53 protein-coding genes and 2 tRNA genes (1 of these 55 cut by a window edge) are annotated in these 57037 nt (G+C 71.8%); 24 read left to right on the top strand and 31 right to left on the bottom strand.

All coding sequences use genetic code 11. The features are described from left to right. Together WN71_RS42480 and WN71_RS01305 are read left to right on the top strand one after the other, a co-directional pair. A protein-coding gene (locus WN71_RS42480) for an RNase A-like domain-containing protein (RefSeq protein WP_240529528.1) crosses the window boundary here: on the top strand, positions 1-611 show its 3' portion. 1141 nt of this gene lie to the left of the window's left edge; only the last 611 of its 1752 coding nucleotides appear in the window; its start codon lies beyond the left edge, outside the window; it ends in the stop codon at positions 609-611. A 23-nt stretch (positions 612-634) separates the two neighbouring features. Further along, entirely contained in the window at positions 635-1327 is a 693-nt protein-coding gene (locus tag WN71_RS01305) for a hypothetical protein (RefSeq protein ID WP_046581279.1), read from the top strand. An 85-nt stretch (positions 1328-1412) separates the two neighbouring features. On the opposite strand, the gene WN71_RS01300 is transcribed toward WN71_RS01305, so the two are convergent. The 3 genes from WN71_RS01300 to pdhA (WN71_RS01290) are packed head-to-tail and all read right to left on the bottom strand — an operon-like array spanning position 1413 to position 5060. Further along, positions 1413-2843, bottom strand: a complete 1431-nt coding sequence (locus WN71_RS01300; protein ID WP_046581278.1) for a dihydrolipoamide acetyltransferase family protein — start codon at positions 2841-2843, stop codon at positions 1413-1415. A gap of 10 nt (positions 2844-2853) precedes the next feature. After that, positions 2854-3849, bottom strand: a complete 996-nt coding sequence (locus tag WN71_RS01295) for an alpha-ketoacid dehydrogenase subunit beta (RefSeq protein ID WP_046581276.1) — start codon at positions 3847-3849, stop codon at positions 2854-2856. A 2-nt stretch (positions 3850-3851) separates the two neighbouring features. Then, positions 3852-5060 (bottom strand): pyruvate dehydrogenase (acetyl-transferring) E1 component subunit alpha, encoded by a 1209-nt coding sequence (pdhA, locus tag WN71_RS01290; RefSeq protein ID WP_046581274.1) that lies wholly within the window; start codon positions 5058-5060, stop codon positions 3852-3854. Positions 5061-5406: 346 nt separating this feature from the next. Here pdhA (WN71_RS01290) and WN71_RS01285 point away from each other — a divergent pair, with 346 nt between their 5' ends. Together WN71_RS01285 and WN71_RS01280 are read left to right on the top strand one after the other, a co-directional pair. Beyond that, on the top strand, positions 5407-6060 hold the full coding sequence (locus tag WN71_RS01285; protein WP_046581273.1) for a response regulator: 654 nt from the start codon (positions 5407-5409) through the stop codon (positions 6058-6060). A gap of 190 nt (positions 6061-6250) precedes the next feature. After that, complete coding sequence (locus tag WN71_RS01280) at positions 6251-7267, top strand: phosphotransferase (RefSeq protein WP_206299997.1); 1017 nt, start codon at positions 6251-6253, stop codon at positions 7265-7267. Positions 7268-7395: 128 nt separating this feature from the next. Here WN71_RS01280 and WN71_RS01275 read toward each other — a convergent pair whose 3' ends face one another. Next, entirely contained in the window at positions 7396-8979 is a 1584-nt protein-coding gene (locus WN71_RS01275) for a protein kinase domain-containing protein (protein WP_046581271.1), read from the bottom strand. Between the two features lie 328 nt (positions 8980-9307). Here WN71_RS01275 and WN71_RS01270 point away from each other — a divergent pair, with 328 nt between their 5' ends. Continuing rightward, the gene (locus tag WN71_RS01270) at positions 9308-10954 is read left to right on the top strand and encodes a protein kinase domain-containing protein (RefSeq protein ID WP_046581269.1); all 1647 of its coding nucleotides are present in this window, start codon (positions 9308-9310) and stop codon (positions 10952-10954) included. Between the two features lie 154 nt (positions 10955-11108). On the opposite strand, the gene WN71_RS01265 is transcribed toward WN71_RS01270, so the two are convergent. Both WN71_RS01265 and WN71_RS01260 read right to left on the bottom strand, forming a co-directional pair. Continuing rightward, complete coding sequence (locus tag WN71_RS01265) at positions 11109-11645, bottom strand: bacterial proteasome activator family protein (RefSeq protein ID WP_046581267.1); 537 nt, start codon at positions 11643-11645, stop codon at positions 11109-11111. 185 nt (positions 11646-11830) lie between these two features. Continuing rightward, complete coding sequence (locus tag WN71_RS01260) at positions 11831-12376, bottom strand: PadR family transcriptional regulator (protein ID WP_046581265.1); 546 nt, start codon at positions 12374-12376, stop codon at positions 11831-11833. A gap of 79 nt (positions 12377-12455) precedes the next feature. Here WN71_RS01260 and WN71_RS01255 point away from each other — a divergent pair, with 79 nt between their 5' ends. Then, positions 12456-13376 carry a hypothetical protein gene (locus WN71_RS01255; protein WP_052742868.1) on the top strand — a complete coding sequence of 307 codons (921 nt, stop codon included), beginning with the start codon at positions 12456-12458 and terminating at the stop codon, positions 13374-13376. A gap of 70 nt (positions 13377-13446) precedes the next feature. Here the strand turns inward: WN71_RS01255 and WN71_RS01250 are convergent, their stop codons facing one another. The 7 genes from WN71_RS01250 to pdhA (WN71_RS01215) all read right to left on the bottom strand — a co-directional run bounded on the left by WN71_RS01250 (position 13447) and on the right by pdhA (WN71_RS01215) (position 21975). Then, the gene (locus tag WN71_RS01250) at positions 13447-14427 is read right to left on the bottom strand and encodes an NAD(P)H-quinone oxidoreductase (protein ID WP_046581264.1); all 981 of its coding nucleotides are present in this window, start codon (positions 14425-14427) and stop codon (positions 13447-13449) included. A 92-nt stretch (positions 14428-14519) separates the two neighbouring features. After that, on the bottom strand, positions 14520-15746 hold the full coding sequence (locus WN71_RS01245; protein WP_240529527.1) for a potassium channel family protein: 1227 nt from the start codon (positions 15744-15746) through the stop codon (positions 14520-14522). Further along, positions 15743-17191, bottom strand: coding sequence for a molybdopterin molybdotransferase MoeA (locus WN71_RS01240; RefSeq protein WP_046581262.1), 1449 nt, complete (start codon positions 17189-17191; stop codon positions 15743-15745). Before WN71_RS01240 ends, WN71_RS01245 begins: the two co-directional genes overlap by 4 nt. Next, positions 17188-18180: an NTP transferase domain-containing protein gene (locus WN71_RS01235; protein ID WP_046581261.1), complete on the bottom strand. Its 993-nt coding sequence runs from the start codon at positions 18178-18180 to the stop codon at positions 17188-17190. The genes WN71_RS01240 and WN71_RS01235 overlap by 4 nt, the downstream gene beginning before the upstream one ends. 230 nt (positions 18181-18410) lie before the next feature. Then, a complete protein-coding gene (locus WN71_RS01225; RefSeq protein ID WP_071369791.1) occupies positions 18411-19838 on the bottom strand; it encodes a dihydrolipoamide acetyltransferase family protein in 1428 nt (475 codons plus the stop codon). Beyond that, complete coding sequence (locus tag WN71_RS01220; RefSeq protein WP_046583628.1) at positions 19838-20842, bottom strand: alpha-ketoacid dehydrogenase subunit beta; 1005 nt, start codon at positions 20840-20842, stop codon at positions 19838-19840. The genes WN71_RS01225 and WN71_RS01220 overlap by 1 nt, the downstream gene beginning before the upstream one ends. Further along, a complete protein-coding gene (pdhA, locus tag WN71_RS01215) occupies positions 20839-21975 on the bottom strand; it encodes a pyruvate dehydrogenase (acetyl-transferring) E1 component subunit alpha (RefSeq protein WP_046583629.1) in 1137 nt (378 codons plus the stop codon). The genes WN71_RS01220 and pdhA (WN71_RS01215) overlap by 4 nt, the downstream gene beginning before the upstream one ends. Positions 21976-22165: 190 nt before the next feature. Between pdhA (WN71_RS01215) and WN71_RS01210 the strand changes: the two genes are divergently transcribed. Then, on the top strand, positions 22166-22648 hold the full coding sequence (locus WN71_RS01210; RefSeq protein ID WP_046583630.1) for an Lrp/AsnC family transcriptional regulator: 483 nt from the start codon (positions 22166-22168) through the stop codon (positions 22646-22648). A gap of 187 nt (positions 22649-22835) precedes the next feature. Here WN71_RS01210 and WN71_RS01205 read toward each other — a convergent pair whose 3' ends face one another. Then, positions 22836-23423, bottom strand: coding sequence for a TetR/AcrR family transcriptional regulator (locus WN71_RS01205; protein WP_046583631.1), 588 nt, complete (start codon positions 23421-23423; stop codon positions 22836-22838). Further along, complete coding sequence (locus WN71_RS01200) at positions 23420-24931, bottom strand: 3-hydroxyacyl-CoA dehydrogenase (protein ID WP_046583632.1); 1512 nt, start codon at positions 24929-24931, stop codon at positions 23420-23422. Before WN71_RS01200 ends, WN71_RS01205 begins: the two co-directional genes overlap by 4 nt. A 160-nt stretch (positions 24932-25091) precedes the next feature. Here WN71_RS01200 and paaN point away from each other — a divergent pair, with 160 nt between their 5' ends. Continuing rightward, a complete protein-coding gene (gene paaN, locus WN71_RS01195; protein ID WP_046583633.1) occupies positions 25092-26780 on the top strand; it encodes a phenylacetic acid degradation protein PaaN in 1689 nt (562 codons plus the stop codon). A 45-nt stretch (positions 26781-26825) separates the two neighbouring features. On the opposite strand, the gene WN71_RS01190 is transcribed toward paaN, so the two are convergent. From WN71_RS01190 to WN71_RS01180, 3 genes are read right to left on the bottom strand one after another with little or no spacing between them, the layout of a single operon-like run. Further along, positions 26826-27593, bottom strand: coding sequence for a TrmH family RNA methyltransferase (locus WN71_RS01190; protein ID WP_046583634.1), 768 nt, complete (start codon positions 27591-27593; stop codon positions 26826-26828). Next, complete coding sequence (locus WN71_RS01185; protein ID WP_046583635.1) at positions 27590-28810, bottom strand: HTTM domain-containing protein; 1221 nt, start codon at positions 28808-28810, stop codon at positions 27590-27592. Before WN71_RS01185 ends, WN71_RS01190 begins: the two co-directional genes overlap by 4 nt. Further along, positions 28807-29709 (bottom strand): DUF5819 family protein, encoded by a 903-nt coding sequence (locus WN71_RS01180; RefSeq protein WP_107469524.1) that lies wholly within the window; start codon positions 29707-29709, stop codon positions 28807-28809. Before WN71_RS01180 ends, WN71_RS01185 begins: the two co-directional genes overlap by 4 nt. 329 nt (positions 29710-30038) lie before the next feature. Here WN71_RS01180 and paaA point away from each other — a divergent pair, with 329 nt between their 5' ends. From paaA to WN71_RS01150, 6 genes are all read left to right on the top strand, one after another. Further along, positions 30039-31058 (top strand): 1,2-phenylacetyl-CoA epoxidase subunit PaaA, encoded by a 1020-nt coding sequence (gene paaA, locus WN71_RS01175; RefSeq protein ID WP_046583637.1) that lies wholly within the window; start codon positions 30039-30041, stop codon positions 31056-31058. Beyond that, entirely contained in the window at positions 31055-31342 is a 288-nt protein-coding gene (gene paaB, locus WN71_RS01170) for a 1,2-phenylacetyl-CoA epoxidase subunit PaaB (RefSeq protein WP_046583638.1), read from the top strand. The genes paaA and paaB overlap by 4 nt, the downstream gene beginning before the upstream one ends. Then, complete coding sequence (paaC, locus tag WN71_RS01165) at positions 31339-32121, top strand: 1,2-phenylacetyl-CoA epoxidase subunit PaaC (RefSeq protein WP_046583639.1); 783 nt, start codon at positions 31339-31341, stop codon at positions 32119-32121. The genes paaB and paaC overlap by 4 nt, the downstream gene beginning before the upstream one ends. Further along, positions 32115-32666, top strand: a complete 552-nt coding sequence (gene paaD, locus WN71_RS01160; RefSeq protein WP_046583640.1) for a 1,2-phenylacetyl-CoA epoxidase subunit PaaD — start codon at positions 32115-32117, stop codon at positions 32664-32666. The genes paaC and paaD overlap by 7 nt, the downstream gene beginning before the upstream one ends. Continuing rightward, positions 32666-33730 (top strand): 2Fe-2S iron-sulfur cluster-binding protein, encoded by a 1065-nt coding sequence (locus tag WN71_RS01155; RefSeq protein WP_046583641.1) that lies wholly within the window; start codon positions 32666-32668, stop codon positions 33728-33730. The genes paaD and WN71_RS01155 overlap by 1 nt, the downstream gene beginning before the upstream one ends. 138 nt (positions 33731-33868) lie before the next feature. Then, positions 33869-35014 (top strand): acyl-CoA dehydrogenase family protein, encoded by a 1146-nt coding sequence (locus WN71_RS01150; RefSeq protein WP_046583642.1) that lies wholly within the window; start codon positions 33869-33871, stop codon positions 35012-35014. Positions 35015-35068: 54 nt separating this feature from the next. On the opposite strand, the gene WN71_RS01145 is transcribed toward WN71_RS01150, so the two are convergent. The 4 genes from WN71_RS01145 to WN71_RS01130 form a co-directional block, all read right to left on the bottom strand. After that, positions 35069-35416: a rhodanese-like domain-containing protein gene (locus WN71_RS01145; protein ID WP_420856438.1), complete on the bottom strand. Its 348-nt coding sequence runs from the start codon at positions 35414-35416 to the stop codon at positions 35069-35071. A gap of 21 nt (positions 35417-35437) precedes the next feature. Beyond that, positions 35438-36262 carry a J domain-containing protein gene (locus tag WN71_RS01140; protein WP_046583644.1) on the bottom strand — a complete coding sequence of 275 codons (825 nt, stop codon included), beginning with the start codon at positions 36260-36262 and terminating at the stop codon, positions 35438-35440. 202 nt (positions 36263-36464) lie between these two features. Next, a complete protein-coding gene (locus WN71_RS01135; protein WP_046583782.1) occupies positions 36465-37952 on the bottom strand; it encodes a DUF2252 domain-containing protein in 1488 nt (495 codons plus the stop codon). Between the two features lie 232 nt (positions 37953-38184). Beyond that, a tRNA-Leu gene (locus WN71_RS01130) sits at positions 38185-38268 on the bottom strand. A gap of 529 nt (positions 38269-38797) precedes the next feature. Here WN71_RS01130 and WN71_RS01125 point away from each other — a divergent pair. From WN71_RS01125 to pknB, 6 genes are all read left to right on the top strand, one after another. Further along, on the top strand, positions 38798-39673 hold the full coding sequence (locus WN71_RS01125) for an FhaA domain-containing protein (protein ID WP_046583645.1): 876 nt from the start codon (positions 38798-38800) through the stop codon (positions 39671-39673). A 10-nt stretch (positions 39674-39683) separates the two neighbouring features. After that, positions 39684-40205, top strand: a complete 522-nt coding sequence (locus WN71_RS01120; protein WP_046583646.1) for an FHA domain-containing protein FhaB/FipA — start codon at positions 39684-39686, stop codon at positions 40203-40205. A 128-nt stretch (positions 40206-40333) separates the two neighbouring features. Continuing rightward, on the top strand, positions 40334-41866 hold the full coding sequence (locus WN71_RS01115; protein WP_240529526.1) for a Stp1/IreP family PP2C-type Ser/Thr phosphatase: 1533 nt from the start codon (positions 40334-40336) through the stop codon (positions 41864-41866). Positions 41867-41894: 28 nt separating this feature from the next. Then, a complete protein-coding gene (locus WN71_RS01110) occupies positions 41895-43331 on the top strand; it encodes an FtsW/RodA/SpoVE family cell cycle protein (RefSeq protein WP_046583648.1) in 1437 nt (478 codons plus the stop codon). Then, entirely contained in the window at positions 43328-44815 is a 1488-nt protein-coding gene (locus WN71_RS01105) for a peptidoglycan D,D-transpeptidase FtsI family protein (RefSeq protein WP_046583649.1), read from the top strand. Before WN71_RS01110 ends, WN71_RS01105 begins: the two co-directional genes overlap by 4 nt. A 171-nt stretch (positions 44816-44986) precedes the next feature. Beyond that, complete coding sequence (pknB, locus tag WN71_RS01100) at positions 44987-46963, top strand: Stk1 family PASTA domain-containing Ser/Thr kinase (RefSeq protein ID WP_046583650.1); 1977 nt, start codon at positions 44987-44989, stop codon at positions 46961-46963. Positions 46964-47092: 129 nt separating this feature from the next. Here the strand turns inward: pknB and WN71_RS01095 are convergent, their stop codons facing one another. The 6 genes from WN71_RS01095 to WN71_RS01075 are packed head-to-tail and all read right to left on the bottom strand — an operon-like array spanning position 47093 to position 51302. Further along, positions 47093-47857, bottom strand: a complete 765-nt coding sequence (locus WN71_RS01095; protein WP_046583651.1) for a class E sortase — start codon at positions 47855-47857, stop codon at positions 47093-47095. Between the two features lie 12 nt (positions 47858-47869). Then, on the bottom strand, positions 47870-48937 hold the full coding sequence (locus WN71_RS01090; RefSeq protein ID WP_046583652.1) for a class E sortase: 1068 nt from the start codon (positions 48935-48937) through the stop codon (positions 47870-47872). Continuing rightward, entirely contained in the window at positions 48934-49572 is a 639-nt protein-coding gene (locus WN71_RS01085) for an aminodeoxychorismate/anthranilate synthase component II (RefSeq protein WP_046583653.1), read from the bottom strand. The genes WN71_RS01090 and WN71_RS01085 overlap by 4 nt, the downstream gene beginning before the upstream one ends. Continuing rightward, positions 49569-49766, bottom strand: coding sequence for a hypothetical protein (locus WN71_RS40640; protein ID WP_167382886.1), 198 nt, complete (start codon positions 49764-49766; stop codon positions 49569-49571). Before WN71_RS40640 ends, WN71_RS01085 begins: the two co-directional genes overlap by 4 nt. Before the next feature lie 17 nt (positions 49767-49783). Beyond that, positions 49784-50500 (bottom strand): class E sortase, encoded by a 717-nt coding sequence (locus WN71_RS01080; protein ID WP_046583655.1) that lies wholly within the window; start codon positions 50498-50500, stop codon positions 49784-49786. A gap of 22 nt (positions 50501-50522) precedes the next feature. Further along, a complete protein-coding gene (locus tag WN71_RS01075; protein ID WP_046583656.1) occupies positions 50523-51302 on the bottom strand; it encodes a DUF881 domain-containing protein in 780 nt (259 codons plus the stop codon). Positions 51303-51443: 141 nt separating this feature from the next. Here WN71_RS01075 and crgA point away from each other — a divergent pair, with 141 nt between their 5' ends. Beyond that, positions 51444-51698: a cell division protein CrgA gene (gene crgA / locus WN71_RS01070; protein WP_046583657.1), complete on the top strand. Its 255-nt coding sequence runs from the start codon at positions 51444-51446 to the stop codon at positions 51696-51698. 303 nt (positions 51699-52001) lie between these two features. Here the strand turns inward: crgA and WN71_RS01065 are convergent, their stop codons facing one another. Both WN71_RS01065 and WN71_RS01060 read right to left on the bottom strand, forming a co-directional pair. Then, positions 52002-52913, bottom strand: a complete 912-nt coding sequence (locus tag WN71_RS01065; protein ID WP_046583658.1) for a rhomboid family intramembrane serine protease — start codon at positions 52911-52913, stop codon at positions 52002-52004. A gap of 115 nt (positions 52914-53028) precedes the next feature. Beyond that, positions 53029-53556, bottom strand: coding sequence for a peptidylprolyl isomerase (locus tag WN71_RS01060; RefSeq protein WP_046583659.1), 528 nt, complete (start codon positions 53554-53556; stop codon positions 53029-53031). Between the two features lie 377 nt (positions 53557-53933). Between WN71_RS01060 and WN71_RS01055 the strand changes: the two genes are divergently transcribed. Next, positions 53934-54629, top strand: coding sequence for a DUF5324 family protein (locus tag WN71_RS01055; protein WP_046583660.1), 696 nt, complete (start codon positions 53934-53936; stop codon positions 54627-54629). A gap of 412 nt (positions 54630-55041) precedes the next feature. Here WN71_RS01055 and WN71_RS01050 read toward each other — a convergent pair. Next, positions 55042-55114: transfer RNA gene (locus tag WN71_RS01050), tRNA-Ala, on the bottom strand. 179 nt (positions 55115-55293) lie between these two features. On the opposite strand from WN71_RS01050, the gene WN71_RS01045 reads away from it, so the two are divergent. Further along, positions 55294-55842: a helix-turn-helix domain-containing protein gene (locus WN71_RS01045; protein ID WP_046583661.1), complete on the top strand. Its 549-nt coding sequence runs from the start codon at positions 55294-55296 to the stop codon at positions 55840-55842. Between the two features lie 84 nt (positions 55843-55926). Further along, positions 55927-57037 (top strand): serine/threonine-protein kinase (locus WN71_RS01040; protein ID WP_167382887.1); only part of this gene is annotated, 1111 nt, incomplete at its 3' end.

Here is a 57037-nt window from a genome sequence, read left to right as displayed (position 1 = left end):
CCTTGCTGGCTCTGGAGTGGGAACTGGACGAAGCGCTCAGAAGCGCGCCGACGTTCGCAGCGGAAGAAGCCAGGGCCGAAGGTTTCGGCAGCCGCTCGCTCAACGACTTCAAGAACGAGCATCAGTACACCGTGGACCAGGACGAGAAGAACCACTTCTACCCGATCGACCTGGCCGGCGATGAAGGACTCTACGGCGGACATTCCATCGAGAAGCACGTCGGCCTGACCGACGACCAGCTCAGAGGGCGACTCCGGGACGACTCCAGCGCCAGCAGCGCCTCGACCTTCACGGATCTTCCCTCTGCACAGAGATTCACCCAGGCCGCTCTCGATGACGTCAACAACGCCGACCGCATAGAGAAATGGATAGAAAGGGTCGAGAGAAGGAAACGAAACAACCCCGGCTGGGACCCGAACAATTCAAAGATTCAACCCCCCATTGAACTCTCCTTCAATGAGGTGACCGGTTCCACCGTCAGCGGTTCCGACTACGCTCAGCACGGAGATGGGGCCCAGGCGAGCAACACGCACAAAGTCCGGGTTGTACTAAGATATCGCGACGGACTCGAACCTCCATTCACCGTTGTCACTTCCATGCCGGTGAACTGATAGATCCCGCGGAGGGAATTGCTTTGGCATCGTTCACCTGGTCCGCGTTCGACAGAGGGCCGACGGACAGAATTCTGGATCTGGCCGTCCTGTGCCAGGAGTCCGGCGGAACGCGCTCCTTGCCCGACGAGTTGGCCGCCTTCGTACGGATGGTCCGGTCGTCGAACGAGGCCCGGTGGCTCTGTCCTGTCACCACGGCGACGGCTCTGCTCGATCTCACCGCCGCGCTGATCGACCAGTCGGAGGCGGAACTTCCCCCCGCGTTCACGGCCAAGCTCAGCCGTGCCGCCGCGGGCAGGGACGGCGCCGATTACCTGCGAACTCTGGCGAAGCTGCTTCGGTCCGTCGAGCAGGACACGACGGAGGAGAACGATCCGTCCGCCCGCGACTGGTCCACCGCCATCCGCTTCCGCATGCTTCGCGGGTTCCACGACAACTGGATCGGGTCGGACGAGTACGAGTCGCTGGAGGAAGCGCTCGGCGCCGCGATCGACTCGGAGCATCCCTTCTGCGTCGAATTCCTCGGCCCCGTCGCATCGGAGGCCCAGTCCGCCCTCGTCGGTCTGCTGGATTCGGCCGACGCACGGGCGGGCCTCACTCGCGCGATGCCCTGGGTCACCGCCGAGACGCTCTCCACTCTGCTGGACACCATCAACGAACACATGCGGCGCGACCACAGCGCCTCGCATGCGACGCCGGGCGGCGCACCGCAGTAGCGGCCCCAGGGGGCGAACGGCGATCGGGAACACCGGAGGGGGCGGTCGCGCGCTGCGGCCGCCCCCTCCGGGTCTGGGTCGGGCGTCACGCCCAGGTGATCAGCTTCCTCGGCTGTTCCAGGACGGCGGCCACGTCCGCCAGGAACCTCGAGCCGAGTTCGCCGTCGACCAGGCGGTGGTCGAAGCTGAGCGCCAGGGTGGTGACCTGACGCGGCTTGATCTTGCCCTTGTGGACCCACGGCTGGAGCTTGATCGCGCCGATCGCGAGGATCGCGGACTCGCCCGGGTTGAGGATCGGCGTACCGGTGTCGACGCCGAAGACGCCGACGTTGGTGATGGTCACCGTGCCGCCCTGCATCGCGGCCGGGGAGGTCTTGCCCTCCCGTGCCGTGGACACCAGCTCGCCGAGCGCCTCCGCGAGCTGCGGGAGCGTCTTGTCGTGCGCGTCCTTGATGTTGGGGACGATCAGGCCGCGCGGGGTGGCCGCGGCGATGCCCAGGTTGACGTAGTGCTTGAGCACGATCTCCTGGTTCGCCTCGTCCCAGGACGCGTTGATGTCCGGGTTGCGCTTGATGGCGACCAGCAGGGCCTTGGAGATCAGCAGGAGCGGGTTGACCCGCAGGCCCTGCAGGTCCTTGTCCTGCTTGAGCTCCTCGACCAGCCGCATCGTGCGGGTCACGTCGACCGTCACGAACTCCGTGACGTGCGGCGCGGTGAACGCCGAGCCGACCATCGCCGTCGCGGTCGCCTTGCGGACGCCCTTGACCGGCACGCGGGTCTCACGGGCCGCGTCGAAGGCGACGACGGGACTCGCGGCGACCGCCGGAGCCGCGGCAGTAGCAACGGCGGCCGGGGCGGCCGCGGGCACCGGAGCGGCCACCGCCGCGTGCACGTCCTCGCGGGTGATGACGCCGTCCGGGCCGGACGGGGTGACCGTCGCGAGGTCCACGCCCAGGTCCTTGGCCAGCTTGCGCACCGGCGGCTTGGCCAGCGGGCGCTCCTTGGCGACCGGCTCGGGGGCGGCCGGGGCCGGCGCGGGAGCGGCCGGCGTGGCGGGCGCCGCCGTGCCGTGGCCGTTGAGTTCCGCCTGGATCGCCGGGGTCGCGGGGACGGCCACCTCGGGTCCCTTGCGCGCGCGCCGCTTGGTGGAGGACGCGGCCACGCCGTACCCGACGAGGACCGGCTGCCGCTTGGGCGCCTCCTCGGGGGCGGGCTGCGCCGCCGGGGCCTCGGAGGCGGCCTCGGGGGCCGCGCCGCCGTTCACGTCGACCGCGATGATCGCCGTGCCCACGTCCACCGTGGTGCCCTCGGGGAAGTGCAGGGAGCGGACCACACCGTCGTAGGGGATGGGGAGTTCGACGGCCGCCTTGGCGGTCTCGACCTCGCACACCACCTGGCCGTCGGTCACCGTGTCGCCCGGCTGCACGTACCACTTGAGGATCTCGGCCTCGGTGAGTCCCTCGCCCACGTCGGGCATCTTGAACTCGCGCACGGACGCCTCAGTCATCGTCGTCACGACCCTCTCCTCAGTACGCAAGGGCGCGGTCGACGGCGTCGAGCACCCGGTCCAGGCCCGGCAGGTACTCCTCCTCCAGACGCGCCGGCGGGTACGGGGCGTGGTAGCCGCCGACCCGGAGCACCGGGGCCTCCAGGTGGTAGAAGCAGCGCTCGGTGATCCGGGCGGCGATCTCCGCGCCCGAGCCGAAGAACACCGGAGCCTCGTGGACGACGACCAGGCGGCGCGTCTTCTCCACGGACGCCTGGATGGAGTCGAAGTCGAGGGGCGAGATGGAGCGCAGGTCCAGGACCTCCAGGGACTTGCCCTCCTCGGCGGCCGCGTCGGCGACCTCCTGGCAGAGCTTGACCATGGGGCCGTACGCGGCGAGCGTCAGGTCGCTGCCCTCGCGCACCACGCGCGCCTTGTGCAGCGGGCCGGGGATGGCCTCGGTGTCGACGTCGCCCTTGTCCCAGTAGCGCCGCTTGGGCTCGAAGAAGATCACCGGGTCGTCGCTCTGGATGGCCTGCTGCATCATCCAGTACGCGTCCGAGGCGTTGGACGGGCTGACGATCTTCAGGCCCGACACGTGCGCGAACAGCGACTCGGGGGACTCGGAGTGGTGCTCGACCGCGCCGATGCCGCCGCCGTAGGGGATGCGCACGACGACCGGCATCTTGACCTTGCCGAGCGAGCGCGCGTGCATCTTCGCGAGCTGCGTGACGATCTGGTCGTAGGCCGGGAAGACGAAGCCGTCGAACTGGATCTCCACCACCGGGCGGTAGCCGCGCAGGGCGAGGCCGATGGCGGTGCCGACGATGCCCGACTCGGCGAGCGGGGTGTCGATGACGCGGCTCTCGCCGAAGTCCTTCTGGAGTCCGTCGGTCACCCGGAAGACGCCGCCGAGCTTGCCGACGTCCTCGCCCATGACCAGAACCTTGGGGTCCGCGTCCAGCGCGTGCCTGAGCGACTCGTTGATCGCCTTCGCCAGCGCCATGTTCTTGAAGGTCACAGCCTCCGTACCCATGATCAGACCCCCTCTGCGTCCGCGAACGACGCCTGGTAGGCGGCGAACTGGGCGCGCTCCTCGTCGACGAGCGCGTGCCCGTCCGCGTACACGTTCTCGAAGATGGCGAGCCGGTCCGGGTCGGGCATGGCACGGACCGCTTCGCGCACCCGCTTGCCCAACGCCTCGCTCTCGACCTCGAGTTCCGCGAAGAATCCCTCGTCCGTGTGGTGTTCGTTCTCCAGCAGCCGGCGCAGGCGCAGGATCGGGTCCTTCGCCTCCCACGCCACCCGCTCCTCGTCGCCGCGGTAGCGGGACGGGTCGTCGGAGGTGGTGTGGGCGCCCATGCGGTAGGTGAACGCCTCGACGAGGGTGGGGCCCTCGCCGTTGCGGGCGCGCTCCAGCGCCCACTTGGTGACCGCGAGGCAGGCGAGCACGTCGTTGCCGTCGACCCGGACGCCGGGGAAGCCGAAGCCCTGGGCGCGCTGGTAGAGCGGGACGCGGGTCTGCTTCTCGGTGGGCTCGGAGATCGCCCACTGGTTGTTCTGGCAGAAGAACACCACGGGCGCGTTGTAGACCGCGGAGAAGGTGAAGGACTCCGCCACGTCGCCCTGGCTGGAGGCGCCGTCGCCGAAGTAGGCGATGACCGCGGAGTCCGCGCCGTCCTTGGTGATGCCCATCGCGTAGCCGGTCGCGTGCAGCGTCTGCGAGCCGATGACGATGGTGTAGAGGTGGAAGTTGTTGCTGTTCGGGTCCCAGCCGCCGTGGTTCACGCCGCGGAACATGCCGAGCAGGTTGGTCGGGTCGACCCCGCGGCACCAGGCGACGCCGTGCTCGCGGTAGGTCGGGAAGACGTAGTCGTCCTCGCGGGTGGCGCGGCCGGAGCCGATCTGGGCGGCCTCCTGGCCGAGCAGCGAGGCCCACAGGCCCAGCTCGCCCTGGCGCTGGAGGGCGGTGGCCTCGGCGTCGAAACGGCGGGTGAGCACCATGTCGCGGTAGAGACCGCGGAGCTCCTCGGGGGTGATGCCGGCGACGTACGCGTCGTACTCGGCGTTCTCGACCCGCTCGCCCTCGGGCGTCAGCAGCTGCACCAGCTCCGGCTCGGCGGCCGCGCCCTGCTTGGCGGCCGCCTTCTTGGCGGCCGTGCCGGCGGCCCGCTTGGTGCCGGTGGCGCCGGCCTTGCTTCCGGCGCTGCGTCGCGATGTGCGCGCGGCAGTGCTCTCCACGGTCACGTGTGCTCCTCCGTCGGTCCGGCCCCCGGGGTTGCCGGGTGGCCTGAGGTCCCCTGCTCGAAGAGCGAGGGGAGGCTCACCTGTTCCGGCACCCGTGCACGGGGTGGGTGCCACTCGGCCGGGAACAGGCGTGACAGGTGCCCCGGCGAGCGCCCTGCAAGCTTCACGTTACCCAGTGCTCCACATTTCTGTGAAACCCCCTCTGACCTGCGATTTTGCTTGGATATCCAAGTAAATCGGCACGGACGGAAAGGATGCTGGTCACAGCCTTGCAGGAGGCCGGAGCAACGGCACGTTATCCCGCGCACCCCGGGCACGGGAAGAGCCAGTATGTGAGACTGATCGAGTGCACCAAACTGGAAAAATCAGGATATTCCTCCTGGATGACCACGAGGTGGTCCGGCGCGGCGTGCACGATGTGCTCTCCGCGGAGGACGACCTCGAGGTGGTGGGCGAGGCCGGCACACTGGCCGACGCCCTGGTGCGGATTCCGGCCACGCGGCCGGACGTGGCGGTGCTGGACGTACGGCTGCCGGACGGCAGCGGTATCGAGGTGTGCCGCGCGATCCGGGCGCGCGACGCCGGCATCCGCTGCCTGATGCTGACCTCCTACGGCGACGACGAAGCCCTGTTCGACGCGATCGCGGCGGGCGCCTCGGGCTACGTGCTCAAGGAGATCCGCGGCACCGACCTGGTGACGGCCGTACGGGACGTCGCGGCCGGCCGCTCGCTGCTGGACCCGTCCGTCACCGCGCGCGTGCTGGAGCGGCTGCGGCACGACGCCGAGGCCGAGGATCCGCTCGCGGGGCTCACGGACCGGGAGCACGACATCCTCGAACTGATCGGCGAGGGGCTCACCAACCGGCAGATCGGCGAACGGCTGCACCTCGCGGAGAAGACCGTCAAGAACAACGTCTCGCACCTGCTGGCCAAGCTCGGGATGCAGCGACGGTCGCAGGCGGCGGCGTATGTGGCGCGGCTTCAGGCGGGGCCGCACTAGGGGCCACGGGCCCTTCCGTGATCTTGCGCGTCCGACGCGTAAGGGTTTCCGCGGCCTTCCGCGGTCTTCCGCCTCCGACGCGTACGAACCGTCTGTGATCGATCGCGACCATCTGTGACAACCCCCAGCTCACGGCCCCGATCCGTGCCCTAGCATCTGGCGCGTGCCACGCTCCGGAGTACCACCCCTCGTGCCCCACGCGCCCCCTCTGAGCGCCCTGCTCCGCCGGTACTCCGCCGGTTCCGCCGTGGCCTGGGAACCCGTCGAGCAGGGACTGCTCAACCGCGGGTACCACCTGCGCACCACCCGCGGCCGCTACTTCCTCAAGCACCACTTCGACCCGGACACCGCCGACCCCACCGCGATCGAGCGCCGGCACCGCGCCACCGAGCGCCTGGCCGGCCTGGGCGTCCCGGTCGCGCCCCCGCTGCCCGGCCGGGACGGGCGCACGGTCGCCGTCGTCGGCGGCCACGCCTACGCCCTGCACCCCTGGATCGACGGCAGGCACCGCCACGGCGGCCAGCTCACCCCCGGCCAGTGCGTGCGCCTGGGCGCACTGCTGGGCGCCGTACACGCCGGTCTGGAGCGTGTGATGCCGCCCAAGGCGCGCACCCGCCCGGCCACCGCACCGCACCCAGTGGAGAGCGCGGACCCGGCCCGCACGCTCGCCCTCATCGACGAGCTGGCGACCCGGGTACGCCGCCACCGCCCGCGCGACTCCTTCGACGAGCTGGCCGCCCACCGGCTGCTGGAACGCCGTGAGCTGGTGGAACGGCACGCCGGGCGGCGGCCGCCGCCCGGTGGCCCGGTCGGCTGGGTGCACGGCGACTTCCACCCGTTCAACCTGCTCTACAAGGGCGACGCGCCCGCCGCGATCGTCGACTGGGACCGGCTCGGCGTGCAGCCGCGCGCGGAGGAGGCCGTACGCGCCGCCGCGATCTTCTTCGTACGGCCCGCGGGGGCGCTGGAACTGCCGAAGGTGCGGGCGTACGCCCGTGCGTACCGGCGCGCCGCCGGGGTCACGCCCGCGGAGCTGGCCGCGGCCGTGCACCGGGTGTGGTGGGAGCGGCTCAACGACTTCTGGATGCTGCGCTGGCACTACGAGCGCGGCGACACCCGCGCGGACCCGCAGTTCCCGGCCGCCTCGGCGCTGGTGGTGTGGTGGACCCGGGAGTACGACGCGGTGCGCGAGGCGTTCACGGAGTGATGGGCGCGCACGGTCGCGTGCGCGCCCCCGAGAAGCCTGAGACGCGGGCCCCGAAAGAGTGAAGCCGGTCGCCTCAAGTTGACGTCACGGCGTCAGGGCGTTGCCTGGGCCCAGGAGGGCCCAGGGCTTCAAGTGTTGCCGTCGGCCCCGTCCGTGTCGCCGCCGCCCCCGGCACCGCCGTCGTCCGTACCCGGCGACGTGTCCGTGTCGGTCGGTTCCGTCTGGGTCGGGGTCGGGGTGGTCGGCTGCGCGGTGGTCGGCTTGGTCGTCGGCTTGGTCGTCGGCTCCGTCGGAGCGCTCTGCGTCTCCGTGTCCGACGGGGTCTCGGACGGCGTGTAGTACGAGCCCGAGTCGTCCGTGGAGTCGTCCGTCGAGTCGTCCGTGGACTGGTCGGTGGCCTCGTCGGACGGCGTCGAGGTGTCCTGGTTCTCCTTGGTGGAGTGCGAGGCGGGCGGCGACTGCGTGGTGCCCGTACCCCCGCCCCCGCCACCGGAGTTGTTCAGCGCCAGCGCCACACCGGCGGCGATGGCGACCACCGCGAGCACGGCGAGGATCCACAGCTTGCCGCGGCCGCTGCCCCGGTTGCCGTGGCCCTCGAAGCCGCCGTCGTCGCCGCCCCCGTACCCGGAGGGCAGGATCGGCTGCGGGATCTGCGTGGTGCCCGAGTGCGGGGTGCCGGGGTGCGGCATCGCCGTCGTGCCCGCGAAGCCCGCGGCCGGGGTGTGCCGGCCCTCGTGCACGGTGACCGGACCCGTGTTCCAGGTGCCGGTGTGGCCGCCCTGGTCGTAGAGCATCTGGAGCGCGTACTGGACCAGGCCGCGCATCTCCTCGGCGGTCTGGAACCGGTCGTCGGGCTCCTTGGCGAGGGAGCGCATGACCAGGCCGTCCAGCTCGGGCGGCGACTGGCCGTCCGAGGTATGCGACGGCGGCACCGGCACGTCCTGGACATGCTGGTAGACCACCGACAGCGGGGTCTCGCCGATGAACGGGGGCCGCAGCGACAGCAGTTCGTAGAGCAGACAGCCCGTGGCGTACAGGTCGGAGCGGTGGTCGACGGCCTTGCCGAGCGCCTGCTCGGGGGAGAGGTACTGCGGGGTGCCCATGACCATGCCGGTCTGCGTCATCGTCGTGGACGCGCCGTGCAGGGCGCGGGCGATGCCGAAGTCCATCACCTTGACCGCGCCGTTGTTGGTGATGATGACGTTGGCCGGCTTGATGTCGCGGTGCACGATGCCGTGCTGGTGCGAGTAGGCGAGCGCCTCCAGAACGCCCGACACGATGATCAGGGCCTGCTCGGGGCCCGGCGCCTCGGCGTTGATCAGCAGATCGCGGATGGTGCGGCCCTCGACCAGCTCCATCACGATGTACGGCACGGACTGGCCGCCGACGACGTCCTCGCCGGAGTCGTACACGGCGACGATCGCGTGGTGGTTGAGACCGGCCACCGACTGCGCCTCGCGCGTGAAGCGGGCCTTGGACACCGGGTCCTCGGCCAGGTCCGCGCGGAGCAGCTTGACCGCGACGGTGCGACCCAGGCGCACGTCCTCGGCGGCGAACACCTCGGCCATGCCACCCCGGCCGAGCCGATGGGTCAGCCGGTAACGGCCGTCGCCGACCAGCCCGCCGTTGCCGAAGGAGTCAGGCGCTTCAGACATGCCGCCGCCAGACGCCTCGGGGTCGGACGGGCCCTGGGCGCTGTGCGTCTGTGCCATCGGTCCTCGCCGTCGTTTCTGCCCGCGGTGCGCGCGGTGTTGTCACGGTCTCTCCGTCGGCCACGCTACAGCCTCAGCGCAAGCCCTGGTCCCGGTCGGCCACCCTCGTCGGCCCGGACCGGGCCGGTCATCAAACATGTACCCCAGGCCGTCGTGCAAATTCTGTGTACCGGGCGTACGGCCCCTGTAACTCTTGCGGGACGCTTCTTTCGCGTACGGTCACGGATCGGGCATCGCGCTTGACGTGTCCGTGCCCTCCGGCAGACTTGGCCGGGAATGACACATTCGATCATCGACGGCGTCTGACGGCAGTGGGGGACGGGGACAAATGAGCCAGGACGGCGCACAGGGCCGCTACACGGGGCGCTCGCTCGCCGGTGGCCGGTACCAGCTGCGCGAGCTGCTCGGCGAAGGCGGCATGGCCTCGGTGCACCTGGCCTACGACTCCGTGCTGGACCGCCAGGTCGCGATCAAGACTTTGCACACCGAACTCGGCCGCGAACAGGCGTTCCGCGAGCGTTTCCGCCGCGAGGCACAGGCAGTGGCCAAGCTCACGCACACCAACATCGTGTCGGTCTTCGACACCGGCGAGGACGATCTCGGCGGTCTGACCACGCCGTACATCGTCATGGAGTACGTCGAGGGCCGCCCGCTGGGCTCCGTGCTCGACGAGGACGTGGCGCGGCAGGGCGCGATGCCCGCGGACAAGGCGCTGAAGATCACCGCCGATGTTCTCGCGGCCCTGGAGATCAGCCACGAGATGGGGCTGGTCCACCGCGACATCAAGCCCGGCAACGTGATGATGACCAAGCGCGGCGTGGTCAAGGTGATGGACTTCGGCATCGCGCGCGCCATGCAGTCGGGCGTCACCTCGATGACGCAGACCGGCATGGTCGTCGGCACCCCGCAGTACCTCTCGCCCGAACAGGCCCTCGGCCGCGGCGTCGACGCCCGCTCCGACCTGTACTCGGTCGGCATCATGCTGTTCCAACTGGTCACCGGACGGCTGCCGTTCGACGCCGACTCGCCGCTGGCCATCGCGTACGCGCATGTCCAGGAGGAGCCGGTGGCTCCGTCCTCGGTCAACCGGTCGCTGCCGCCCGCGGTGGACGCGCTGGTCGCCCGCGCGCTGAAGAAGAACCCGAACGAGCGTTTCCCGACCGCCGAGTCGATGCGCGACGAGTGCCTGCGGGTGGCCGCCTCCTTCCAGGCCGCGCCGCCCAGCATCGTGCCCGGCACGCAGCCGCAGAGCGGCGCGGGCGTGGGCTCGGCCGTCTTCCCGCCCGTCGACCAGAGCGCCGCGGCGCCGCCGCCGGGACCGGTGCACACGCCGTACCAGCCCGCCCCGGGCCCGTACGGCACGCCGCAGCCCGCGATGCCGGCCCCGGCCTACGGCTATCCGCAGCAGGCCGGGTACCAGACCCCGCCGGCCGCCTACTCCCACCAGGGCGGCCCGTCGACACCGACGTACAACCTCACGCCGTCCTCCGGGCCCGGGGGCGGCGGGGGCAGGGGCGGCAACAGGCCGGTCGTGATCGGTTCGATCGTGGTGTCCCTGCTCGCCGTCGTCGGCCTGATCGTGGCGCTCACCCTGAACAGCGGCGGTGACGACGACAAGGCGGGCGGCACGGGCGGCAGCAGCACGAACCCGTCGACCTCGTCGTCGGCGACGGTGGCCGAGGGCCACCGCGGGCCCGACACCAGCAAGACGATCGACAAGACGGAGTGCAGCGAGCCGCAGGAGTCGTACAACGACCCCGACAAGGTGCAGATGCCGGACTTCGCGTTCAAGAACTGGGACTCGGTCCTGGAGTGCCTGAAGGCCGCGGGCTGGCACTACGAGAAGGACTACCTGGACGAGAACACCTACGGCCAGGACACGGTGATGAAGCAGTACCCGACGGCGGGCACGGACTTCGACCCGAAGAACCCGCCGACCATGCAGTTCACGCTGTCCACGGGCAACCCGGCCTGACGGCGTCCCCTCGGGGGTACGACCACGTCCTCTCGGGGCAGGACGGCACCCTCGGGGGGCGCGAGGCGCCCTCGGGGACACGGCGAACGGAAGGGCCCGGCACCTGGTGGTGCCGGGCCCTTTTGCGGGTACGGGGTCCTTCAGTTCTGCGGGCTCAGAGGTACGGGCCGCCCACGCGGCCGCCCATGCCGGTCTCGTCGCCCTCGTGGGACGCACCCGGCGGCAGCGCGCGGCGCATCGACTCCAGCTGCGCCCGCGCGGCCATCTGCTGGGCGAACAGCGTGGTCTGGATCCCGTGGAAGAGCCCCTCCAGCCAGCCGACCAGCTGCGCCTGCGCGATCCGCAGTTCCGCGTCGCTCGGGATCGCGTCGTCCGTGAAGGGCAGGGAGAGCCGCTCCAGCTCCTCGACCAGCTCCGGCGCCAGCCCGTCCTCCAGCTCCGCCACCGAACTGGAGTGGATCTCCTTGAGCCGGACCCTGCTCGCCTCGTCGAGGGGAGCCGCCCGGACCTCCTCCAGCAGCTGCTTGATCATGCTGCCGATCCGCATGACCTTGGCCGGCTGCTCCACCTGCTCCGTCACCGGGATCTCACGGGAGTCCTCGTCGCCTCCGCCGCCGAGCGCCATCCCGTCCTGGCCAACGACCAGGATCTGGGGGTTCTCCGGCGACCTCTCGTTCCTCGGCATCTCCATGCCGCCATTCTCTCGCACCCCTACACCTCATCACCGTGGTGCCCCCGGTGCGGGGTGATCCACCGTTCCTGCACGGGGAATTCCGCGGTCCGCGGTGAGCGCGCCCTCCTCCCGGTCCGCGGTGAGCGCGCCCTCCTCTCGGTCCGCGGTGGGCGCGCCCGCACGCCGCTCCGTCCGCGGGCTCCTCAGCCCGCCCGCTCCTGGGCCAGGCGCAGCACCCGCGCCTCGCAGTGGTCCAGCCAGCGGAGATCGGCCTCGGCCCGGCAGACCAGCTGCTCCAGCACCAGCAGCCGGGCCATCTCCTCGGGCCGTCCCGACAGCGCGGCCAGCACCTGCGCCCGCTGTCGCAGCCGGTCCTGGAGCGCCTGCGACACATGGCGGCGCTGTGCCTCGACCACCTCCCGCACATCGGCGCCGGCCGCGGTGACCGCCAGCACCAGCTTGATCACCAGCCCGTCGCGGAGCGGCCCGGACCGCTCGACCGAGCGCCCGAACCAGTCGTACAGCTCCGCGCGGCCCGTGTCCGTGAGCGCGTACAGCGCCCGTCCCGCCTCGTCGGCGGCCTGCTGTACGACCATGCCGTCCCGTTCCAGACGGACGAGCGCCGTGTTGACCTGCCCGGCGGTCAGCGGCCAGAGCCCGCCGGTCCGGGCCGCGAAGTCGCTGCGGAGCCGGGAGCCGGGTCGAGGTCCCTGCTCCAGGAGCGCCAGCAGCCCGTGCCGTGTCGACATACCCGGATTGTGCAGTGCGCCGGTCCCGCATGGGGGAGTTCGAAATGCCGTAGCGGGCGAATGGGGTGAATCTGATTGCGTGACTCCCTCGGTACGCAGACTGCGGACGGCGGGACTGCTGCTCGCCGCCTCGGCGGCGACGGTGGCGGTGGCCCCGTACGGCGACGCGTCGGCGTACGCCGCGGACTCCTCGTACTCCCTGCCCGGCCCGGCCGGGAGCGGTACCGCGGGCCTCCTCGGCGGCCCGAAGGGCGCCGTGCCGCCCACGGACGGCGCCGCGGCGGGGGCCGGAGGTCCGCGGGGGAACCGCGAGGCCGGCGACGCGCACGACGGGAACAGCGGACGCGCCGGGGGGCACGGCGCGCACGACGGGCGTGGCGACGGCCCGGCGGGCACCACGGCCCACTCGGAGCCGTCCGGCCGTCCCGGCCGCGCGTCGGAACCCTCCGCCGCCAGCGCCTCCAGCGCCTCCAGCGAAGATCACTCCGGGACGGGCCGGGCCGAGCACGGCCGTCCCGACCACCGTCGCACCGAGCACGGACGTTCGGAGACCGGCTCCGCACGGGGCGAGGACACGCAGGACGGACAGGCCCCGCGGGGCGACGCGACGGCCGTCGGCGTCTCCCGGCCCGATCCCTCGCCCTCGCACGCCGATCCCTCGGAGGCGGGCAGCGCCGCCGGGGTGGGGCGGGCGCGGCCCGGACGCCCGGACGACGAGGCGACGGCGATGGACGGGGACCACCGGAGAACGACCGCCCCGGCCGAGGAGGAGGACACCGGCGGAGTGGCGGCGGACGCGGACCCGCAGCAGCCGGACTCCCCGCAGGAGGCCGGCCTGGCGCCGTCCGCCGAAGCGGTGCCCCCCGGCGGCCAGGCCGCCGCGGAGGCGGCGACGCCCGCCGAGCCCGTGCTGCGGATCCTTCCGCTGGGCAGCGGCCTGGTCCTGATGGGGCTCGGCCTGGGCCTCGCGTTCATCGCGCTGCGGGTCCGCAGAACCTGACGCCGGCCCGGGGCCTGAGCCCCTCCGGCCGACGCCGCCCCACCACGGTCACCCGTCCCCGAGGCGGTCGCTACGGCGCGACCAGCAGCACCTTGCCGATGTGTCCGCTCTCCTCGACGACCCGGTGCGCGGCGCCCGCCTCGCTCATGGGCAGTTCGCGGTCGACGACCGGCCGCACGTGGCCCGCGTCCAGCAGCGGCCACACATGTTCCCGTACGGCCGCCACGATGGCCGCCTTCTCGCCCAGCGGGCGGGCCCGCAGCGAGGTCGCGCTGATCGCGGCCCGCTTGTTCAGCAGCGCGGCGATGTTCAGCTCGCCCTTGATGCCGCCCTGCATCCCGATGATCGCGAGCCGGCCGTTGACCGCGAGCGCCTGGACATTGCGGTCCAGGTACTTGGCGCCCATGTTGTCCAGGATCACGTCGGCGCCCGCCCCGTCGGTGGCCTGCCGGATCTCGGCGACGAAGTCCTGCTCGCGGTAGTTGATCAGCACGTCCGCGCCCAGAGCGGCGCACCGTTCGAGCTTCTCCCGGGTGCCCGCGGTGACGGCGACCCTGGCGCCCACCGCCTTCGCGAGCTGGATGGCCATGGTGCCGATGCCGCTGGAGCCGCCGTGCACGAGGAGCGTCTCGCCGGGGCGCAGATGGGCGACCATGAAGACGTTCGACCAGACCGTGCAGACCACCTCGGGCAGCGCGGCCGCCTGCCGCAGGTCCACCCCTTTGGGTACGGGCAGCAGTTGACCGGCCGGGACGGCGACCTTCTCGGCGTAGCCGCCGCCGGAGAGCAGCGCGCACACCTCGTCGCCGACCGACCAGCCGGACACGCCCTGTCCGAGGGCGGTGATCCGTCCGGAGCACTCCAGGCCGGGGTAGGGGGACGCGCCGGCCGGCGGGTCGTAGAAGCCCTGCCGCTGAAGGATGTCGGCGCGGTTGACGGCGCCGGCCACCACCTCGACCAGGGCCTCGCCCTCGCCGGGCACCGGATCGGGGACCTCGTCCCACACCAGCGCCTCGGGCCCACCAGGTTCGGGAATCGTGATCGCATGCATGACGGCGACGCTACCCCTCGCGGCCGACGGCCTCGGGGGGCACCCGCGGCGTCGGGGGGTACCCGTTCCATCCTGCGGCAGCGGGCGTTCGTTCAGTCCTGCGGCAGCGGGCGCCCGCTGGGCGTGACCTGGATCCCCGGCGTGATGCGGACGATCGCGATCAGGCGGTCCGTCGGCTCCAGCGTGCCGACGCCCGGATCGTCGTAGCCGAGCACCCGGTGCCCGCGTACGACGCTCACCACCAGGTCGTCCAGCTCCCGCGGGGTGCGGCCCACCTCCGCCTTGACCACCGGGCGCTCCACGAGGTCCAGCCCGCTGCCCTGCTGGATGAGGTCCTCCATCACCATGCCGGCCGCCGGGCTCAGCACGGACAGCCCGAGCAGCCGCCCGGCCGCGCTGGCGCTGGTGATGACGGAGTCGGCCCCGGACTGCTTGAGCAGCGGCGCGTTCTCCTCCTCCCGCACGGCGGCCACGATGTGCGCCCCGGGGTTGAGCTGCCGCGCGGTCAGCGTCACGAGGACGGCCGTGTCGTCCCGCTGGGTGGCGACGACCACCTGGCGCGCCTTGTGCACCTCGGCCCGCTTCAGCACCTCGCTGCGCGTCGCGTCCCCGACGACCCCGACGAACCCCTCCGCGGTCGCGGTGTCGATCGCCTTGGCACTGGCGTCGACCACCACGACCCGGTCCCTGCGCAGCCCCGTCCCGCAGACGGTCCGGATCGCCGAACGCCCCTTGGTACCGAACCCGACGACGACCGTGTGCTCGCGCACCGCGGACCTCCAGCGGTGTAGACGCCATTCCTCCCGAGTGCGCTCGGTGAGGACCTCCAGCGTGGTGCCGACCAGGATGATCAGGAACAGCACCCGCAGCGGCGTGATGACGAAGATGTTGGTGAGCCGGGCCCCGTCGCTGACCGGGGTGATGTCGCCGTACCCGGTCGTCGAGAGCGTGACGGTGGCGTAGTAGAGCGAGTCCAGGTAGTCCACGGGGCCGCCCGCGGTGTCGCGATAGCCGCTCGCGTCGGCCCAGACGATCAGCGAGGTCAGGACGAGGAGCAGCAGGGCCAGCGCGAGCCGCTTGACGACCTGCCGCACCGGCCGGTCCACGACCTTCCTCGGGAGCCGGACGCGGTGGCCGGTACGCGGGCCCTCCGTGTACTGCTCGTCGGCGGCGCCGTCCTCGGAATCCTCCCGGGCGGGGGCGGAGTCCGGGGCGGGGGCGGTGCCGCGAGCCGAGTCGGCGGGCCGCCCCGCGCCCTGCCGCCCTGCGGCGGCGGATCCGGCATCGTGGGCGAAGGCGTCACGATCCGGATGTTTCACGTGAAACACACTCCGATGCCCGCGGCCGCCCACGGCAGGTCGAGCAGTTCCACGGTCTGTCCCTGCTCCGATCCGCCCGGCGGTACGACCGCGAGCGCGTCGGCCGCCGCGACGCCGCGGAGCATCGCGGGCCCGTTGTAGTGCAGCGGGACGGCCCGGTCGCCGCGCAGTACGACGGGGACGAGCCGGGTGTCGTGCGGGTGCCCCGCCACGGCCTCCGACAGCGGCAGTTCGTACGGCTCCGGCGCCGGGTGCGCGGCCAGGGTGCGCAGCAGCGGCTCGGCGAGCGTGAGCAGTCCGGAGACGGCGGCGAGCGGGTTCCCCGGCAGGCCCACGAGGTGCTGGCCGTCCTTGACGCGGGCGAGCAGCATGGGGTGGCCGGGGCGCACCTGGACGCCGTCGACGAGCAGTTCGGCGCCGAGACGGTGCAGCGTGGGGTGGACATGGTCGACCGGGCCACCGGCGGTACCGCCGGTCGTGATGAGCAGGTCGGCGTCGGAGGCGGTCAGCGCCCGGCGCAGGGCCCTGGCGTCGTCGCCGATCCTGCGCACGGCGACGACCTCGGCGCCCATCGCCCGCAGCCACGGCGGCAGCATCGGGCCGAGGGCGTCCCGGATCAGGCCCTCCCGGGGCAGGCCCTCGGTGAGCAGTTCGTCGCCGAGGACGAAGACCTCGGCGCGCGGCCGCGGTACGGCGGTGACGCTGTCGTAGCCGGCGGCCGCGGCGAGGCCGAGCACGGCGGGGGTGACCAGGGTGCCGACCGGCAGCAACTGGTCGCCGCTGCGGCACTCCTGGCCGCGGGGCCGGATGTCCTGGCCGTGCGCGACGTCGCGCGTGGCGTGGAGGCGGCCCTTGTCGTCGCTGCGGCCGTGCTCACTGCGGAGCACGGCGGTGGTGTCGGCCGGGACGCGGGCGCCGGTGGCGATCCGTACGGCCTCGCCGTCGTGCAGCCGCTCGGGCCGCGCGTGACCGGCCAGCACGCCTTCTTCGCGCACCGCCCAGGGGCCGGGTCCGGCGACCGCCCAGCCGTCCATCGCGGACGTGTCGAAGGACGGCAGATCGGTGAGGGCGTTCAGCGGGGCCGCCAGCACCAGCCCGAGCGCGTCGTGGAGCGGCACGGTGACGGGTGCGCGCCGACCGCCGGTACGGGCGGCGCGGGCGGCCAGGGCGCGGGCCTGCGGCCAGGGCGTGGCCCGGTGCCGTTCGCCGTGCTCCGCCTTCTCCTGCGCCGACCGCCGCTCGCTTCCGTCGCCGCCCCCGGCCTGGTCGAAGCCGCGGCCCAAGGGCCGTCCGCCGCCAGCCTGCCGCCGGTCCCACGAGCGGGCGGACGGCGCGGGCGCACGGTCGCCGGAGGACGGGCCGTTGGCTTCCTTCACGAGGGCGAGCGCCTCCTCGACGTCGAAGTCCTCGGCGTCCTGGTCGGCCCGGGAGCGGGGCGCGGTCATCCGGCGTCCGGTGCCGTGCCGGAACCGCCTCCGGCGGCGTCCGGTGCCGTGCCGGGGGCGCCCGAGGCAGTGCCGGGGGCGCCCGGGGTCGCGTCGGGGCCGCCGGCCGCGGCCTCCTCCGCCTCCCAGCGCAGCGCCAGCGCGGCGGCCTTGCGGGCGGCCTCGGCGACCGCTTCGGGGCCGCCCTTGCCCTGCGCGGCTGCATAGCCGACGAGGAAGGTCGTCAGCGGGGCCGCGGGCCGGGCCACCCCGTGGGCGGCGTCGCGGGCGAGGTCGAGGAGGACACCGGTGTCGACGTCCAGCTCGATGCCCAGTTCGTTCTTGACTGCGGAGATCCATTCATCCAGCACGTGCCCATGCTCCCTGATGCGTGCTCTGGCGTTGGCGATGTCGTCCCAGGTGTCGCAGTCGAAGGACGCGACGGGGTCGGGGACGCGAGTGAGGCGCAGCGCGCCGGTCAGCCGGCGCAGCGGCAGTCCGGCGAGCCCGTCCGGTGCCGTCCCGCCGAGGCCGGTCAGCTCGCGGCGCAGCGCCTCGGTGCGGTACGCGGCCACGAGTGGCTGGTCGCGGCCGTCCGGGTCGGTGACCAGCGCGCCGTCGGCGTCACTCGCGGCCAGCGCGCCCAGCAGCCGTCGTACCGTGTCCGCCGCGAGGAACGGCAGATCGGCGGAGAGGACGAGGACCTGACGGGCCGTGACCAGCCGCAGGCCGGCGCCGAGTGCGGCGACCGGGCCGCCGCCGGGCGGCTCCTCGCGGGCCCAGGCGACGGCGCGGGCGGTGGGCCGGGGTTCGGCCACCACCACGGTGGTGGCCGCGTCGGCGCAGGCGGCGAGCACCCGGTCCAGCAGCGACCGCCCGCCGACGCGCACCGCCGGCTTGTCCGCGCCGCCCAGTCTGCGCGCGGCTCCGCCCGCGAGCACGACGGCGTCGTACGGCGTCGCGGGTTCCGCAGGGTGGGCGGAGTGTGCGGGGGGCTCGGACGGAGTCACCCTCCGAGTATGCGGGCCGCCGTGATCGCCAGGAACTCACCCCGACCCGCTCTGGCCGCCGCGATCCGCAGGGAAGGGTTGCGCGGGGTGACTCCCGTCAGGTCGGGGGGTGGGGGGTGGGGGCTGATCGTGGCGTCCCGGCCTCGGGTCCGGTCGTGGCTGGTCGCGCGGTTCCCCGCGCCCCTGAGGGGCGCCCCGCAGCCGGGCCACATGCGGGGCACCCCCTGACGTCAGAGCGTGCGCAACAGCACCGCCGGCTGTTCGACGCAGTCCGCCACGTACCGCAGGAAGCCGCCCGCCGTGCCGCCGTCGCACACCCGGTGGTCGAAGGTGAGCGAGAGCTGCACGACCTGGCGCACCGCCAGCTCGCCCTCGTGCACCCACGGCTTGGGGACGATCCGGCCGACACCGAGCATCGCGGCCTCGGGGTGGTTGATGATCGGCGTGGAGCCGTCGACGCCGAACACGCCGTAGTTGTTCAGCGTGAACGTCCCGCCGGTGAGCTCGCCGGGGGTGAGCGTGCCCGTGCGGGCCGACTCGGTCAGCCGGGCGAACTCCGCGGCCAGCCCCTCGGCGTCCCGTGCGTGCGCGTCCCGGACGACCGGCACCACGAGCCCGCGTTCGGTCTGCGCGGCGAACCCGAGGTGGACCTGCTCCAGCCGGACGACCTCCCGCGCCTCCATGTCGACCGTGGAGTTGAGCTCCGGGAACCGGGCCAGCGCGGCGGCGCAGATCCGCGCGAGCAGCGCGATGAGGGAGATCTTCGGGCCGCCGGCCGCGTTCATGGCCGTGCGCGCCCGCATCAGCTCGGTGGCGTCCGCGTCCACCCAGCAGGTGGCGTCGGGGATCTCGCGGCGGCTGCGGGACAGCTTGTCGGCGACCGCGCCGCGCACGCCCTTGAGAGGCACCCGCACCGCGCCGGACGGGGCGGAGGACCGCGCGGGGGCGGCCGGGGCCGCGGCGGGGGCCGCGGTGGCCGGTGCCGCGACGGTCGACGCGGCGGGCGCGGCGGCCGGCCGCGGCGCGGTGCTCTGGGCGGTGCCGGCCCGCAGGGCGAACTCGACGTCCGCGCGCAGGATCAGCCCGTGCGGACCCGAACCGGAGAGGCTGCGCAGGTCCACGCCGCCTTCCCGGGCCAGCCGGCGCACCAGCGGCGAGATCACCGGGACGGGACCGTCCGCGTCCACCGCCACCGCGTCCGTGCCGGCACCCACGAGCGCGGTACCGGCCGGGCTCCGGTCGGCGCCGGAGCGGTCCGGGCCGGAGCGGTCCGCGCCCGTCCGGTTCGCGGGGGCCGTCAGGTCCGCCGGGCCCGGTGCGCGCCGCACGCGGCGACGGCGGGCCGGTGCCTCCGAGGTGCCGTAGCCGACCAGGACGTTGCCCGAGCCCGTGCTCTCGTCGATGGCGGCCGACGAGCCGACGGCGACCGTCAGCAGCGGGGCGCCGACGGGCAGTTCGGTGCCCTCCTCGCCGAACCGCGCCGTGACCACGCCGCCGTAGGGGCAGGGGACCTCGACCATCGCCTTGGCCGTCTCGACCTCCACGACGGGCTGGTCGATCGCGACGACGTCGCCGACCTGCACCAGCCAGCGGACGATCTCCGCCTCCGTCAGGCCCTCCCCGAGGTCGGGGAGCCTGAACTCCAGCACCTGTGCCATCAGCCCTCGGCCTCCCACTGAAGACGCGCCACGGCGTCCAGGATCCGGTCGACGCCGGGCAGGTGGTGCCGCTCCAGCATCGGCGGCGGATACGGCAGATCGAACCCGGCGACCCGCAGCACCGGCGCCTCCAGGTGGTGGAAGCACCGCTCCGTGACGCGAGCGGCGATCTCTCCGCCGGGGCCGCCGAACGAGCCCGACTCGTGCACCACGACCGCGCGGCCGGTGCGCCGGACCGACGCGCAGACCGTCTCGTCGTCGAACGGCACCAAGGAGCGCAGGTCGACCACTTCGAGGTCCCAGCCCTCGGCCCGGGCGGCCTCGGCGGCCTCCATGCAGACCTGCACCGACGGGCCGTAGGTGAGCAGCGAGGCGCTGCGCCCGGGGCGCCGGACCGCGGCGCGGCCGATCGGCTCCACGTCGGTCGGCCGGTCGGGGTTCCAGGTGTCCTTCGACCAGTACAGCCGCTTCGGTTCGAGGAAGACGACCGGGTCGTCGGAGGCGATGGCGGCCCGGAGCAGGCCGTAGGCGTCGGCGACGGTCGCGGGCGTGACGACGTGCAGGCCCGGGGTCGCCATGTAGAACGCCTCGGAGGAGTCGCTGTGGTGCTCGACGCCGCCGATGCCGCCGCCGTAGGGGACGCGGATGGTGATCGGCAGCGGCATCCGCCCGCGGGTGCGGTTGCGCATCCGGGCGACATGGCTGACGAGTTGCTCGAACGCCGGGTAGGCGAAGGCGTCGAACTGCATCTCCACGACCGGGCGCAGGCCGTACATGGCCATGCCGACGGCGGTGCCGAGGATGCCGGCCTCGGCGAGCGGGGTGTCCGTGCAGCGGTCCTCGCCGAACTCCTTGGCGAGCCCGTCGGTGACCCGGAAGACCCCGCCGAGGGTGCCGACGTCCTCGCCCATGACATGGACGGAGGGGTCGGCGGCCATCGCGTCGCGCAGGGCGCGCGTGAGGGCCTGCGCCATGGTGGCGGGCTTGACGGCGACGGTGGTCATCGGTGACCGCCTTCCTGCTCGGCCTCGAGCTCGGCCCGCAGCAGGGCGCGCTGCTCCCGCAGTTGCGGGGTGGGCTCGGCGTACACGTGGGCGAACAGGTCCATCGGGTCGAGCTCCGGGTCCCGGTTCATGCGCTCGCGCAGGTCGGCGGCCATCGCCTCGGCGTCGTCGCGGGCGGCCTGGACCGCCGCCTCGTCGAGCAGGCCGCGGCCGGTCAGCTCGCGTTCGAGGAGCTGGATCGGGTCGTGGTCGCGCCAGGCCTGGACCTCGGCGTCGCCGCGGTAGCGGGTGGCGTCGTCGGCGTTGGTGTGGGCGTCGATGCGGTAGGTGACGGCCTCGACGAGGGTGGGGCCGCCACCGGTGCGGGCGCGGCGCACGGCGTCGGAGAGCACCTCGTGCACGGCGGCGGCGTCGTTGCCGTCGACCAGGCGGCCCGGCATCCCGTATCCGACGGCCTTGTGGGCCAGGGAGGGGGCCGCGGTCTGCTTGGCCAGCGGGACGGAGATCGCGAAGCCGTTGTTCTGCACCAGGAAGACGACCGGCGCCTGCCATACGGCGGCGAAGTTCAGCGCCTCGTGGAAGTCGCCCTCGCTGGTGCCGCCGTCGCCGACCAGGGCGAGCGCGACCACGTCGTCGCCCTTGAGGCGGGCGGCGTGCGCGAGGCCCACGGCGTGCGGGAGCTGGGTGGCCAGCGGGGTGCTGAGCGGGGCGACCCGGTGCTCGTAGGGGTCGTAGCCCGTGTGCCAGTCGCCGCGCAGCAGCGTCAGCGCCTCGACCGGGTCCACGCCACGGGCCACCACGGCGAGCGTGTCGCGGTAGCTGGGGAAGAGCCAGTCGCGGTCCTCGAGGGCCAGCGCGGCGGCGACCTCGCAGGCCTCCTGGCCGGTGGAGGAGGGGTAGACGGCCAGACGGCCCTGCTTGGTGAGCGCGGTGGCCTGCGTGTTGTACCGGCGGCCGCGCACCAGTTGTGCGTAGAGCCGGCGCAGCAGCTCGGGGTCGGCCTTGGCGGCGGCCTCGGTGCCGAGGACGCGGTACGGCTCGGCGTCGGGCAGCAGCGGCTCGGGGTCCGTGCGGGGCTGCCAGGCGGGCGGCGGGGCGGGCTTGTAGGCGCCCCGCTGCTCCATGACCGTCATGACGGCACCTCCTCATGGGAGTGGCTACGGGAGGCGGGTCGCCTGTGACCCGCCTCACCTACCGATTGTTCGGTCGTCGGCACATTTTGGCTACAGGCACCATCAGGCTGTGGACAATCGGTTCTGCACAACCTGAAATGAACGCAGTACGTCCATGGTAGGGAGGCGGGGGGACATGGCACCTGAACAAATGGCCGAGGGTCCTGACGGCGGCGCCGTCCCGCCCCCGCGTCCGCTGGACGCCATCGACGAGGACATCCTCCAGATCCTCCAGGCGGACGGCCGCGCGTCGATACGGTCGGTCGCCGAACGGGTGCATGTCTCGCGGGCCAACGCGTACGCGCGGATCAACCGGCTCGTCGAGGACGGCGTGATCCGCGGCTTCGGCGCCCGGGTCAACCACGAGCGAGCGGGCCAGAGCACGTCGGCGTACATCACGCTGAAGATCGTGCAGAACAGCTGGCGGACCGTGCGCGAGCAGCTCAGGCAGCTGCCCGGCGCCTCGCACATCGCGCTGGTCGGCGGCGACTTCGACGTGCTGCTGCTGGTGCACACGCCGGACAACAGGGCGCTGCGCGAACTGGTGCTGACCCGGCTGCAGGCCATTCCCGAGGTGACGAGCACCCGCACCCTGCTGGTCTTCGAGGAGGAGGACCTGGATCTGGAGGGGTGAGGGGGCGCGCGGCGCCGCCCTCAGAGCTCAAGGCCTGCGCCTTCAGGGCTCAGGTCCTGCGCCTTCAGGGCTCAGGTCCTGCGCCTTCAGGGCTCAGGGCCCGCGCCTTCAGGGCTCAGGGCCCGCGCCTTCAGGGCTCACGGCCCGCCGCCCCCGGCCGGTCCCGGGGTGCGCGGTCCCCCCCGGGTCAGGCGTTGCGCAGCCCCGAGAACACCAGCCGCGCCACCGCGTCGGCCACCTCGCGCTCCGCGATCCCCCGGCCGTCGGGCCGGTACCACTCCACGATGGAGTTGATCATTCCGAACACCAGCCGGGTGGCGAGGCGCACCTCGACGTCGCCGCGCACGTCCCCCTCGGCGGCCGCCGCCTTCAGCAGCTCGGCCACCCGGTGGTCGAAGTCGCGTCGCCGCTCCAGCGCCCAGCGCTCGGTGGCGGTGTTCCCGCGCACGCGCAGCAGCAGCGTGACATACGGCAGTTCGTCGATGAGCACCTCGACCATGCGCCGCACCACGTACTCCAGGCGCCCCGCGGCGTGCCCCTCGCGCGCGTGCTCCTCCTCGAGGATGCCGAAGAGTCCGTCGAGGGCCCGGCTGACGGCCCGGCGCAGCAGCTCCTCCTTGCCCGCGACGTGGTGGTATATCGACGACTTGGAGATCCCGGCGGCCTTGGAGAGGTGCTCCATGGACGTGCCGTCGTAACCGCGTTCGTTGAAGACGCGCACCGCGACGGAGAGCAGCGTCTCGGGCGTGTACGTGTCGCGCTTGGCGGTGGTCACTGGGCCTCCCGCGGGTCCGTGGCGTACGCGTGGCGGTACAGCGCCAGCGAGGGGGCGTAGCGGCCCGAGGGGTCGCGCTGGTGCAGCTCGTCGAGGAGGTCGTAGGCCCAGTCGCGGTAGAGGCGGCGGTCCCACTCGAAGGGGCCCAGGGGGTAGTTGACGCCCAGCCGCATCGCGGTGTCGATGTCCTCCTCGGTGGCGACGCCCTTGGCGACGGCGTCGTACGCGAGGTCGATGATCCGGGCGACCGTGCGGGCGACGATCATGCCGGGCAGGTCGCCGATGACGCTGACGTCCTTGCCGAGCGCCTGGAAGAGGCCGATGGCCTCCAGGACGGTCCGCTGCGGCGTGTCCTGGGCGGCGGACAGCGCGATCCGCGTGGCCTTGCGGTAGTCGAGGGAGAGGTCGAAGTAGACCACGTCGCGGTACTCCGCCGAGGTCTGTCCGTCGGCGAGAGCCAGCTGGCCGCCGCCGGGCAGCACGATGCGGGTGCCGTTGTCCTCGTCCTCCTGGCGCACCTTGATGCCGGCCTCGCGGATCAGCGCGATCAGCTCGCCGGCCGGGTTCAGGTCGCCCTCGACGATGACGTAGGCGGGCGCGTCGGCGGGTTCCGCGGTGTGCGGCTCGGGCCGCTCGGCGTCGGCGCCGTAGTCGTACCAGCCCTGCCCGGACTTGCGGCCGAGGCGGCCGGACTCGACGAGACGGCGCTGGGAGAGCGACGGCGTGAAGCGGACGTCGTGGAAGAACGAGCGCCACACGGAGTGCGTGACCGACTCGTTGACGTCCTGGCCGATCAGGTCGGTCAGTTCGAAGGCGCCCATCTTGAAGCCGCCGCACTCGCGCAGCACGGCGTCGATGGTGGCCGGGTCCGCGGCGTGCGCCTCGTGGACGGTGAACGCCTCGGCGTAGAAGGGCCGCGCGATGCGGTTGACGATGAAGCCCGGGGTGTCGGCGCAGGCGACCGGCGTCTTGCCCCAGGCGCGGGCCATTTCGTAGGCGCGCGTGGCCGAGCCGAAGTCCGTGGCGAAGCCGGAGACGACCTCGACCAGCGGCATCAGCGGCGCGGGGTTGAAGAAGTGCAGGCCGACGAAGCGCCCGGGGTTGCGCAGGGCGCCCGCCACGGCGGTGACCGACAGGGACGAGGTGTTCGTGGCGAGCAGGCAGTCGTCCCCGACGACGTCCTCCAGGTCGCGGAACAGCTGCTGCTTGGCCTCCAGCTGCTCCAGCACCGCCTCGACGACCAGCGCGCAGTCGGCCAGCGCGGCCAGGTCCTCGACGGGCACGAGCCGGTCTCGCGCGGCGTCCCGGTCGGCGCCGGAGAGCCGGTCCTTGGCCACCAGCCGGTCGAGCCGGGCGGTGATCGCCTCGGCCGCCTCCCGGGCGCGGCCCGGGACGGCGTCGTAGAGCCGCACGGGGTGGCCGGCGACGAGCGCGACCTGGGCGATGCCCTGGCCCATGGTGCCGGTGCCGACGACGGCAACGGGGCTGCTGAGGTCCAGTGCTGTCATGGGCGCGATCCTCCCGCACGGGGTTTTCCACAGATGCGGCAGGCCCCCTTGTCCCGACCGATCGTTCGGTTACTCTAGCCCTGGTTGGCTGTTCCTGCCCATGTTTCTGCCCAGGTCATGAGCTCGACGAGGAGCTCTTGAGACGAGGAGTTGGTCCCGCATGGCCGCACTGACCGCGCACGAGCTGATCGCCCGGCACCGGCCCACGCTCGATCAGGCGCTGGAGGCGATCCGCACCCGCGCCTACTGGTCACCGCACCCCGAGCACCCGAAGGCGTACGGCGAGAACGGCAGCCTGGACGCCGCCGCGGGCAAGGCCGCCTTCGACGCCCTCCTGGGCACCCGCCTCGACCTGGACCAGCCCGGCACGGACGACTGGGTCGGCGGCGAGATCTCCCCCTACGGCATCGAGCTGGGCGTCAGCTACCCGCACGCGGACGTGGACGTGCTGCTGCCCGCCATGCGGGCCGGGCAGCGCGCGTGGCGGGACGCGGGCGCCGAGGCGCGCGCCGTGGTCTGCCTGGAGATCCTCAAGCGGATCAGCGACCGGACCCACGAGTTCGCCCACGCGGTCATGCACACCAGCGGGCAGGCGTTCATGATGGCGTTCCAGGCGGGCGGCCCGCACGCCCAGGACCGCGGCCTCGAAGCGGTGGCGTACGCGTACGTGGAACAGGTGCGCACCCCGGACACCGCGGAGTGGACCAAGCCGCAGGGCAAGCGCGACCCGCTCGCGCTCACCAAGACCTTCGTGCCCGTGCCGCGCGGCATCGGCCTGGTGATCGGCTGCAACACCTTCCCGACCTGGAACGGCTTCCCGGGCCTGTTCGCCTCCCTCGCCACGGGCAACGCGGTGCTGGTCAAGCCGCACCCGCGCGCGGTGCTGCCGCTGGCTCTCACCGTGCAGGTGGCCCGCGAGGTGCTGACCGAGGCCGGCTTCGACCCGAACCTGGTCGCGCTCGCCGCCGAGCGGCCGGGCGAGGGCGTCGCCAAGACGCTCGCCACCCACCCCGAGATCCGGATCATCGACTACACCGGCTCGACGTCGTTCGGCGACTGGCTGGAGGCCAACGCCCGCCAGGCGCAGGTCTACACCGAGAAGGCCGGCGTCAACACGGTCGTCGTGGAGTCCACCGGGAACTACAAGGGCGCGCTCGCCAACCTGGCCTTCTCGCTGTCGCTGTACAGCGGCCAGATGTGCACCACCCCGCAGAACCTGCTGATCCCCCGCGACGGCATCCGCACCGACGAGGGCCCCAAGACCTTCGACGAGGTCGTGGCCGACCTCGCGCGTGCGGTCGACGGGCTGCTCGGGGACGACGCGCGCGCGAACGCGCTGCTCGGCGCGATCGTCAACCCGGACGTCAAGGCGCGGCTGGAGGCCGCCGCGGGCCTCGGCGAGGTCGCGCTCGCCTCCCGCGAGGTCGACAACCCCGAGTTCCCGGGCGCGGTCGTGCGCACCCCGGTGATCGTCAAGCTCGACGGCGCCAAGCCGGACGCCGAGGCCGCCTACATGAGCGAGTGCTTCGGTCCGGTCTCCTTCGCCGTCGCCGTGGACTCCCCGGCCGACGCCCTGGAGCTGCTGCGGCGCACGATCCGCGAGAAGGGCGCCATGACCGTCGGCGCGTACACCACGGACGACGAGTTCGAGCGGGCCGTCGCGGAGGTCTGCATGGACGAGTCCGCCCAGCTGTCGCTGAACCTGACCGGCGGGGTGTACGTCAACCAGACGGCCGCGTTCTCCGACTTCCACGGCTCCGGCGGCAACCCGGCGGCCAACGCCGCGCTCACCGACGGCGCGTTCGTCGCGAACCGCTTCCGCGTCGTGGAGATCCGCCGGGAGGCGTGACGGCGGCGGGAGCCGCCCTGACACGGCTCCCGCGGCCCACCCGGCTCAACGGGCGCCGGGCGCGCCCCCGTCGGCGCTCCAGTGGTACAGCGTCATGGCCACACTGGTCGCGAGGTTGTAGCTGGAGACCTGGGGGCGCATCGGCAGCGCCAGCAAGTGGTCGGTGCGGGCGCGCAGTTCGGCCGACAGCCCGCTGCGCTCCGAGCCGAACGCGAGCACCGCGTCGTCCGGCAGCTTCACGCCCCGGATGTCCTCGCCCTCCGGGTCGAGGGCGAACACCGGGCCCGGCGGCAGCTCGTCGACCGCCAGCCGCTCGACGGCCGTCGCGAAGTGCAGCCCCGCACCGCCGCGCACCACGGTCGGGTGCCAGGGGTCGAGCGTGCCGGTGGTGACGACGCCCGTCGCCCCGAACCCGGCGGCGAGCCGGATCACGGCGCCCGCGTTGCCGAGGTTGCGGGGGTTGTCGAGCACCACGACCGGCGCACGGCGCGGCGCGGAGGCGAGGGCGCGCAGATTCGCCTCCCGCGCGGGCCGTACGGCGAGGGCCGCCACCGCGGTCGGATGCGGACGCGCCACCAGGGCGCCGTAGACCGCCTCGGGGACCTCGGTGAGCAGCGCGTCCAGCGTGGCGCGTACGTCGGGGGCCAGCTCGTCGGCCAGGGCGAGCGCCGCGCGGCGGTCGGCGGTGACCGCCACCGGCACCTCGGCGCCGAAGCGGACCGCGTGCTTCAGCGCGTGGAAGCCGTCGAGCAGGACGCAGCCGTCCGCGCGCCGGTGCCAGAGGCGCACGGGGTCGCCGGCGTGGTCGTTCATGCCGTGAAGCCTACGCGGGCGTCGCCCGCCTCCTCCTCGCTGCCGCCGCCCCGCTGACCTGGCAGGACCACCGCGCCGCGGCGCAGCACCCGGTCCCGCGCGCGGACCGCCCCGTCGCCCAGGCGGCGCAGGAACGAGGTCGGCAGGAAGACGGCGTCCGCCGCGATCATCGCCAGCGAGAAGAACGGCAGTCCGAGCACCACGGCGATCACCGCGTGCTCGGTCATCATCGCGGCCAGCAGCACGTTCTTGACCCGGCGGTTGAAGAGCGTGAACGGGAAGGCCACCTGCACGAGGACAGTCCCGTACGTCACCAGCATCACCAGGGTGCCGCTGGACGACAGCAGCCCGGCGAGCCCCGGCCACGGCGAGAAGGACTCCAGGTGCAGCGGGTAGTAGACGGCCGTTCCGTCCTGCCAGCGCGAGCCCTGGATCTTGTACCAGCCGGCGGTGGCGTAGATCAGGCACGCCTCCGCCATGATCACGAAGAGGCCGGCGTTGTGGACGACGTTGCCGACCACATCGGCCAGGATGCGCGGCTGCGGGCTGCGCGGCCACCGCCCGGCGGCCCACCACAGGCCCTGCGCGAGCCACATGCCCCACAGCAGGGCGGGCAGCGGCCAGTCGCCGGTGCCGAGCCGCCCGGCCACGGTCACCACGGTCAGCAGCCCGCCCAGGACGATCCACAGCGCGGGGCCGAGGCGGTCGGCACGCGGCACTCCCCGCGCGCGTGCCGACGCGTCGCGCCGGGCGCGCCGGGCGTCGAGGGACCACACCTGGCCGCAGCGGGTGAACACCAGGTAGATCGACATCAGGTGCAGGACGTTGTCGCCGCCGTCGCCCATGAAGACGCTGCGGTTCTGGAGCGAGACCACCCCGACCATGAACAGCACGGACGCCGTACGGGTGCGCCAGCCCAGCAGCAGCGAGACGGCCGCGAGGACGGTCAGCCAGTAGAGCGCCTCGAACCACGCCTGGCCGTGGAACCACAGCAGCGCGGTGAAGGCGCCGTTGTCCCCGGTCAGCTCCTTGCCGAGGGTGAAGCTCCAGGTGCCGTCGGGGCCGTACATCTCCTGGCGGTGCGGGGCCTCGCGCAGCAGGAACAGCAGCGCGGTCAGCGCGAAGCCGATGCGGATGACGGCGGACTGGCAGGGCCCGAGGGCCGACTCGGTGACGCGGGCGATGCCGCGGGAGACCGACAGCGCGAGACGGTTCACCGCACACCTCCCGCGGCCTCGTCGGACGGCACCGACCACCAGGGCAGCTCGCGGTAGACCGGCGTCGTCGAGATCTGCTCGTCGCTCCACTTCGGCGGCGGCACGTTCGTGGTGACCGAGCGGAACTGCACGCGCTCGACGGTGCCGCCCGGGCCCGCCGCGTCGTCGCGGCCGAGCCGCAGGACCGCGATCCGGCGCAGATACTGCTCGGACAGGTCGCCGCGCAGGCCCACGGGATGGTTCGCGCCGTCGTGGGTGCCGAGGAAGAAGTCCCAGGCCCGGCGCAGCTCGTTCTGCCGGGTGTGGCTGGGCAGCGGGTTGCCGTCGATGGCGCGGCCGTCCTCGGCGGACAGGTCGTACCAGCCGGTCGTGCGGGAGGCGCCGTCCTCGGTGCGGACGTCGGCGCGCACCTGGACGTCGATGTTCTGCTGCAGCGGGTTCGGCGCGAACAGCTTCCAGTTCTGCTCGAACTCGGGGTAGACCCAGTCGTCGATCGCCTCGCCGTGCTGCTTGGTGACCGTGTTCGCCGGCGCGACGTGCAGGAACACCATCCCCAGATGGACACAGGCGACCACGGCGACGACGGCGAGCGCGAGCGCGGCGCCGACCTGGTAGGGCAGGGAGAGCGCGGCCAGGGTGGTGCGGGGTGCGGCGGGGTCCGGGAAGTCGGCGTGCGCCGGATCCTCGGTGGGCCCGCACCCGTCGGTCGGCACCGCCGCCTCGGGCCCCACAGTCCCGTCGGGACCCTCGGCCCCCTCGGAAAGCACCGCCCCCTCGGGACCCGCAGGCCCATCGGGACCCTCGGACCCTTCGGGAAGCCGGGCCCCTTCGGGAGCCTCGGCTCGCTCGGGAGCCTCGGCATCCCGCGAGGCGCCCGGTCGTGCGTCGTCCGCGGCCATCGCGCCCCCTCCCCTTGCCCGTCCCCGGTCCCTGTGTCGTACGGCCGTACGACGCCGCCGGCGCGTCGCACGATGCCACGGCGCCCCGCCCCGGCGCTCGCACGATGTCACAGCCGTCGCACCGGCACCGTACTCAGGGCGGCCCCGGCCGCACAGCCCCTCTCACCCACCGGGCAGGGCACGCGTGCTCGGGAGTTTTCCACAGGCGGCCCCGCGGGTTGTCCACAGCGGTTGACACCTTACGGCGCCCCACCTCACCATTGAATCGCACGGACCGAACGATCGGTCGGGCGAGAACAGACACAGCCACCCAGGTCGAGGGGGACCGCATGGCGACAGCAGCCGCGCACCGACCGCCCGGCGCCCAGGCGCACGGCGCGGAGGACACCGCCGTCATCGAGGCGTACACGCGGCGTTTCGACGCGGCCGTCGCCGCGGACGAGCGCATCGAGCCGCGCGACTGGATGCCGGACGCCTACCGCGCGACGCTGGTCCGGCAGATCGCGCAGCACGCGCACTCCGAGATCATCGGCATGCAGCCCGAGGCCAACTGGATCACGCGCGCGCCGTCCCTGCGCCGCAAGGCCATCCTGATGGCCAAGGTCCAGGACGAGGCGGGCCACGGCCTGTATCTCTACAGCGCGGCCGAGACCCTGGGCGTCGGCCGCGACGAGCTGCTCGACAAGCTGCACAGCGGCCGCCAGAAGTACTCCTCGATCTTCAACTACCCCACCCTGACCTGGGCGGACGTGGGCGCGATCGGCTGGCTGGTGGACGGCGCCGCCATCACCAACCAGGTCCCCCTGTGCCGCTGCTCCTACGGCCCGTACGCCCGCGCGATGGTCCGGGTCTGCAAGGAGGAGTCCTTCCACCAGCGCCAGGGGTACGAACTGCTGCTGGCCCTGAGCAACGGCACGCCCGAACAGCACGCGATGGCCCAGGACGCGGTGGACCGCTGGTGGTGGCCGTCCCTGATGATGTTCGGCCCGCCGGACGACGAGTCGCAGCACTCCGCCCAGTCGATGGAGTGGAAGATCAAGCGGCACTCGAACGACGATCTCCGCCAGCGCTTCGTCGACATCTGCGTCCCCCAGGCGGAGTCGCTCGGCCTCACCCTCCCCGACCCGGACCTCCGCTGGAACGAGGAGCGGGGAGAGCACGACTTCGGAACCATCGACTGGACCGAGTTCTGGGAGGTCCTCAAGGGCAACGGCCCGTGCAACGAGCAACGGATCACCCAGCGCAGGAAGGCCCACGAAGAGGGCGCCTGGGTGCGGGAGGCGGCCGCCGCCCACGCGGCCAAGCACACCGGCGAGCAGACCGGCGAGACAGGAGCGACGCGAGCATGACCCACACCGACTGGCCCCTGTGGGAGGTCTTCGTGCGTTCGCGCCGGGGCCTGTCCCACACCCACGCCGGCAGCCTGCACGCGCCGGACGCCGAGCTGGCCCTGCGCAACGCCCGCGACCTGTACACCCGGCGCGGCGAGGGCGTCTCCATCTGGGTCGTGCCCTCGGCCGCGATCACCGCGTCCTCCCCCGACGAGAAGGACCCGTTCTTCGAGCCGGCCGCCGACAAGCCCTACCGCCACCCGACGTTCTACGAGATCCCGGACGGGGTGAAGCACCTGTGACCCCACCCGAGACCACCACGCCCACCGGGACCGCCGCCCCGGCCGGGCCGGGCGCGCCCGTGTTCCCCACGGCGGCCGCCCTGGCCCTCGGCGACGACGCGCTCGTGCTCTCCCACCGCCTGGGGGAGTGGGCCGGCCACGCCCCCGTCCTGGAGGAGGAGGTCGCGCTCGCCAACATCGCCCTCGACCTGCTGGGCCAGGCCCGCGTGCTGCTGTCGATGGCGGGCGACGAGGACGAGCTGGCGTACCTGCGCGAGGAGCGCGCCTTCCGCAACCTCCAGCTGGTCGAGCAGCCGAACGGCGACTTCGCCCACACCATCGCCCGCCAGCTGTACTTCTCGACCTACCAGCTGCTGCTGCACGCCGAACTGGCGGCGGGCGACGGCCCGTTCGCCCCGCTCGCGGCGAAGGCCGTCAAGGAGATCGCCTACCACCGCGACCACGCCGAGCAGTGGACCGTGCGCCTCGGCGACGGCACGGACGTCAGCCACGAGCGCATGCAGCGCGCGTGCACGGCGCTGTGGCGGTTCACCGGCGAGATGTTCCAGCCGGTGGAGGGCCTCGGCCTCGACGAGAAGACCCTGACCGCCATGGAGAGCGCCTGGCTCGACTCGGTCACCGGCGTGCTGGGGCGCGCCGGGCTGACCGTCCCCGACGGCCCGCGCGGCGGAGCGTGGGCGGCGGGCGCGGGCCGCCAGGGAGTGCACACCGAGCCCTTCGGGCGGATGCTCGCCGAGATGCAGCACCTGCACCGCAGCCACCCGGGGGCGTCATGGTGACGCCGACCGCCCTGGAGGCCGAACTGCTCGCCGTGGCGGGCTCCGTGCCCGACCCCGAGCTGCCCGTGCTCACCCTCCGCGAGCTGGGCGTGGTGCGCGCCGTCCATCTGCGCGGAGCGGACTCGGCGGAGGTCGAGCTGACCCCGACGTACACCGGCTGCCCCGCGATCGAGGCGATGTCGATGGACATCGAACGGGCGCTGCGCGCCCACGGGTTGCGCGAGGTCCAGGTGCGCACGGTTCTCGCCCCGGCCTGGTCGACCGACGACATCTCCGACGAGGGGCGGCGCAAACTCCGGGAGTTCGGCATCGCACCGCCCCGCCACGGAGCCCGCGCCCAGGAGGGCAACGTCCCGGTGGCCCTCTCCCTCGGCCCGACCCGCACCCTCGACGGCGAACCGGCCGGCGCCCAGGCCCCCGTGTGCTGCCCGCACTGCGGATCGGACCGCACGGAGCTGCTGAGCCGCTTCTCCTCCACCGCGTGCAAGGCGCTGCGGCGCTGCCTCGACTGCCGCGAACCGTTCGACCACTTCAAGGAGTTGTGATGGCCCGCTTCCACCCGCTCCCGGTGGCCGCGGTCGACCGGCTCACCGACGACTCCGTGGCCCTGACCCTCGCCGTCCCCCCGGAGCTGCGCGAGGAGTTCCGGCACGCGCCGGGGCAGCATCTGGCCCTGCGGCGCGTGGCCGACGGGCAGGAGATCCGGCGGACCTATTCGATCTGCTCCCCCGCTCCCGCCGCGGACGGCGAGGGCCCGCACACCCTGCGGGTCGGGGTGCGTCTGGTCGAGGGCGGCGCCTTCTCGACGTACGCGCTGAAGGAGGTGAACGTCGGCGACGAGCTGGAGGTGATGACCCCGGCCGGCCGCTTCATCCTCGACCCGGCGCCGGGACTGTACGCGGCGGTGGTCGGCGGCAGTGGCATCACGCCCGTGCTGTCGATCGTCTCGACCCTGCTGGCGCGCGAGCCCCGCGCCCGGTTCTGCCTGTTCCGCAGCGACCGCACGGCGGCCTCGACGATGTTCCTGGAGGAGGTCGCCGATCTCAAGGACCGCTATCCGCAGCGGTTCCAGCTGGTCACCGTGCTCTCCCGGGAGGAGCAGCAGGCGGGGCTGCCCTCCGGCCGCCTCGACGAGGACCGGCTGACCGGGCTGCTTCCGGCGCTGCTGCCGGTGGAGCGGGTCGCCGGATGGTTCCTGTGCGGGCCGTACGGCCTGGTGCAGGGGGCCGAGCGGGCGCTGCGCGGGCTCGGGGTGCCCCGGGACCGGATCCACGAGGAGATCTTCCACGTCGACTCCGGCACGGCCGAGGGCACGGCGGCACCGGCGCCCGCGCGGGCCGCGGTGACCGCCCGGCTCGACGGACGCGGGGGCACCTGGCCGGTGCAGTCCGGGGAGTCGCTGCTGGAGACGGTGCTGCGCAACCGCCCCGACGCGCCCTACGCCTGCAAGGGCGGGGTGTGCGGGACCTGCCGGGCCTTCCTGGTCTCGGGCGAGGTGCGCATGGACCGCAACTTCGCGCTGGAGAGGGAGGAGACGGAGGCGGGGTATGTGCTGGCCTGCCAGTCCCATCCGGTGACCGAGCAGGTGGAGCTGGACTTCGACCGCTAGGTCCCGTCGTCGGGGCCCGGGTCGGTCGGGCCCGTTCCCTTCTTCTAGAACCTGTTCTATCTTGACGCTCCGTCAGACCGGGTGGGGGATTCGTCCCCGCGCCCGGTCGTTGCCGGTGCGCGTGGGAGGACAGGGACCGTGGACTTCACCTTCACCGAGGAACAGCAGGCGGCGGCCGAGGCGGCGCGAGGCGTGTTCTCGGGCGTCGCGCCGGACGCGGTGCCGAGCCCCGCGCTCACCGCCGGCGCCGTCGCCGACGACTTCGACCGCGCCCTGTGGGCGAGGCTCGCGGAGGCCGACCTGCTGAGCCTGCTGCTGGACGAGGAGCACGGCGGGGCGGGCCTCGACGCCGTCGCGCTGTGCCTGGTGCTGCGCGAGTCCGCGAAGGTCCTGGCGCGGGTTCCGCTGCTGGAGACCAGCGCGGCCCTCGCCGTCGTGCAGGCGTACGGCGGCGGGGCGGCCGGCGCGGAGCCGTACGTGCGGGCGGCGCGGGGCGAGCTGGTGCTGACCGTCGCGGCGCACGGCCGCACCGGGCACGACCCGGCCGAACGCGCGGTGACCGCGCGCCGGGAGGACGGCGCCTGGGTCCTGGACGGCGTGCAGACGGCGGTGCCGTGGGCGTACGGCGCCGACATCGTCGTGGTCCCCGCGCACACCGGCAGCGACGGCGGCGCCGACCGGACGGTCCTCGCCCTCGTCCCCCGCGACCACCCGGGCACCTCGCTCGCCGAGCAGATCTCCACCACCGGCGAGCGGCTCGGCGAACTGCGCCTGGAGGGCGCCCGGTTCGCCGACCGGGACGTCATCGACGCGGACGGCGCCTGGGAGCGGCTGCGGCTGCTGCTGACCACGGGGACCTGCGCGCTGGCGCTCGGGCTGGGTGAGCGGGTGCTGCGGATGAGCAGCGAATACACCGGCAAGCGGGAGCAGTTCGGGTTTCCGGTGGCGACGTTCCAGGCCGTCGCCGTGCAGGCCGCCGACCGCTACATCGACCTGCGCGCCATGGAGGCCACGCTCTGGCAGGCGGCCTGGCGGATCGCGTCGGGGGCGCCGGGCGCGCTGCCCGCCGCCGGGGATGTCGCCGTCGCCAAGATCTGGGCAGCGGAAGGGGTACGGCGCGTGGTGCAGACCGCGCAGCACCTGCACGGCGGCTTCGGCGCCGACACGGACTACCCGCTGCACCGCTATCACGCCTGGGCCAAGCATCTGGAGCTGTCGCTCGGCCCGGCCCCGGCGCACGAGGAGGCCCTCGGCGACCTCCTGGCCGCCCACCCGCTGGGCTGACGGCACGGCGGGGCCCGGCCGACGGCGGCGGGGCCCGGCCGACGGCGACAGGCCCTAGAGGACGTGCCCCGGCTTGCCCTCGTCCGTGACGACCGGGCGGCCGGCGGCCGCCCACACCTGCATGCCGCCGTCCACGTTCACCGCGTCGATGCCCTGCTGGGCCAGATACATCGTGACCTGCGCCGAGCGCCCGCCGGAGCGGCAGATCACATGGACCCGCCCGTCCTGCGGCGCCGCCTCGGTCAGCTCGCCGTAGCGCGCGACGAACTCGCTGATCGGGATGTGCAGCGCCCCCTGCGCGTGGCCCGCCTGCCACTCGTCGTCCTCGCGGACGTCGAGCAGGAAGTCGCCGTCCTTGAGGTCGCCGATCTGGACCGAGGGCACACCAGTTCCGAAACTCATGGTTCCGACGCTACCGGACCGTCAGTCCTGGCTGAGCAGCTCCGCCAGCCGAGCCTCGCGTTCGAGGACCTGCGTGCGCAGCTGGCCGGCGATCTCCTCCAGGAGGCCGTCGGGGTCCTCCGGGGCGAGCCGGAGCATCGAGGCGATCGGGCCGTCCTCGAGTTCCTTGGCGACGATCGTGAGCAGTTCCTTGCGCTCGGCGAGCCACTCCAGGCGGGCGTAGAGCTCCTCGCTGGGGCTCGGCCTGCGCTCCGGGGGCACCGGACCGGCGGCCCACTCCGCGGCCAGCTCGCGCAGCAGCGCCTCGTCGCCGCGGGCGTAGGCGGCGTTGACCCGGGCGATGAACTCCTCGCGCCGGTCGACCTCGGCCGCGTCCTGCGCCAGGTCGGGGTGGGACTTGCGGGCCAGCTCGCGGTAGAGCTTGCGGGCCTCCTCGCTGGGCCGCACGCGCTCCGGGGGCCGTACCGACTGCTCCGTGAGCATCGCCACGGCCTCGGGGAACAGGCCGCCGCCGTCCATCCAGCCGTGCATCAGCTCCTCGACACCGGGGATCGGGGCCACCTGGGCCCGCGCCTCCTGCGCCGCGCGGATGTCCGCGGGGTCGCCGGTGCGGGCCGCCTTGGCCTCGGCGATCTCCGCGTCCAGCTCCTCGAGCCGGGCGTACATCGGGCCGAGCCTCTGCTCGTGCAGGCGGGAGAAGTTCTCCACCTCCACGCGGAAGGTCTCCACCGCGATCTCGAACTCGATCAGCGCCTGCTCGGCGGCCCGCACGGCCCGCTCCAGCCGCTCCTCGGGCCGGGGCTGCGGGCCGTCGGACTGGGGCTGCTCAGCTTCCGGGGTCGTCACCCGACCAGCGTAGGCCACCGCCGCACCGGCAGGCCGGGCACGGCCGTGATCGAGCACACACCCCCGCACACCCTTGCCGACGCCCCCCGGCAGACGTCTCCAGCAGACACCCCCACGCCCTCGCCCCGGCCCCACCCACGTCCGAGCCACCGGACCACCGGCCCCCGGTGCAGCCCCCGGCCCCGCCGACGTCCCCGCCGCCTCAGACCCCGGTCTCCGCCGCGATCCGGCCCGTGCGGACCGCCGTCACCAGGTCCGCGTGGTCCGCCTCCGTGCGGTCGGCGTAGGCGACGGCGAACGCGGCGATCGCCTCGTCGAGTTCCTCGTTCTTGCCGCAGTAGCCGGAGATCAGCCGCGGGTCGGCGCTGTGCGAATGGGCGCGGGCCAGCAGCGCGCCGGTCATGCGCGCGTAGTCGTCCATCTGGTCGGCGGGCAGGGCGGCCGGGTCGACGCTGCCCTTGCGGTTACGGAACTGGCGCACCTGGAACGGCCGGCCGTCCACCGTCGTCCAGCCCAGCAGGATGTCGCTGACGACCTGCATCCGCTTCTGTCCCAGCACCACCCGGCGGCCCTCGTGGTCCACGGCCGGGGTCTCGAAGCCCGCGGTCGCCAGGTGCGGCACCAGGGCGGAGGGGCGGGACTCCTTCACCTGGAGGACGAGCGGTTCGCCGCGGTGGTCGAGGAGCAGCACCACGTAGGAGTGGGTGCCGACGCTGCCCGTGCCGACGATCCGGAAGGCCACGTCGTGCACCGCGTGCCGGGCCACCAGCGGCAGCATGTCCTCGGGCAGCGTGCCGACGTAGTGCTCCAGGGACGCCGCGACCGACGCCGCCTCCGCGTCGGGGACGCCGCGCAGCACCGGCAGGGACTCGACGAAGCGGCGGCCCCCGTCCTCGGTCGCCTCGGTCGACTTCCCCGCGAAGCGCCCGCTGGTGTTGGCCCGCGCCTTCTCCGACACCCGTTCCAGGGTGCCCAGCAGGTCGTGCGCGTCGGTGTGGGAGACGAGCTCCTCGTCGGCGATCGCGTTCCACGCCTCCAGCACCGGCAGCCGGGCCAGCAGGCGCATGGTGCGCCGGTAGGAGCCCACCGCGTCCCGGGCGGCCTCGCGGCACCGGTCCTCGTCCGCGCCGGTCTCGCGCCCGGCCAGCACCAGCGAGGCGGCGAGCCGCTTGAGGTCCCACTCCCAGGGGCCGAGGACCGTCTCGTCGAAGTCGTTCAGATCGATGACCAGGCCGCCGCGGGCGTCGCCGTACAGCCCGAAGTTGGCGGCGTGCGCGTCACCGCAGATCTGCGCGGTGACGCGGGTCATGGGCGTGCGCGCGAGGTCGTGGGCCATGAGGCCCGCCGAACCGCGCAGGAACGCGAACGGGGTGGCCGCCATCCGGCCGGTCCGGATCGGCATGAGCTCGGGGATGCGGCCCCGGTTGGACTCCTCGACCGCCCGCACCGCGTCGGGGCGGGCGGCGTCGAGGTCGAGTTCGGCGTGCGCCCGGCGCGGCACCCGGTCGCGCAGCGCCCTGCCGTCCTTCCTGGGCGAGCCCTGCTCCCCGGCCGGCCGGCGCGCGAAGCCCGGCACCCACGGCACCCGATGGGCCGGGCCCGGCGTCGCGGCCCCCTGTTCCGGGGACGTCCCGGGCCCGGGGACCCGGCCCGCCGCCGTCCCCGTGATCTCCACTCCGACCTCGGTCACCACGACCGCCTCCCCCGTGCCGGACCTGCCCGGTCCGAACGCGCGAACATCAACTCGTGCAGACCGTACAGCGGGGTACGAAAGCGCGTCAGACCCTGTGGACAACTGCTGTGATTGTCCTCACGCGAAGATCATCCCGAGCCGGCGGACCACCCCTGCCCCGGACAACGCCAAAACCCCTCAGAACAACGCGAAAGCCCCTCAGGTCCGAGACCTGAGGGGCTTCCAGCTGTGCGCGAGGGGGGAGTTGAACCCCCACGCCCTTGCGGGCACTGGAACCTGAATCCAGCGCGTCTGCCTATTCCGCCACCCGCGCATTGGGTGTGTCTTCCGGCTCCGTCCCGCTGGGGTTCGGCGCCTTCCGACATGCAGAACATTAGCACGCCGTACGGGGTGGGTTCACATCCCTTATCGGCGGGCAGACGCACCACCCGGCAGGGCGTCCACCGGGGACGTCCGAGGGGATTCGACGAGATCACCGGGCATCCGGCGGGGGTCCGCGGACGATCACCGGGGGCGTTCGGGAGGGCAGGTCTCAGCAAGTACCGGTTCACGTATCAACCTCGTACCGGTCCCGCTCATCTCACATGCGGGCGGACCGGGTCCACAGTCAGGTGCGGGACACTGGTCATGGGCCGCCTCTACGATCCATGGCAGGAGGAGTTCGAAGAGGAACTCCTCCGGGAATCCGGGAGGGGGACCGGCGTGGGCGGTACGACGTGTCGGCACCCGTCGACACCTCTCGACGGGGCCCGCAGGGGGAACCGGCCGTTTGCCGGGCGCGTGGATACGATCAGTAAGCAGTACCAGGCAATGCAGTACGGCAACTACGGAGGAGGTGCCTCATGGGAGTCCTGAAGAAGTTCGAGCAGCGCCTCGAAGGTCTGGTCAACGGCACCTTCGCCAAGGTCTTCAAGTCCGAGGTCCAGCCGGTCGAGATCGCCGGCGCGCTCCAGCGCGAGTGCGACAACAACGCCACGATCTGGAACCGGGACCGCACGGTCGTCCCCAACGACTTCATCGTGGAGCTGAGCGCGCCCGACTTCGAGCGGCTCAGCCCCTACTCCGGCCAGCTCGGCGACGAGCTCGCCGGCATGGTGCGCGACTACGCCAAGCAGCAGCGCTACACGTTCATGGGCCCGATCAAGGTCAACCTGGAGAAGGCGGACGACCTCGACACCGGCCTGTACCGGGTGCGCAGCCGTACGCTCGCCTCCTCCACCGACCAGCAGGCGCCCGGCCGCGCTCCCGCGGGCCCGCAGGCCGGCCGCGGCGGCTACGGCTACCCGCAGCCCGCGCAGTCCGGCTTCCAGCAGCCCTCGGGCGCCCCGCCGATGCCGGCGGCGCCGCCGCCCGGCGGACGTCCCGGCGCGGCCCCCTACGGCCAGCGACCCGGGGCGGCCGGCGGCGGTCTCGCCGGAGCACCGCAGCCCGGGTCCCAGACCCGCTACTGGATCGAGATCAACGGCACCCGCCATCAGATCTCCCGCGCGACGCTCGTGATGGGCCGCAGCACCGAGGCCGACGTGCGGATCGACGATCCCGGCGTCTCCCGTCGGCACTGCGAGATCCGGACCGGAACGCCCTCGACGATCCAGGATCTCGGCTCCACCAACGGCATCGTGGTGGACGGGCAGCACACCACCCGCGCTACGCTCCGCGACGGCTCGCGGATCGTCGTGGGCAGCACCACCATCATTTACCGGCAAGCCGAAGGGTGAAGCGGGGGCAATGTCAGAGCTGACCCTCACGGTCATGCGGCTGGGTTTCCTGGCCGTACTGTGGCTGTTCGTGATCGTGGCCGTGCAGGTCATCCGCAGCGACCTGTTCGGAACGCGCGTCACTCAGCGCGGATCCCGTAGGGACGCCGGCCGCCAGCAGCAGCAGGCGGCCCGGCAGGCCGCGCCGCCGCAGCAGCGCGGCCAGCAGCCCGCGGGCGGTGGCCGCCAGCGGCGCAACGCCCCCTCCAAGCTCGTCGTGAGCGAGGGCACCCTCACGGGTACCACCGTCGCGCTCCAGGGCCAGACCATCACCCTGGGCCGCGCGCACGACTCCACGATCGTGCTGGACGACGACTACGCCTCCAGCCGCCATGCCAGGATCTACCCGGACCGCGACGGCCAGTGGATCGTCGAGGACCTCGGATCCACCAACGGCACGTACCTGGACCGGTCCCGGCTGACGACTCCCACGCCGATCCCGCTGGGTGCGCCGATCCGCATCGGCAAGACCGTCATCGAGCTGCGGAAGTAGTGCTACATCATGAATAGGCGCGAGCGGAGCGAGCACGCAGCGGCGGCCCACACCCAGGGCCCCGGCGCGCTCCCGACCGGAGGGTGGGCACCGTGCGGATGTATCCGGAGCCGACGGGCGAGGTGCGCATGAGTCTGTCACTGCGCTTCGCCGCCGGATCGCACAAAGGCATGATCCGGGAGGGCAACGAGGACTCCGGCTACGCCGGTCCGCGTCTGCTCGCCATCGCCGACGGCATGGGCGGACAGGCGGCGGGCGAGGTCGCCTCCTCCGAGGTGATCTCCACCCTCGTCACCCTCGACGACGACGTGCCCGGGTCCGACATCCTGACGTCGCTCGGCCTGGCCGTGCAGCGCGCCAACGACCAGCTGCGCTCGATGGTCGAGGAGGACCCCCAGCTCGAGGGCATGGGCACCACCCTGACCGCGCTGCTGTGGACGGGCCAGCGCCTCGGCCTGGTGCATGTCGGCGACTCCCGCGCCTATCTGCTGCGCGACGGCGTGCTCACGCAGATCACGCAGGACCACACCTGGGTGCAGCGCCTCGTCGACGAGGGCCGCATCACCGAGGAGGAGGCCAGCACGCACCCGCAGCGGGCGCTGCTGATGCGCGCCCTCGGCAGCGGCGAGCACGTCGAGCCCGACCTGTCGATCCGCGAGGTGCGGGCCGGCGACCGCTATCTGATCTGCTCCGACGGACTGTCCGGGGTCGTCTCCCACCAGACGATGGAGGACACCCTCGCCAGCTACCAGGGCCCGCAGGAGACCGTGCAGGAGCTGATCCAGCTCGCGCTGCGCGGCGGCGGCCCGGACAACATCACGGTGATCATCGCCGACGTGCTCGACCTGGACACCGGGGACACCCTCGCGGGGCAGCTCTCCGACACCCCGGTCGTGGTCGGCGCGGTCGCCGAGAACCAGCACCACCTGCACGACAACGGCATCATGCAGACCCCCGCGGGCCGCGCCTCCGGGCTCGGCCGCCAGGTCCCCGGACAGGGCGGCGGGGGCGGCGAGTTCGGCCCGCCCGGCTCCGGCGACACCACCGGCTACGTGCCGGCGGGCAGCTTCGGGGACTACACGGACGACGACTTCGTCAAGCCCCGCAAGGGCCGCAGGTGGCTGAAGAGATCCTTCTACACGGTGCTCGTGCTGGCCGTGATCGGCGGCGGCCTCTACGGCGGTTACCGCTGGACCCAGACGCAGTACTACGTCGGGGCCAACGGCGAGCACGTCGCGCTGTACCAGGGCATCAGCCAGGACCTGGCCTGGGTGAAGTTGTCGAAGGTGGCGACCGACCACCCCGAGATCGAACTCAAGTACCTGCCGCCGTACCAGCAGAAGCAGGTGAAGGCGACGATCACCGAGGGCGGACTGCCGGACGCCCGCAAGAAGATCGAGGACCTGTCGGTGCAGGCGTCCGCGTGCAAGAAGGAGGCACAGCGGGAGGCCAGCGAGGCCAACAACGCCAAGAGCGGCACCAAGACCGACAGCACCAAGGGAACCACCAGCACCTCACTCACGTCCAAGGCGTCGCCGACTCCGAACCCGTCGGGCACTCCGACGACGTCCCCCTCCCCGTCCACGTCCGCGACCCCCAGCTCCGGTCCCACCCTCTCGGAGGATGAGCAGAAGGTCGTCTCGCTGTGCGGTAAGCAGTAGGCCAAACCGTGAGAGGCCCTGTCACACGATGAGCAGTACTACCAACTCGCCGACGCACCACACGTCCACGATCGGCTCGATCGGCACACCGAGCAGACGCAACACCGAGCTCGCCCTGCTGATCTTCGCCGTGGCGATCCCCGTGTTCGCCTACGCCAACGTGGGCCTGGCCATCAACGACCAGGTGCCCTCCGGCCTGCTGGGCTACGGTCTGGGCCTCGGCCTGCTGGCCGGCGTGGCGCACCTCGTGGTGCGCAAGTTCGCGCCGTACGCGGACCCGCTGCTGCTTCCGCTGGCCACGCTGCTCAACGGCCTCGGCCTGGTCGTCATCTGGCGGCTGGACCAGTCCAAGCTGCTCCAGTCCCTCCACGTGTCGGGCGGCAAAGCGACCAACCAGCTGCTGTACACCGCGCTGGGCATCGCGCTGTTCGTGGTCACGCTGGTGTTCCTCAAGGACCACCGCGTCCTGCAGCGCTACACCTACATCTCCATGGCCGCGGCCCTGGTGCTGCTGCTGCTCCCGCTGGTCCCGGGCCTCGGTCTGAACGTCTACGGCGCCAAGATCTGGATCTCGGTCGGCGGCTTCACCATCCAGCCCGGTGAGTTCGCGAAGATCGTGCTGGCGATCTTCTTCGCCGGATACCTGATGGTGAAGCGGGACGCGCTGGCCCTCGCCAGCCGCCGCTTCATGGGCCTGTACCTGCCCCGCGGCCGCGACCTCGGCCCGATCCTGGTGGTCTGGTTCATCTCGATCCTGATCCTGGTCTTCGAGACGGACCTCGGCACCTCGCTGCTGTTCTTCGGAATGTTCGTCATCATGCTGTACGTCGCCACCGAGCGGACCAGCTGGATCGTCTTCGGTCTGCTGATGTCCGCGGTCGGCGCGGTCGGCGTGGCCTCCTTCGAACCGCACGTGCAGCAGCGTGTCCAGGCGTGGCTGGACCCGATGAAGGAGTACAAGCTCAGCCAGCAGGGCGTCGCCGGCCACTCCGAGCAGGCGATGCAGGCGCTGTGGGCGTTCGGCTCCGGCGGCACCCTGGGCACCGGCCTCGGCCAGGGCCACTCGGACCTGATCCGGTTCGCCGCGAACTCCGACTTCATCCTCGCCACCTTCGGCGAGGAGCTGGGCCTCGCGGGCATCATGGCGATCCTGCTGATCTACGGCCTGATCGTGGAGCGCGGTGTGCGCACCGCCCTCGCCGCCCGCGACCCGTTCGGCAAGCTGCTCGCCGTCGGACTGTCCGGCGCCTTCGCGCTCCAGGTCTTCGTCGTCGCCGGCGGTGTGATGGGCCTGATCCCGCTGACCGGTATGACGATGCCGTTCCTGGCCTACGGCGGTTCGTCCGTCATCGCCAACTGGGCGCTCATCGGCATCCTGATCCGGATCAGCGACACCGCGCGCCGCCCCGCGCCCGCCCCCGCCGCCAACCCCGACGCAGAGATGACGCAGGTGGTCCGCCCGTGAACAAGCCCCTCCGACGGATCGCGATCTTCTGCGGCCTGCTGGTCCTCACGCTGCTCCTGCGGGACAACTGGCTCCAGTACGTGAAGGCCGACACCCTCAAGACCGACCCGAAGAACCGCCGCGTCACGATCGCCCGCTACGCCACCCCGCGCGGCGACATCATCGTGGACGGCAACCCGATCACCGGGTCCACCAAGACCACCAGCAAGTCCAGCCTGAACGACCTCGAGTACAAGCGCACCTACAAGAACGGCCCCATGTGGGCGCCGGTCACCGGGTACGCGTCGCAGGCGTTCGGCGCCAACCAGCTGGAGAACCTCGAGGACGGCATCCTCACCGGCAACGACGACCGGCTCTTCTTCCGCAACACCCTGAACATGGTCACGGGCAAGAAGCAGCAGGGCGGCAACGTCGTCACCACGCTGAACGCGGCCGCGCAGAAGGCGGCGTACAACGGCCTGAAGGCGCAGGGCGGCAAGGGCGCGGTGGTCGCGCTCGACCCGTCCACCGGCAAGATCCTCGCCCTCGCCTCGTACCCGTCGTACGACCCCTCGTCCTTCGCCGGCACCTCGGACACCGACGCCAAGGCGTGGAACAAGCTGCAGAAGAAGTACGACCCCAGCGACCCGATGCTGAACCGGGCGCTGCGTGAGACGTACCCGCCGGGCTCCACCTTCAAGGTGGTCACCGCGGCCGCGGCGCTGGAGAACGGGCTGTACACGTCGGCGGACGAGAACACCGACTCGCCGCTGCCGTGGACCATGCCGGGCACCACCACGCAGCTGAAGAACGAGGGCAGCATCCCCTGCAAGAACGCGACCATGCGGATCGCGCTGCGCTACTCCTGCAACACCGTCTTCGGCAAGATCGGCGCCGACCTCGGCAACGACAAGATGCTCGACGAGGCGAAGAAGTTCGGCTTCACGTCCGAGCAGTACACGCCGGTCCGCTCCAGCGCCTCGGTCTTCTCCGACGGCATGAACACCTCGCAGACCGCGCTGTCGTCGATCGGCCAGTACAACACCGCCGCGACGCCGCTCCAGATGGCCATGGTCGCCTCGGCCGTCGCCAACGACGGCAAGCTGATGAAGCCGTACATGATCGACGAGCTGCAGTCCTCCAGCCTGGACCCGGTCTCCAAGACCGAGCCGCAGGAGATGAGCCAGCCGCTGTCGGCGAAGAACGCCCAGATCCTCCAGTCCATGATGGAGACCGTCGTCAAGGACGGCACGGGCAAGAACGCGCAGATGAACGGCGTCACCGTGGGCGGCAAGACCGGTACTGCCCAGCACGGTGTCGAGAACAGCGAGAACCCGTACGCCTGGTTCATCTCCTACGCCAAGCTCCCCGACGGCAGCTCGCCGGTCGCGGTCGCCGTGGTGATCGAGGACGACCAGGCCAATCGTGATGACATCTCCGGCGGCGGCCTCGCGGCCCCGATCGCGAAGAGCGTGATGGAGGCTGTCATCCAGTCGAAGAAGTGACTCCGCTCACGTCCCCCTCACATCGGTGCACGTTGCGATACCGGTCCTGTATCGGGTGACGGGCTTGGCCAGGTCACAGGAAACGAGCCGGGTACGGTAGGCCCGGACGGCAGCCTCCGGTCGCACGCGTCGTGCCGGCCGGGACCGACGGAGAGGGCTGGTAGGTAGCTTATGGAAGAGCCGCGTCGCCTCGGCGGCCGGTACGAGCTGGGCCACGTGCTCGGCCGTGGTGGCATGGCGGAGGTCTACCTCGCGCATGACACACGCCTCGGCCGCACGGTGGCGGTGAAGACGCTGCGCGCCGACATGGCGCGCGACCCTTCCTTCCAGGCCCGGTTCCGCCGGGAGGCCCAGTCGGCCGCCTCGCTCAACCACCCCGCGATCGTCGCGGTCTACGACACGGGTGAGGACTACATCGGTGATGTGTCGATCCCGTACATCGTGATGGAGTACGTGGACGGCTCGACGCTGCGCGAGCTGCTCCACTCCGGTCGCAAGCTCCTGCCGGAGCGGGCGATGGAGATGACCATCGGCATCCTCCAGGGTCTGGAGTACGCCCACCGCAGCGGCATCGTCCACCGGGACATCAAGCCGGCGAACGTCATGCTGACGCGCAACGGCCAGGTCAAGGTCATGGACTTCGGCATCGCCCGCGCCATGGGCGACTCCGGCATGACCATGACCCAGACCGCCGCGGTCATCGGCACGGCCCAGTACCTCTCGCCCGAGCAGGCCAAGGGCGAGCAGGTCGACGCCCGCTCGGACCTGTACTCGACGGGTTGTCTGCTCTACGAGCTGCTGACGGTACGGCCGCCCTTCGTGGGCGACTCCCCGGTGGCCGTGGCGTACCAGCACGTCCGGGAGGACCCGCAGGCGCCGAGCGTCTTCGACCCGGAGATCACCCCGGAGATGGACGCGATCGTCCTGCGGGCGCTGGTCAAGGACCCGGACTACCGCTACCAGTCCGCCGACGAGATGCGCGCCGACATCGAGGCGTGCCTCGACGGACAGCCGGTCGCGGCCACGGCCGCGATGGGTTCCGTCGGCTACGGCGGCTACCCGGACGACCAGCCGACGACGGCGTTGCGCTCCGACGCGGGCGCGACGACCATGCTGCCGCCGATGAACCCCAACGACGGGGGCTACGGCTACGACGACCGGCCGGACCGGCGCCGCCAGAAGAAGAACAACACCTCGACGATCCTGCTGGTCGTCGCGGGCGTTCTGGTGCTGGTCGGCGCGATCCTGATCGGCAAGTGGGCGTTCAGCGGCAACGGCGGCGCCGGCAACGACACCGTGGCCACGCCGAACTTCGTCGGGGTCACGCAGGACAACGCCAGAAAGATGGCCGACAACGTCGACCTCAAGCTGGCGTTCACCAAGAAGACCTGCGACAGCCAGCCCAAGGGGAGCGTCTGCTCGCAGAACCCCGCCTCGGGCAAGGAGATCGACAAGGGCTCGACGGTCAACCTGGTGGTGTCGACCGGGGCGCCGAAGGTGGCCGTGCCCAGTGTCCTCGGACAGGACTTCGACGAGGCCAAGGCGACGCTCGAGGGCGACAAGTACAAGTTCAACGTGGTGAAGAAGGAGCAGGTCTCCTCCGAGAAGGCCGGCACGGTCCTGGCGCAGGACCCGGAGCTCGGCGCGGAGGTCCAGAAGGGCTCCAAGATCACCCTCACGGTCGCCAAGGCCGAGGAGAAGTCGACCGTCCCCAACGTCCTCGGCAAGTCCTGTGACGACGCCAAGGCGCAGATGGAGGCCAACAACCTGGTCGGCAACTGCACCGAGGTCGACACCGACGACCAGAACCAGGTCGGCAAGGTCATCTCGACGTCGCCGGACGCCGGGACCCAGGTCGACAAGAACTCGACGGTGACGATCAACGTCGGCAAGGCCAAGCAGCAGGTGCAGGTGCCGAACCTGGTGGGCCAGAAGCTCAAGGACGCCAAGACCCTGCTTCAGCAGGCCGGTCTGTCGCTGGGCAACGTCACGGGCTCCAACGACGACAACGCCACGGTCTTCAGCTCCGACCCGGGCGCGGGCAACACGGTCGCCGCGGGCAGCTCCGTCAACGTGGTGACGGTCGGCGGGAACAACAACGGCGGGAACAACGGCGGTACGAACTTCTTCGGCGGCAACAGCGGCTGATCCCGTACCCCATGGAATGGGAAGGGGCCCCGTCCGGACTTCCGGACGGGGCCCCTTCCCATGACGCGGGAGGACGGCTGAACCACCTGCCCCGGGCGTACGCTCAGCCGCCTGACCCGGGTCCGCGGCTCAGCGCAGTTCCTTCGGCGGGGTCCGCTTGCTGTCGACCTTGTCGACGCGGACCAGTTCGCCCCAGACGACGTAGCGGTAGCGCGAGGTGTAGACGGGCGTGCACGTCGTCAGGGTGATGTAGTGGCCCGGCTTGTTCCTGCCGGACTCCTTGGGCACCTGGGCGAGGACGTTCACGTTGAACTTCGAGGTCTCGTCGAGGATGTCGTAGACCTTGTAGACGTACCACTTGTCCCTGGTCTCGAAGACGATCGCGTCGCCCTTGGCGACCTTGTCGATGTTGTGGAACTTCGCGCCGTGGCCGTCCCGGTGGGCGGCGAGCGTGAAGTTGCCGTCCTTGCCGGTCGTGGGCAGCGCGGCCTTGATCGGGTCGGTGTAGTAGCCGGCCACACCGTCGTTGAGGACGTCGGTCGAGGTGCCCTTGCGGACCAGGACCTCGCCGTTCTTCATCGACGGCACGTGCAGGAAGCCGATGCCGTCCTTGGTGTCGAGCGCGCCCGGACCGGTGTCGGGGTCCTGGCTCTGCGCCCAGTGGTCGCGGACCTCGTCGCCCTGCCGGTCCGCCTTGCGGTCGGCCACGACGTTCGTCCACCACAGGGAGTAGACGACGAAGAGACCGAGCACCAGCCCGGAGGTGATCAGGAGTTCACCGAAGAAGCTGACCGCCAGGGCGATCCGCCCCGTGCCACGGCGCCGGCCCCCGTCGGGGGACCCGTCCGAGGCGGTCCACTCTTCGTGCTCCGTGTCGTCGGCGGTCGCTGCCACGTTTCTCTGCCCTTACTCGACGAGCGCATCCGGCTTGCCCTTGCTGCGCGGGCGTTCCTCGACCATCTTGCCCCAGACGATCAACCGGTACTTGCTCGTGAACTCCGGTGTGCACGTGGTGAGGGTGATGTAGCGGCCGGGCTGGGTGAACCCCGAACCCTTGGGGATCGGCGCCAGCACGCTGGTGTTGGAGGGCGAGGTCACCGGCAGCATCGACGTCATCTTGTAGACGTAGTAGGTGTCCTGGGTCTCCACCACGATCGCGTCGCCCGGCTTGAGCTTGTTGATGTAGCGGAACGGTTCACCGTGCGTGTTGCGGTGGGCCGCGAGACCGAAGTTGCCCGTCTTCGCGTCGGGCATCGCGGTGTTGAGGTCACCGGGGCCGTAGTGCCCGACCATGCCCTTGTCGAGCACCTTCGCCTTGCTGGTACCCTCGGCGATCGGCGCCACCACGTCCAGCGCGGGGATGTGCAGGATGGCGAAGCCCTGTCCGGGTTCGAAGGTGCCGGGGGCCCGTTTGCCGCTCTCCCAGTCGTGCTGGAGGTCGCTGGTCTCCTTGCCGGCCTGCGCGTGCGCCCGCACGTTGGTCCACCACAGCTGGTAGCTGACGAACAGCAGCATCACCACGCCGGTGGTGATGAACACCTCGCCGATGACCCGGCTCGCCATGACGGCCGCGCCCGGCTTGCTGGCCCGCGCCCGGCGGCGCGCCTCGACCCGCGACAGCGGCGCCGCGGACGCGTTCCCACCGGTCGCGGACGCGTCTTCACCGGCCGTGGGCGCGGGCGTCTCCGGCCCCGGGCCGCCACGACGCCCGTGACGGCGCTTGGCGGCCTTTCTGCGGGCCGCACGGCCGCCGGGTGTGACTGGAGTGGCAGACGGGTTCCCGGAGCCTCCAGAGGCGGATATGGCGCCTTGGGGGCCGGAGAGCGGATCGAGGATCCGCAGCGCCATCGTCTCGTCGTCGGCCGCCGGCCCCGCGGCCGTACCGCCGTACTGGTCCCCGAACGCGCCGGACCCCTCGTACGGATGCTCCCCGTACGAGGTCCCGGACTCCCGCTCGGGGCGCAGCGCGGTCACGCCGATGCCCTGCCCACCACCGGGGCGAGCCCCGCGGACCGTGCGACCGCGTCCTCGTCCCCACATTCCACCAGCCAGTTGGCCAGCATCCGGTGCCCGTGTTCGGTGAGCACCGACTCCGGATGGAACTGCACGCCCTCGACGGGCAGTTCGCGGTGGCGCAGGCCCATGACGATGCCGTCGTGGGTGCGGGCGGTGACCTCCAACTCCGGCGGTACCGTGGCCGGTTCGGCGGCCAGCGAGTGGTACCGGGTCGCGATGAAGGGGGACGGCAGTCCGGCGAACACGCCCTTGCCCCCGTGCTCGACGGGGGAGGTCTTGCCGTGCAGCAGCTCCGGGGCGCGGCCCACGACACCGCCGTAGGCCACCTGCATCGACTGCATGCCCAGGCAGACACCGAAGACGGGGACGCCGGTGGCGGCGCAGTGGCGCACCATGTCGACGCAGACGCCGGCCTCCTCGGGGGTCCCGGGGCCCGGCGAGAGCAGGACGCCGTCGAAGCCGTCCTGGGCGTGGGCCGTGGACACCTCGTCGTTGCGCAGCACTTCGCACTCGGCGCCGAGCTGGTAGAGGTACTGGACCAGGTTGAAGACGAAGCTGTCGTAGTTGTCGACGACGAGGATGCGCGCGCTCACTGGTTGTCCACCGTCACATCGTTGAAGGGAAGCAGCGGTTCGGCCCACGGGAACACGTACTGGAAGAGGACGTAGACCACGGCCAGCACCAGCAGCAGCGAAATGAGCGCCTTGATCCACACGTTCCCCGGCAGATGCCGCCAGATCCAGCCGTACATGCCGTCCCTTCCCTCGTACCACGGCACCTGACTCACGCCGTACCGGCACCAGACTAACGGCGCAGGGCGCTCGGTTTCCCTGCCTCCACAGGCTGTGTGGAGTCGAGATGCGCCCAGACGATCAGCCGGTGGCTGTGGCCCCATTCGGGATCGCACGTGGTCAGCGTGAGATACCGGCCCGGACGGGTGTACCCGGACTTACGTGGGACAGGGTTGATCACCTCAACGTCGCTGGGGACGGTTTTGTAGGGCCCTTTGTCGATCCGATACGTGAACCAGGTCGTCCCGTCCGTGAGGACGATCGCGTCACCCGGCCGCAGCCTGGGGAAATCCTTGAACGGGTCGCCGTAGGTGCGCCGGTGGCCGGCCACCGCGAAGTTGCCCACCTGACCGAGGCGTGCGGTGCGCGCGTAGTGGGCGAGCCCCTTCTTCAGCACATCGGTGCCGGTGCCCTCGAGGACGGGTTTGTTCCACGTGAAACCGAGCCGGGGGATGTACATGATCGCGAAGGGCTTGCCGTAGTGGTACGCCGCCGGTGCCGCGGGACTCGCCGGGGAGCCGGAGGCACCGGACCCGCCGGAGCCCTTCGACGCGGTGGCCGAGGGGTGCGCGGCCGACTGCGACCACTGCCGGTGCAGCTGGTCGATCTGGTCGTGCATCACGCCGTCCGCCCGCACCCCGGTCCAGAAGAGCACGTAGGCCACGAACAGCACCATGACGGCGCCGACGGTGATGCACAGCTCGCTGACGGTCCTGACGATCACCCGCACCGGCAGCTCCTGTGGGGACGCCCTATTTCGCTGGCTTCGCGTAGTGCAGATCCACTGTGCCCGAGTAGCCGGGAAGAGTCACCGTCCCGTCCTCGGTGACTTTCCAGCCGAGGCCGTAGACGTTGACGTAGACCATGTAGTTCTGGATCGCGGGCGCGTCGGCGAGCGCCTGCTTGAGCGTCTCGGGGTCCCCCACCGCGGTGATCTTGTACGGCGGCGAGTAGACGCGGCCCTGGAGGATCAGGGTGTTCCCGACGCAGCGCACGGCGCTGGTGGAGATGAGCCGCTGGTCCATGACCTTGATGCCCTTGGCGCCGCCCTTCCACAGGGCGTTCACCACGGCCTGGAGGTCCTGCTGGTGGATGACGAGGTAGTCCGGCTGCGGGTCCGGGTACCCGGGGAGCTTCGCGGTGGCGTTCGGCGGGGCGTCGTTGAGCGTGACCGTGACGGCCTCGCCCTTGAGCTTCTCCGTGCCGGCCTCCTTCTCCAGACCGGCGAGCTTGTCGTCATCACTTTTGGTGCTGCCGTCGTCGCTCTCCGCGAACGACTCGACGTCACCGCGCAGCGCCGCGTTGGACTCGTCGAGGCCCTTGTTCTTGCGGCTGCGCTCCTGGATGAGGTCGGAGAGCTTCAGCAGGGAGGAGTCCGTGCGGATATCGGTGCCCTTGGCCGTATTGAAACTCGTGAAGAAGATGAGGCCTGCGAGCGCGAAGACACCCACGGTGAGCACCCGCACCGGCCGGAAGCGTCGGGTGCGGTCAGGGGTGGATTCCACCCGGGGAGAGTCGGCAGAATTGCTCAACGTACCCTTATCTCCTTCGGCGCCACGGAAGCACTACGCTAACGGACGCCCGGGGGAGCACTCAGTGTCCCCTTGTACGCTGCCCCGGAGCCAGTCAAGTTCCCTGCGCGGCCACGCAGCGCATCGACAGGAGAGACCCTCGTGCCGAAGTCACGTATCCGCAAGAAGGCCGACTACACGCCGCCGCCGACCAAGCAGGCCGCGCAGATCAAGCTGACCAATCGCAGCTGGGTCGCGCCGGTGATGCTGGCCATGTTCGTCATCGGTCTGGCATGGATCGTCGTCTTCTATGTGACGGACGGATCCCTGCCGATCGACGCTCTGGACAACTGGAACATCGTGGTCGGATTCGGATTCATCGCGGCGGGATTCGGCGTCTCCACCCAGTGGAAGTGACGGCCGCCCCACGGTGAATCCAGCTCTGCCCAGGGCTATCCACCGAGTTATCCACAGCCGTTTTCCACAGTGGGGAAAAAGAACGACGATCTGTGGATAACTCACCGGACGTTGACGCCGGTACGACGGAACTACCGGCAACCGAAAACCTGTTCGCCCCCTGCCTGACCTGCACAAACACAGGTCAGTGACAGGGGGCACAGCTGTTCCCGCACACCGTGCACAAGATCCGCGACAGACTGTGGACAACGATCCGGTATCGGTGTGGACGCCGGGCCCCGCCGAGGGCGGGGCCCACAGCGATCAGGTGAGCTGGCCGTTCCTCACCAGAGTCATGACGACGACCGCCACCAGGACCAGCGCGCAGGTGCCGTACTGGATGAGGTTCCGGTTCTTTCGGGGGGCGTGGACCATGGCGTAGCCGCAAGCGACCCCGGCGATCAGGCCGCCGACATGCGCCTGCCAGGCGATGCCACTCGCGCGGAAGGTGAAGATCAGGTTGATGACCAGCAGGGCGAGGACGGGTCGCAGGTCGTAGTTAAGCCGCCGCATCAGCACCGCAGTCGCGCCGAAGAGCCCGTAGATCGCTCCCGAGGCGCCGAGCGAGGGCTGATTCGGCGCGGCGAGCAGGTAACTGAGGGCGCTGCCGGCCAGGCCGGACACCATGTAGAGCGTGAGGTAGCGGGTCCGTCCGAGGGCCGCCTCCAGCGGGCCGCCGATCCACCACAGGCTGAGCATGTTGAACAGGATGTGGATGACGCTCGCGTGCAGGAACATCGCGGTCAGCAGCCGGTAGTCCTGGCCCTGCGCGATGCCCTGCACCGAGCCGAGCGTCGGGTCGTAGGCCTGGCCGATCAGGTCGAGCCGGTCGGTGAAGTGGTCGCCCACGGCCTGCTGGACCAGGAAGAGGGCCAGATTGAGGCCGATCAGGATCTTGGTCACCAGGCGGGGGTCGGCGGCGACGGTACCGCCCGCGATCGTCCGGGGCCGGGCCGCGGTCGGCGACGTGCCGGTGCCGGACCCGCCGCGGACACAGTCCGGGCACTGGAACCCGACCGACGCGCTGACCATGCACTCCGGGCAGATCGGGCGCTCGCAGCGGGTGCAGCGGATGCCGGTCTCACGGTCCGGATGGCGGTAGCAGACGGGCGTGCTCCGGGCGTCCGCCGAGCCCTGGCCCTCCGGGCCCTGCGGATTACCGGGCGCCTGGTCCATGAGTTCCCCTAAGTCGTCGTGCCGAATGAAACGCCCCGCCCATCCTTACGGACGAGCAGGGCGTTTGGTTCCCCGTGGGAGGCTCCTGGATCTCTCGGACCCGGGCCGGCGCGGGTCAGCGCTTCTCGACGACCACGGACTCGATGACGACGTCGTCGACCGGTCGGTTGTTGGCACGGGTGGTCGCCACGTTGGAGATGGCGTCGACGACCTTCTGCCCGGCCGGATCGACGACCTCGCCGAAGATGGTGTGCTTGCGGTTCAGCCACGCGGTCGGCGCGACGGTGATGAAGAACTGGGAGCCGTTGGTGCCCGGGCCCGCATTGGCCATGGCGAGCAGATAGGGCCGGTCGAAGCGCAGATCGGGGTGGAACTCGTCGGCGAACTCGTAGCCGGGGCCCCCGATGCCGTTGCCCAGCGGGTCACCGCCCTGGATCATGAAGCCGCTCATCACGCGGTGGAAGACCGTGCCGTCGTAGAGGCGGTCGGTGGTGGTCGCGCCGGTGGCCGGGTGCTTCCACTCGCGCTCGCCCTGGGCGAGCTCCACGAAGTTCTTGACCGTCTTGGGCGCATGGTCGGGGAAGAGCCGCAGCTCGATGTCGCCATGGTTCGTCTTCAAGGTGGCGTAAAGCCGCTCGGCCACGATCTGCCTTCCTTTGTCTTCCTCTGCCCCCGTGTCCTTCGATCCTTGCACGCTACGCCACACCCGGCGGTCGGCCCTGGCATCCGGGCGTAATTCCTGGGCACTGCGTGCGAAAACCGGTCGCGTCGCCCTAGGACGGGAGCGTGTGGCGACGATCCGTGGCATTGTCGACGAGAAGGTCTTGTTGCCCCGTATTCACCCGCTATTGGATTCGAACGGCCGTTGATCAGTCCCTGACCCCTGTCCCCCGGGCCGGCAGCCACCCGCACCTGCCCACCCGGATGCCCGCCCTCACATGCCTGGGAGCGTCCCGACAGGCATGATCCGTAAAAGGGCGGAAAGTCGAAATACCGTACGCCACCGAGGAGGAGGAACCCGTGACCCGCATGGACAGCGTGCGCGCCGCGACCGGTTCGGCGAAGGACAGCGTGCTGCACGCCGCGGAAGTGGTGGCGCCCTACGCCGATACGGCCAAGGACCGGGCCGCGCACTACGCGAACGAGGCCCGCGTACGGCTCGCACCCAAAGTGTCACTCGCGGCCGAGCAGGCCCGCACCCAGTACGACGCCTATGTGGCGCCGCGCGTGGAGCAGGCCCTCGCCCATGTGCCGCCGAAGGTCGACCAGGCCGCGCAGGAGGCCGTCGAGCGCACCCGCAAGGCCGCTCGCCAGGCCGCCGACTATTCACGCCCGAAGATCGAGCAGGCCGTCGCCGCGGCCGGGCCCGTGTACGACGAGGCCAGCGCGAGGACGGTCGCCGCGGTCGCGGCGCTGCGCGGCCAGGTGACCCCCGAGGAGATCGAGAAGCTGCTGCGCAAGCACCGGCGCCGGGCCCGGGCAGGCAAGGTCGCCAAGGTGCTGGCCTGCGTCGGCCTGCTCGCCGGCGGTGCCTTCGCCGCCTGGAAGTGGTGGGACAAGCAGGCCAACCCGGACTGGCTGGTCGAACCGCCCGCCGCGACGGAGGTGCCCGAGGCCGGCCGGCTGAGCTCGGTCGACGGCAGCGGCTCCGTGCTCGACCCGGAGGTACAGGCCAAGGAGGCCGAGGAGGCCGCCAAGCGCGACGACCAGCGATGAGCTGACGCCGATCGCGTCCGACAGCGCCGCGGGGCCCAGGACTTGACGTCCTGGGCCCCGCGGCGCTGTTTCACGTGGAACACCGGCAGCGGGCGCCGTTGGGCACGGCCCGCCGTTCGCAATGACGTTTGCAACGAATCCGGCCACGCGGACCGACCCCCACACCCCTGACGGAGTGCAGTGTTCCGGTTACTGCGTCGCTTTCAGGCCAGTTCACACACGGGTCGCCATCGGGGCATACCGCCCCCGGGCCCGCCACGCCGGCCGCCCGGTCGGCACGCGCCCACCACGTGTCACTTCGTTTGCGCAAAGAACCGCAACGGATTGCCCGCCCGACCGGGTGACGTACGTCACCGCGCAGGGCATGGAAAAACCGGTCAGCCGCCGCTGGGCACCTGACCGGTCCGGGATGTGGAGCCTAGGGGAGTCGAACCCCTGACATCTGCCATGCAAAGACAGCGCTCTACCAACTGAGCTAAGGCCCCGTGGAGAAGCGTCCGACGCGAACCGGGACGGTTCGTCGGGCGCCGCAGTCCAGAGTACCGGGTCACCCCCCGGATCTCGCAAAAAGTTGGGGCTCCCGGTGACCGACCACTCTCCGTAAGATGCTCGTCGTGGTTCGCTACAGCGAACCGCGGTTTTGGGGAAGCGATGGGGAGACGCAATGGACGCCGCACAACAGGAAGCGACCGCTAGAGCGCGGGAGCTTCAGCGGAACTGGTACGGAGAGCCGTTGGGGGCGCTCTTCCGTAAGCTCATAGACGATCTCGGTCTCAACCAGGCTCGTCTCGCGGGGGTCCTCGGACTCTCCGCACCGATGCTGTCGCAGCTGATGAGCGGCCAGCGGGCGAAGATCGGCAATCCCGCGGTGGTCCAGCGGGTGCAGCTGCTCCAGGACCTGGCGGGGCAGGTCTCGGACGGCAGCATCAGCGCGGCCGAGGCGACGGAGCGCATGGACGAGATCAAGAAGTCCCAGGGGGGCTCGGTGCTGAGCAACGCCACGCAGACGACGAACAGTTCGGGGGCGCCGACGGTCAAGCGGGTGGTCCGCGAGATCCAGTCGCTGCTGCGTTCGGTGGCGGCCGCCGGAGACATCATCGACGCGGCGGACACCCTCGCCCCGACCCATCCGGAACTGGCAGAGTTCCTCCGGGTCTACGGCGCCGGCCGCACCTCGGACGCGGTCACGCACTACCAGTCCCACCAGAACTGAGGCGTACGGTCCGGCCGTCGGGGGGTCGACGGCCGGACCGGTCGCACGGTGTCCGGGGGGACAGGGGAGGAGCGACGCACGGGCATGGGTGAGGTATTCGCCGGCCGGTACGAACTGGTCGACCCGATCGGACGCGGCGGCGTCGGCGCCGTATGGCGCGTCTGGGACCACCGGCGGCGCCGCTATGTGGCGGCCAAGGTGCTCCAGCAGCGCGACGCCCACACCCTGCTGCGCTTCGTGCGCGAACAGGCGCTGCGGATCGACCATCCCCATGTCCTCGCGCCCGCCAGCTGGGCCGCCGACGACGACCAGGTCCTTTTCACGATGGATCTGGTGGCGGGCGGATCGCTGGTCCATCTCGTGGGGGACTACGGCCCCCTGCCGCCCTCCTTCGTCTGCGTCCTGCTCGACCAGCTGCTGTCGGGGCTGGCCGCGGTGCACGCCGAGGGCGTGGTGCACCGCGACATCAAACCCGCCAACCTGCTGCTGGAGGCCACCGGATGCGGCCGCCCGCGGCTCAGGGTCTCCGACTTCGGCATCGCCATGCGGTTCGGCGAACCGCGCCTGACGGAGGCCAACCTCGTGGTGGGCACGCCCGGTTACCTCGCCCCCGAACAACTACTGGGCTCCGAACCGGACTTCCCCGCCGACCTGTTCGCGGCGGGACTGGTCGCGCTCTACCTCCTGGAGGGCGCGAGACCCGACGCCAAGGCGCTCGTGCAGCACTTCGCCGAACACGGCACCCCGGGCCCGCCCAAGGGCATCCCCGCCCCGCTGTGGGAGGTCGTGGCCACGCTCCTGCAACCGGATCCGGACGCCCGTTTCCGTACGGCCACGGGCGCGCGCAAGGCCCTGGCCGCGGCCCGGGAACTGCTGCCGGAACCGGGCCCGGACGACGAGCGGATCGAGATCTTCGACCAACTGGGCCCGCTGCCCCAGGGGTTCGGGGAGAACGGACCGAGCCGCACAGCGAACGAAGCGGCGGACGCGACGAGACCCGGCCGGCCCGGCCCGCCGCCCGAAGCCCGTCCGCTCGAAGCCGGTCCGCTCGAAGCCCGTCCACTCGAACCCGGTCCGCCCACAGCCGCTCCGTCCGCCACCGGGGAGCCCGCGGCCCCGACCGCCGCGCCGCCCGTTCCGCCGCCCCCCGCGCGTCCCCCCACCGGCGCCGCCGCCCCCTCGGCCGCCTCCGCCC

Origin of the sequence: Streptomyces mangrovisoli (genome assembly GCF_000974985.2) — a bacterium.
Classification (GTDB): domain Bacteria; phylum Actinomycetota; class Actinomycetes; order Streptomycetales; family Streptomycetaceae; genus Streptomyces; species Streptomyces mangrovisoli.
This window is presented reverse-complemented; position numbering and strand designations above follow the sequence as displayed.

Excerpts from the sequence above, each read along its gene's own strand:
- WN71_RS01295 (WP_046581276.1), bottom strand. The coding sequence starts at position 3,849 with ATGGGTACGGAGGCTGTGACCTTCAAGAACATGGCGCTGGCGAAGGCG.
- WN71_RS01275 (WP_046581271.1), bottom strand. The coding sequence starts at position 8,979 with ATGGCACAGACGCACAGCGCCCAGGGCCCGTCCGACCCCGAGGCGTCT.
- WN71_RS01270 (WP_046581269.1), top strand. The coding sequence starts at position 9,308 with ATGAGCCAGGACGGCGCACAGGGCCGCTACACGGGGCGCTCGCTCGCC.
- WN71_RS01265 (WP_046581267.1), bottom strand. The coding sequence starts at position 11,645 with ATGGAGATGCCGAGGAACGAGAGGTCGCCGGAGAACCCCCAGATCCTG.
- WN71_RS01260 (WP_046581265.1), bottom strand. The coding sequence starts at position 12,376 with ATGTCGACACGGCACGGGCTGCTGGCGCTCCTGGAGCAGGGACCTCGA.
- WN71_RS01250 (WP_046581264.1), bottom strand. The coding sequence starts at position 14,427 with ATGCATGCGATCACGATTCCCGAACCTGGTGGGCCCGAGGCGCTGGTG.
- WN71_RS01240 (WP_046581262.1), bottom strand. The coding sequence starts at position 17,191 with ATGACCGCGCCCCGCTCCCGGGCCGACCAGGACGCCGAGGACTTCGAC.
- WN71_RS01225 (WP_071369791.1), bottom strand. The coding sequence starts at position 19,838 with ATGGCACAGGTGCTGGAGTTCAGGCTCCCCGACCTCGGGGAGGGCCTG.
- WN71_RS01220 (WP_046583628.1), bottom strand. The coding sequence starts at position 20,842 with ATGACCACCGTCGCCGTCAAGCCCGCCACCATGGCGCAGGCCCTCACG.
- pdhA (WP_046583629.1), bottom strand. The coding sequence starts at position 21,975 with ATGACGGTCATGGAGCAGCGGGGCGCCTACAAGCCCGCCCCGCCGCCC.
- WN71_RS01210 (WP_046583630.1), top strand. The coding sequence starts at position 22,166 with ATGGCCGAGGGTCCTGACGGCGGCGCCGTCCCGCCCCCGCGTCCGCTG.
- WN71_RS01200 (WP_046583632.1), bottom strand. The coding sequence starts at position 24,931 with ATGACAGCACTGGACCTCAGCAGCCCCGTTGCCGTCGTCGGCACCGGC.
- paaN (WP_046583633.1), top strand. The coding sequence starts at position 25,092 with ATGGCCGCACTGACCGCGCACGAGCTGATCGCCCGGCACCGGCCCACG.
- WN71_RS01190 (WP_046583634.1), bottom strand. The coding sequence starts at position 27,593 with ATGAACGACCACGCCGGCGACCCCGTGCGCCTCTGGCACCGGCGCGCG.
- WN71_RS01180 (WP_107469524.1), bottom strand. The coding sequence starts at position 29,709 with ATGGCCGCGGACGACGCACGACCGGGCGCCTCGCGGGATGCCGAGGCT.
- paaA (WP_046583637.1), top strand. The coding sequence starts at position 30,039 with ATGGCGACAGCAGCCGCGCACCGACCGCCCGGCGCCCAGGCGCACGGC.
- paaB (WP_046583638.1), top strand. The coding sequence starts at position 31,055 with ATGACCCACACCGACTGGCCCCTGTGGGAGGTCTTCGTGCGTTCGCGC.
- paaD (WP_046583640.1), top strand. The coding sequence starts at position 32,115 with ATGGTGACGCCGACCGCCCTGGAGGCCGAACTGCTCGCCGTGGCGGGC.
- WN71_RS01155 (WP_046583641.1), top strand. The coding sequence starts at position 32,666 with ATGGCCCGCTTCCACCCGCTCCCGGTGGCCGCGGTCGACCGGCTCACC.
- WN71_RS01145 (WP_420856438.1), bottom strand. The coding sequence starts at position 35,416 with ATGAGTTTCGGAACTGGTGTGCCCTCGGTCCAGATCGGCGACCTCAAG.
- WN71_RS01125 (WP_046583645.1), top strand. The coding sequence starts at position 38,798 with ATGGGAGTCCTGAAGAAGTTCGAGCAGCGCCTCGAAGGTCTGGTCAAC.
- WN71_RS01120 (WP_046583646.1), top strand. The coding sequence starts at position 39,684 with ATGTCAGAGCTGACCCTCACGGTCATGCGGCTGGGTTTCCTGGCCGTA.
- WN71_RS01115 (WP_240529526.1), top strand. The coding sequence starts at position 40,334 with ATGAGTCTGTCACTGCGCTTCGCCGCCGGATCGCACAAAGGCATGATC.
- WN71_RS01110 (WP_046583648.1), top strand. The coding sequence starts at position 41,895 with ATGAGCAGTACTACCAACTCGCCGACGCACCACACGTCCACGATCGGC.
- pknB (WP_046583650.1), top strand. The coding sequence starts at position 44,987 with ATGGAAGAGCCGCGTCGCCTCGGCGGCCGGTACGAGCTGGGCCACGTG.
- WN71_RS01065 (WP_046583658.1), bottom strand. The coding sequence starts at position 52,913 with ATGGACCAGGCGCCCGGTAATCCGCAGGGCCCGGAGGGCCAGGGCTCG.
- WN71_RS01045 (WP_046583661.1), top strand. The coding sequence starts at position 55,294 with ATGGACGCCGCACAACAGGAAGCGACCGCTAGAGCGCGGGAGCTTCAG.